The sequence below is a fragment of the Rhodovulum sp. 12E13 genome (assembly GCF_003340565.1).
Taxonomy (GTDB): Bacteria; Pseudomonadota; Alphaproteobacteria; order Rhodobacterales; family Rhodobacteraceae; genus HLUCCA09.
On record NZ_QPLK01000004.1, the window covers coordinates 226229 to 274040 of the forward strand.

The window sequence follows — 47812 nt, forward strand, 5'->3', positions numbered from 1 at the left end:
ACGTGGCGACCGGCACGCAGAAGAAGTCGAAGAGCAACGCGCCGGCCTATACCAAGGTGTTCGGCCAGACCCTGACTCAGCTTGCCGCCGAGGACCCGTCGATCGTGGCGGTGACCGCGGCGATGCCCTCAGGCACCGGCGTCAACATCATGGCCGACCGCTTTCCTGCGCGAGTCTTCGACGTGGGCATCGCCGAGCAGCACGGCGTGACCTTCGCCGCGGGGATGGCCGCGGGCGGTCTCAAGCCCTTCTGCGCCATCTACTCGACCTTCCTGCAGCGCGGCTACGACCAGGTGGTGCACGACGTGGCCCTTCAGGGCTTGCCGGTGCGCTTCGCCATCGACCGGGCGGGGCTGGTGGGCGCCGACGGGGCGACCCACGCGGGCGCCTTCGACGTGGCCTACCTGTCGAACCTGCCGGGGATGGTCGTCATGGCCGCGGCCGACGAGGCGGAGCTCGTGCACATGACCACCACCGCCGCGGCCTGGGACGAGGGCCCCATCGCCTTCCGCTACCCCCGCGGCGACGGTGTGGGCGTCGAGATGCCCGAGCGCGGAACCGTGCTCGAGATCGGGCGGGGCCGCATCGTGCGCGAGGGCGAGGGCGTGGCGATCCTGTCGTTCGGCGCGCATCTCGACGAGGCGCTGCGCGCGGCCGAGGGGCTCGCCGCGCGGGGCGTGACCTGCACCGTGGCCGATGCCCGTTTCGCCAGGCCGCTGGATACCGACCTGATCGGCCAGCTCGCCCGCCACCATGGTGCCCTGATCACTGTCGAGCAGGGCGCCCAGGGCGGCTTCGGCGCGCAGGTGCTGCACCACCTCGCCGGGGCGGGGCTGCTCGACGCGGGCCTGAGGGTGCGCACGATGACGCTGCCCGACCGGTTCATCGACCAGGCGAGCCCCGCCGCGATGTATGCCGAGGCGGGCCTGACCGCCGACGACATCGCCGCGACGGCGCTGCGCGCGCTCGGGATCGAGGCCCCCGCCTTCGGCGCCGCGCGCGCGTGAGCCGCGCGCAAGAGCCTTGAGCAAGGCTCTTGCAAATTCCTTCCTCAAGGAATTTGCCCGCGGCGGCCGGCGGCGTCGCGTTCAGAGGGCGTCGGCGGTCTGCTTGAGAAGGTCGGCCGAGGCGCGCAACGCCGCCGCCTCGTTCGCATCTAGGCTGGGGCTCAATTCGGCCACCAGGCCCTCGGCGCCGATCAGCCGCGGCAGCGAGAAGGCCACGCGGGGGTAGTCGGTGAGGGTTTCGCTCTCTGCCGAGAGCGAGAGCACCGCCCGCTCGTCCTGCGCGATGGCCGAGACGATGCGCGCGAGACCCCCGCCGATACCGTAATTCGTGGCGCCCTTGCCAGAGATGATGCGGTAGGCTGCGCGGCGCACGCCCTCGTCGACCGTTTCCCTGACCGACCGGGTGATGGGCGCGCGAACCTGCGCGGCAAAGGCCTCGAGCGGCATGGTGCCGACGCGCGCGCCTGACCAGCCGAGCACCTCGCTGTCGCCGTGCTCGCCCAGGACATAGGCGTGGATCGACCGGGACGAGACGCCGAGATGCCCGGCGAGCAGGGAGCGGAAGCGGGCCGTGTCGAGGATCGTGCCGGAGCCTATGACGCGCGATGCCTTCAGCCCCGACAGGCGCAGGGCGACGGTCGTCATGATGTCGACCGGGTTGGTGGCGATCACGAGGATCGGGTCGGGCACCACGCTCAGCACCTGCCCGATCACGTCTTCGAACACCGCCGCGTTGCGCGACAGCAAGGCGAGGCGGCTCTCGCCAGGCTGCTGGTTGACCCCGGCAGCGAGGATCACGATGCCCGCATCCGCCAGCGCCTCGTAGCCGCCGGCCGAGACGCGCGCCGGCGAAGTGAAGGGCATGGCGTGAAGGATGTCGGCCGCCTGCGCCTCGGCCAGCGCCGCGCTGCGATCGACCAGCACCACCTCCTGGGCCGCACGCATCAGCCCGATCGCGTAGGCGGCGGTCGCCCCCACCGCTCCGGCGCCCACGATTCCGACTTTCATGGGGGTCTCCAATCTGCCTGTTCGCCGCGCCTTTCTGCGGGTGCGAACGGCATGGCGAAAGGGCGCACCCTGACGCGGGGGCGCGGCGCTCAGACGCGGACGAGGCTGCCGAAGATGCTGTCGCGATGCTCGCGCAGGTAGATCTGCAGCCACGGCGTGAAGCGGTGCGGCCGGCGCGAGACCTCGGCGGTCAGGTCGTAGAACCCGACCCACTCGACCTGAGACACTTCGTCGGGGTTCGGCTCGACCTTCATCTTGCGCTCGGAGATCGCGGTGAAGATGTCGACCACCTCGTGCTCGATCAGCCCGCCGCCCACCTCTGCGCGGTATTCCACCGTGTCGCGGTGGGCGGGGTAGAGACCCTCGATGCCGAGTTCCTCCTTCAGCCGCCGCACCGCGCATTCGGCCGGTCCCTCGCGCCAGTGGGGATGGGTGCAGCAGGTGTTCGTCCACAGGCCGGGCGTGTGGTACTTCGACAGCGCGCGCCGCTGCAGCAGGACATTCTCGCCGTCGAGGACGAAGACGGACACGGCCTTGTGCTTCAGCCCCTTGCGGTGGACCTCGAGCTTCTCCACGGGAGCGAGCTCTCCGTCCACCCAGGCCGGGATCATCGTGTCCGTCATTCGGGCCTTCTGTTCGGTCTCAGGTGGAGACCGCCGGAACGATCCCCAAAAGGTGCGCAACGTTCTTGAACCCGATCTTGATGTGCGCCAGCGGTCGCGCCTTCACGAGCTCCTTGTTCATGTAAGCCTCGAACGTGAGCCTTTGCACGTCGACATCATGACACAGCGACACGAAGCGCTCCCGCCGCTCGTCGGACCGGTAGTAGGCGTCCTGCATCGCGCCGAGGATCTTGAACACGTTCTTGTGCTCTTTCATGAACAGGGAGCGCGCGAGCTGCAGGTCCTTCACGCGCCCCGTCTTGAGCGCGGCCTGCGCCGCGGTGGCGGCGGCGCGGCCTCCGGCCATCGCGTAGTAGATGCCCTCGCCCGAGGACGGGGCAACGACGCCCGCGGCGTCGCCCGCGAGCACGACATCCTTGCCGTTGTCCCAGCGGTCGAGCGGTTTCAGCGGGATCGGCGCGCCCTCGCGGCGGATCGTGTCGCACTCCTCGAGGCCCGCGGCGAGGCGAAGGGCGGCGGTGGCCTCCTTCAGGTCGACGTCCTTGACCATCGAGCCCATGCCGACCGAGGCCGACTTCCCGTGCGGGAACACCCAGCCGTAGAAATCGGGCGAGATGCGGCCGTCGTAGATCACGTCGCAGCGATGCGCCTCGTAGGCGCCATTGATGCACTCGGCCTTGGCCCCGGTGGGGTCGATGATCTCGTGGTAGGCGATGACGTAGGGGATCTTGTCGCCCCCCTTCACCTCCTGCCGGGCCACGTTCGAGCGGGCGCCGTCGGCCCCGATCACGTATTTCGTGGGCAGGCGCACCTCGTCTCCGCTCGCCTTGTCGCGGTAGACGACGATGGTCCTGCCGTCCTCGCGCACGATTTCCTTGAACGTGCCGGTGTGTCGGTCGGCCCCGGCCTTGGCTGCGCGATCGCGCAGGAACTCGTCGAAATGCTCGCGGTCGACCATGCCGACGAAGCCGTTCTCGATCGGGATGTCGACGTGGCGGTGGGTGGGCGAGATCATCCGCGCGGTGTCGATCTTGGCGACGAGCTGGCTGTCGGGGATGGCGAAATCCGCGATCAGGCGGGGCGGGATGGCGCCCCCGCAGGGCTTGATGCGCCCCGCTCGGTCAATCATGGCCACGCGCTTGCCGGCGCGGGCGAGGTCTTCGGCGGCGGTGGCGCCGGAGGGGCCGCCCCCCACGACGACGACGTCGTAGTCCATCTCTCTCACTCCCCTGGGACGAGCGCCGGATCGGGTGCGCTCGGTTTCGACATCATGCGGAAGGCCATGCTGGCCGCGGCGACGAACAGGGCCGCCTCGACAAGAAAAACGGCGCCGAAGGCCGGCGCGTCGGCGGTGACGGTGCGCAGCGTGTCGACGGCAGCGGCGCCGACGAGCCCGCCGAAGCCCGCGGCGATCGCCTGCGCGGCGCCCCAGAGCCCCATGCGCGTGCCCTCGCGCTTTTCTCGGCCCTGGCCGGCGAGCGCCATCATTGAGCCTATGGCGGCGACGGCGAACATGCCGTTGAAAAAGCCCATGGCGATCACCACCGGCACCAGCGGCGCACCGGGGCCGAGGGGGCCCAGCGCGGCGAGGCCCACCTGGGTCGCGGCCGAGCCGAGGCACCCGGCGATGACCCAGGTGCGCAGGCTCCCGATGCGCAGCGCCGTGCCGGCGATCCCGACGGTGACCATGCCGAGGAACACGCCGCCGTTCTGCGCGCCCGAGAGCGAGGTCGACTGCCCCGGCGTGAAGCCGAAGACGAGGCCGGCGTAGGGCTCGAGGATCAGTTCCTGCATGAAGTAGGCGGTCATCGACAGGAAGACGAAGATCGTGAAGCGGCGCGCGTCGCGCTCGGCCCAGACCTCTTTCAGCCCCTGCAGGAAGGGCTGCTCCTCCGGCGCGCGTTCGGCCTGCACGCCGCGCTCGACGCCCCAGACGGCGAGGCAGGTGACGGTGAAGGCGGCGGTGGCGACGATGGCGACGATCGTCAGCATGCGTTCGGGCGAGTAGGGCTCGAGCACCGCGCCGACGATTCCTGCCGTGGCGGCGATGCCTAGGATCATCATCAGCCAGGTGATCGTGGCCGCGGCCGGCCGACGCTCGGGCGCGGTGGCGGTGGCGAGCAGGGCGAGCAGCGACGTGCCCGATGCGCCCACGCCGATGCCGATCAGGATGTAGGCGAGGATCGACAGGGCGAGGCCCGTGACGAAGGACTCCTCCATCGCCCAGACGCCGGTCGCGGCGAGCATCCCGCCGGCGGCGAGCACGGCCATGCCGACGACGATCCAGAAGGTGCGGCGACCGCTCGTGTCGGAAAGGAACCCCCAGTTGGGCCGTGTGATCTGGATGCCGTAGTGCAGCGCCACAAGCAGGCCCGGCAGCACGGCGGGCAGGGCCAGCTCCACCACCATCAGGCGGTTGAGCGTTGAGGTCATCAGCACGACGATGGCGCCGAGCGCCATCTGCACCGCCCCGAGGCGGAAGATCGACAGCCACGAGAGCGTCATCCCATCCCCCTGAGTGCGAAGGCGGCGACCATCATGCCCGAAACGTAGAGGCCCACGCCCGGCCCGTTGTACCAGGGCGCCCGGCCCTTGGGATCGCGCAAGAGCACCTGCATGGCCCAGACCTGCCCGAAGAGGCCGGCGGCGATGGCGGCGGCGAACGGCTCGCGCCCCCAGTGGAACAGCAGCGCGATGACGGCGACCTGCGGGATCGCCATGATCCAGCAGGCGAGCCGCGCGGCGCGCTCGGGCCCGAGCGTCACGGGCAGCGAGTTGACGCCCATCTGCCGGTCGCCCTCGAGCGCCTTGAAGTCGTTCAGCGTCATGATCCCGTGGGCGCCGATGCCGTAGAGCAGCGCGACGATCACGATCTCGATTCGAGGGGCACCGGCCGAGAGAACGGCGGCGCCGGTGAACCACGGGAGCGATTCGTAGGACAGGCCCACGAGGCCCGGCCCCCACCAGCCCGACCGCTTCAGGCGCACGGGCTCGGCCGAATAGGCCCAGGCGGCCAGCACGCCGACCACGGTCGCGGCGAAGCCCCACGGCCCGAGAAACCAGCCCACGAAGAGCGACAGCGCCGACATGGCCAGCGCGATCCAGAGGCCCCAGCGGCCGGGGATGCGGCCCGAGGGAATCGGGCGATCAGGCTCGTTGATCGCGTCGACGTGGCGGTCGCACCAGTCGTTCGCGGCCTGGCTCATGCCGCAGACGATGGGGCCGGCCAGGACGATGCCGAGCAGCACCAGCCCCCAGCCCTGCACGAAGCTGCCGCCGGCCGAGACCGCACCACAGAGAAACGCCCACATGGGCGGGAACCACGTGATCGGCTTGATCAGCGTGAGCGCGGCGCGCGGCTGGGGCAGGCGGCGAACCGCCGGCACGGGAGCGGGGTGTAAACCTGAGCTTACAGTCATGGCGCCAGAGAATAGCACGGAAACGCCCCGATCAAGAAGAAAGATCAGCGAGCACTGCGGCGAAAGTGTCCACTTTGCCTGACAGTCTGGCGACGCCCTGTCCGCGGAAATGTTAACCCTTTGGCAAGATTTGTGTGACTCCGCGCCGGTATTCGGCCCAATTTACATCGGATTCTTCGCGTAGTGAGTATCCATGGCTCTGTCGCCGCCTCATCAGCCCCGGTTCGCGCGGGCCCAATGCCTCTCCGATCTTCGCGCCCTCGCGGGCATGTCGGCGGCGGGAGCGGGCGCCGTGGCCGAACGGATCGCCGCGTGCCTTCCCGGCGCGGAGGCGGGCGATGTGGCCGTGGCGTTGAGCGCGGGGCGCCTGCCGGCCGGCGCCGGGCCGCTGCGCGAGGCGGTCGAGTTGGCCGCGGCGCTTCCCGGTCGCGACGCGCCTGCCTTCCACGCGGCCACCGCATTGCTCCTGGCCGAGGCGCTCGAAGGGGAGAGCCCTCTCGCCCCGCCCGATCTTGCCGCCTATCACGACGCCCATTCAGACGCCTACCGCGCCGCCCCCGCCGCGGTGCGGGCCGCGCTGATGAACGGGTTTCGCCTGTTGCACGACACCGGCGCCGCCCCGCTCCAGCCTCCGCCGACGCTGGCCGAGAGGGCGACCCGCGCTCGGGTCGTGGTGGAGGCCGGCCTTGCGGGGGCGCCGCTGCATCTGCGCCTGCCGCTGCAGGCCGCGCTTGCGGGCGGCCCGCCGGGCGAGACCGAGGCCCTGTGGCGCGACCGCGGGCGCGATCTGGTCGCCGCGCCGCCGGTGGCCGACGCCATGCGCCACCTCTACGAGACCCGCGACGACTGGGATCCGTGGCGCGACTGGCCCGACGACCGGATCGCGCAAGAGGGCGTTGCCATCCCCTTCGAGGCGCCCTAGGCCCGGGCCATGGCCAAGCGCACCTCTGCCCCCAAGGTCTATACCCTGCTCGTGGAGGTCGGCCGCGCGGCCGGGGACGGCCTGCCCGAGGGGTCCACCGGGGCGGGACTGCTCTGTTACGCCTCCGGGCACGACGAGGAAGAGGCGGTGCGCGAGACGGTGCAGGTGCTGCGTCAGGCCGGGCTCGCGCCGCTCGACGTGACCGGCTACGGCACGCTGGCCGAGCGCCTCGCCGAGGGGCACGAGATCGCGCCAGAGGAAAAGGGCCTGATGGACCGCGCGGCGGAGGAGAACGCCGTCGTCGTGGCGCAGGTCACGCCCGTCTTCGGCGACGACGACACCGCCTCGACCGACTGACCGGCCCGGCTCGCCGATGCCGCGCTTGCCGCGGCGGCGGCTGCGGTGCTTGATGCGCCTCACGGGCAGGGGAGCGGAGATGGACGCGGCGCGCAAGAGGATCTGGGGCTGGTTCTTCTTCGACTGGGCTAGTCAGCCCTACAACACCCTCCTTCTCACCTTCATCTTCGGCCCCTACGTGGCCGAGGTGCTGGGCGACGGCAGCCGTGCGCAGGCCGCCTGGGGCTACGGCGTGGGCGCGGCGGGCGTGGTGATCGCGCTGCTCGCCCCCTTTCTCGGCGCGATGGCCGACAAGGGCGGCAGCCGGATGCCGTGGATCGTGCTCTTCTCGATCTTCTACGTGATCGGCGCGGCGAGCCTGTGGTTCGCCGCGCCGGACGATTTCGACCTCGTGCGCACCCTCGTCTTCTTCGCGCTCGGCCTGATCGGGATGGAATTCGCCACGGTCTTCACCAACGCGATGCTGCCCACGCTGGGGCCGGCGCGCGAGGTGGGGCGCATCTCGGGCAGCGGCTGGGCCTTCGGCTATCTCGGCGGTCTGGTCGCGCTGGTGGTTATGCTGCTGTTCTTCGCCGAAAGCGCGGCGGGCACCACCCTGCTCGGGATCGCGCCGCTGTTCGGCCTCGACCCGGCCGATCGCGAGGGTACCCGTTTCGTCGGCCCGTTCACGGCGCTCTGGTTCCTCGTCTTCATGGTGCCGTTCTTCCTGTGGGTGCGCGAGCCGCGCCGGCCCGGCGCGCTGCCTCCCGGCGCCGCGGCGCGCGCCGCGTGGCCGGAGCTGAGGGCGACGCTGCGGAGCCTGCCGCGAAGGCCGTCGCTGTTCTCGTTTCTCGGCGCGTCGATGCTCTACCGCGACGCGCTCAACGGCTTCTACTTCTTCGGCGGCATCTTCGCCGCCGGCGTGCTGGGCTGGTCGGTCGTCGATCTGGGCGTCTTCGGCATCCTCGCCGTCGTCACCGCCGCCGTCTTCGCCTGGATCGGCGGCCGGGCCGATTCGCGATTCGGCCCGAAGCCGGTGATCGTGGTCTGCCTGATGGTGCTGGCGGCGCTGGCGACGACCGTCGTCTTCCTGTCGCGCGAGACGGTCTTCGGCATGGCCGTGGCGCCCGGGTCGCGGCTGCCCGACGTCACCTTCTACATCGTGGGCGCAGGCATCGGCGCGGCAGGCGGTGCGCTGCAATCCTCCTCGCGCTCGATGATGGTGCGGCAGGCGGCTCCGGAGCAGATGACGGAAGGCTTCGGCCTCTACGCGCTGGCCGGCAAGGCGACGGCGTTCCTCGCGCCGCTGCTCGTCGGTGTCGTCACCGATGCCACAGGCAGCCAGCAGGCAGGCATCGTCCCGCTCATCGCGTTGTTCCTCGCGGGCCTGTTTCTGCTAGTCTGGACCAAACCGGACGGAGCACGCGACGAATGGATCCTGGCGCCCGACTCGCAGCCCTCGCGCTGACCCTGTGCCTCGCCGCGCCCGCGGCCCTGGCGCAGCAAAAGGCCAACGTGCTTTTCGGGCGCATGGATACGCCCTCGCGGCAGGGGGCCGAGGCCATCGGCTCCTACGCCAAGGGCTGCGCGGCCGGGCTCGTCCAGCTGCCCGAGACGGGGCCGACGTGGCAGGCGATGCGCCTGTCGCGCAATCGCAACTGGGGCCACCCGGAGGCGATCGGCTTCATCGTCGATCTGTCGGAATTCGCCACGCGGGTCGGCTGGAAGGGCCTTTATGTCGGCGATATCTCGCAGCCCCGCGGCGGGCCGATGACGAGCGGCCACCAGAGCCACCAGATCGGCCTCGACATCGACATCTGGATGAAGCCCGCGACGCGGCTCAACCTGTCGCGGGCGCAGCGCGAGAGCCTGTCGTCGATCTCGGTGCGCTCGGCCGACCAGCGTTCGGTCAACGGAAACTGGACGCGCGCCCACCACGAGATCCTCAAGCGCGCCGCTCGGGACAGCCGGGTGGATCGCGTCTTCGTCACGCCGCCGGTCAAGATCGAGATGTGCAAGACCGCGAGCCGCGGCGACCGCGACTGGATGCAGAAGATCCGCCCGATCTACGGCCATCACTACCACTTTCATGTCCGGCTCAAGTGCCCGCGCGGCAACCGTGCCTGCGAGACGCAGCGACCGACGGTGGCCGAGCTCTCGAAGGGGGGCGACGGCTGCGACGAGACGCTCATGTGGTGGGTGACCGACTACCTCGACCCGCCCAAGGTGCAGAAGCCGGCCGAGCCCGCACCGAAGCGCCGCGGCGCGCGCGACTACACCCTGGCCGACCTGCCCCGCCAGTGCCAGCAGGTCCTCGCCGCGCGCTGAGGGCGGCGGCACGGCTGATGCTCGCGGCGCTCGCTGCCGCCGGCATGGCCGTGGCCGCCGCCGACTCGGGTGACCCCGTCGCCCTGCCGCTGCCCTATGCCGGGCCGCTCGGCGGCTGGTCGGGAATCGACGTGTCGCCCGACGGCCGCCGCTTCGTCGCGGTGACCGATGCCGGGCGGAGCACCTCGGGGCGGCTGCTGCGCGAGGGCGGCAGGCTCGCCGGCATCGAGGCGCCGCCGCCGCGCCGCCTTGGGGGCCTGCGCGGGCAGCCCACCGACAGGGAAGCCGACGATTCCGAGGGGATCGACGTCGATTGGGAGACGGGCGACGTCTGGATCTCGTTCGAGGGCTTCGCCCGGCTGCGCCGCTACGCCCCGCCCGACATGGCGGCGCACTGGCTGCCCGACCTGCCGCGCGGGTTCCTGCCGGGCCACAATCGCGGGTTCGAGGCGCTGGCGCGCGATGCCGCGGGCAACGCCTACACGCTTCCCGAACAGCCCGCCTCGGGCTACGGGCCGATGACCGTCTACCCGCTCTACCGGCTCGATGCCCGGTCAGGCGAATGGGAGGTCGCCACGCGACTCACGCACGACCGCGACTGGCTGGCCACCGGCGCCGATTTCGGCCCCGACGGCGCGTTCTACCTGCTCGAGCGTCGCTTTCTCGGCGTCGCCTTCGCCTCGCGCATCCGCCGGTTCGATCTGCGCGCAGGCGCCGGCCTGCTCGACGGCGAAGAGGTCTGGCGCTCGCCGCTGGGGCGCTACGGCAACCTCGAGGGCCTCGGCCTCTGGCGCGACGCCGAGGGGCACCTACGCGCCGTCATGGTGGCCGACGACAATCACCGGGCGTGGCAGCGCGGCCAGATCGTCGAGGTGACGCTGCCCCTTGCGCCCCTGCAGGCGCAGCGGTAGCTCCGGGGCTTTCCGGGTGCGCCCCGGACAAGTCTCCGCAACCTTGTAAAAACGGACTGATCTATGACCCGCCAAGCCCTGCCCGGCATCCTCGCCATGGCCGCCATCGTGGTGGCCTCCAACATTCTCGTCCAGTACCTGCTCGGCGACTGGCTGACATGGGGGGCGCTGACCTACCCGCTCGCCTTCCTCGTCACCGACCTGATGAACCGTCTCTACGGCCCGGCGCTCGCCCGGCAGGTGGTGTTCACCGGCTTCGTCGTTGGCGTGTTCTGCTCGCTCGTCGCCTCGCAGTTCGACGCCACGACATTCCGCATCGCGGTGGGGTCGGGCACGGCGTTCCTCGTCGCGCAGCTGCTCGACGTGGCCGTGTTCGACCGGATGCGCGGCCGTGCATGGTGGCAGGCGCCGCTCGCCTCGACGGTGATCGGCTCGACCGTCGACACGGCGCTGTTCTTTTCCATCGCCTTCGCTGCCGCGCTGAACGGGCTGGAGCCCGCCAATGCGCCCGTCTGGGCGCAGGAGGCGCTGCCGCTTCTGGGGGGCGGGCCGGTCGCGCCGCTCTGGGTGTCGCTCGCGGTGGCGGACTGGGGGGTAAAGCTGACGCTCGCGCTGATCGCGCTGATCCCCTTCCGCCTGATCGTCGCGCGGGCCGGCGGCGGAATGGAGGGAAGCCATTGACTTCTGCCGCTCACATGCCAACCTCCTTCCCTGGTTCAACAACGGAAAGGAGGTGATCCAGTGTCGAGAGTCATGCTGGAGAGAGGTGTCGGGACAGCGCGAGAGGCGCGCCTCTGAGGCAGCCCTCGGTGGTCGGCAGCCCGCGTTGGCGACAGCCTGACCGACCCCACCTCCTGAATGCTCGGAAGGGCCGCTCCACCAGGGGCGGCCCTTTTTCCTTGCTGCGCTTAACACGCGGGCGCCAATCTGAGAGAGTGCCGTCATGTTGCGCGTCACCGACGATATCGCCCTAGACGACTGGGAGATGACCGAGCAGTTCGTGCGGTCCTCGGGCCCCGGCGGGCAGAACGTCAACAAGGTGGCGACCGCGGTCGAGCTGCGCTTCGAGGCGGCGCGCAGCCCCAATCTGCCCGACCCGGTCAAGACGCGCCTCAGGCGGCTTGCCGGCCGGCGCTGGACCGACGAGGGCGCGATCGTGCTCAAGGTCGACGAGACGCGCAGCCAGGCCCGGAATCGCGAGATTGCGCGACAGCGGCTGGCCGAGCTTGTCGCCCGCGCCTCGGTCGCGCCCAAGCGGCGCAAGCCCACGCGGCCCACCCTCGCCTCGAAGCGCCGGCGGCTCGAGGGCAAGGCGAAGCGCGCCGAGGTGAAGGCCATGCGCGGCCGCGTCACCTCGGGCGACGAGTGAGGCGAGGCGCGCGATGGAGAGCCTCGCCGCCCGCCGCACGCGCCTCATGGGGCCGAACGTGCCCACCTTCTACCGCCGCCCGCTCGAGATCGTGCGCGGCGAGGGGGTGTGGCTGTGGGATGCCGCAGGCCGCCGGTATCTCGACGCCTACAACAACGTGCCCCATGTCGGCCATTGCCACCCCCGCGTGGTCGAGGCCGTCTCGCGGCAGCTCGCCACGCTCGACACCAATTCGCGCTACCTCCACCCGGGGATCCTCGACTACGCCGAGCGGCTGACCGCGAGTTTCGGAGACGGGCTGACGCAGGCGCTCTTCGCCTGCACGGGCTCGGAGGCGATGGATGTCGCCCTGCGCATGGCGCAGGCGGCGACCGGGCACACCGGGATCGTGGCGACCGACAACACCTATCATGGCAACACGACGGCGGTGGCGCAATTTTCTGCCCGTCGCCCGCCCCTGGGGGGCTACCCGCCCCATGTACGTCTCGTGCCGTCACCCGATGCGCGCGCGCCCCTCGGCGGCTCGGCGGCGGCGCAGCCCGCGGCTTTCGCCGCCGCCGTCGCGCGCGCGGCCGAGGATCTGGCCGAGGCGGGCCACGGCCTCGCCGCGCTGGTCGTCTGCCCGGTCTTCGCCAACGAGGGGCTGCCGGGCGTCGGCCCCGGTTGGCTCGATGCGTCGGCAGAGGCGGTGCGCAAGGCCGGCGGCGTGTTGATCGTCGACGAGGTGCAGCCGGGGCTGGGGCGCGTGGGCACGCATCTGTGGGGGCACGGCCTGCTGGGCGTCGCGCCCGACATCGTGGTGCTGGGCAAGGCGCTGGGCAACGGCCATCCGCTTGCGGCGCTGGTGACGCGGCCGGATCACATGGCCGCCTTCCGCGAGAGGTTCGGCTACTTCAACACCACCGCGGCGACGCCGGTCGCCGCAGCCGCCGGCAGCGCCGTGCTCGACGTGATGGCTGACGAGGGCCTGCGTGAGAATGCCGGCCGAACGGGCGCCCGGCTGGCCGAGGCGCTGGGCACTCTGGACGATCCGGGCATCGCCCGCGTGACCGCGCATGGGCTGATGGCCGCGGTGGAGCTCGTCGACGGCACGGGCCGCCCCGACGCCGCCCGCGCCGAGGCGGTGGTGGAGCGGATGAAGGACGCCGGCGTGCTGATCGGGCGGATCGGGCGCCAGATGCACGTGCTCAAGATCCGCCCGCCCATGCCCTTCGCGCCCGAGCATGTCGACCGGCTGACCGAGGCGCTCGCTGCCGCTCTCGCCGCCGTGCCGCTAACGGAAGGCACGCCGGCATGACGGCGGCGCTGGCCGAGGCGGCGCTCGGGCCGTGGGGCGGGGCCGCGGCCCCGCCCCGGCTGGTCGTCGACCGCGAGAACGCCGTCTACGAGGTGCGCCTGCACTCCGGCGAGCGGGCGGCGCTGCGCCTGCACCGGGCAGGCTATCGCAGCCCCGCCGCCATCGAGGCCGAGATGGCGTGGACCGTCGCGCTGGCCGAGGAGGGCTTTCCCTGCCCCCGTCCCGTCGCCGCCGAGGACGGCGCGCTGCTCGCCCGCGCGCCCGACGGGCGGGCGGCGTCGGTCGTGGGCTGGATCGATGCGCCGCCGCTCGCCGAGGGCGGGCCGACCGTCGATGCCTTTCGCCGTCTGGGCGGGCTGATCGCGCGGCTGCACGACGAGACCGACAGGCTCGCCCCCGAGACGCGCGCCCTGCCCTCGTGGACGGGCGAGTCTCTGCTCGGCGACTCTCCTGTCTGGGGCCGGTTCTGGGAGCACCCGCATCTCACGCCCGAGGAAGCGCGCCTCCTGCAGATCGTCCGCGAGGAGGCGCGGGCGCGGCTCGACGCGCTGCCCGCGCCCGATCTGGGGCCGATCCACGGCGACGTGCTACTCGACAACGTGCTCGACCAGGGCAGCCGGCTCTGGCTGATCGACTTCGACGATTGCGGGGTGGGGCACCGCGGCTACGACCTCGGCACCGCGCTGGTGGGTCATGCCGCGCGCCCCGACTACCCAGACCTCGCCGCCGCGCTGGTCGCGGGCTATGCCAGCCGCCGGGGCAACGGGGCGCGGGTAGCGGCGGAGCTGTCGCTGTTCGTGATGCTGCGCGCGCTGGCCTCGTGCGGCTGGGTGCTCAGCCGCACCGAGCCCGGCGACCCCCGCAGGCGGGCCTATGCCGACCGGGCGGTGCGGCTGGCCGAGCGATGGCTGGCGCGGGCGGGCGCCTGAGTCAGACCACGACCGCGCGGGCCGTCTGCTCGCCCACCTCGAAGACGCGCTTGTAGCGCGCGATTTCCTCCTTCGGGCCCATCGCCTTGTTGGGGTTGTCCGACAGCTTGACGGTCGGGCGCCCGTTCGCCGCCACCGCCTTGCAGACGAGAGAGAAGGGGGCGAGCGCGTCGCCCGGAGCCAGCCCCCGGAAATCGTTGGTCAGCAGAGTGCCCCAGCCGAAGCTGACGCGCACCCGGCCGTGAAACTGGCGGTGCAGCTCGACGATCTTGTCGGCGTCGAGCCCGTCGGAAAAGATCACGAGCTTCTGCGCCGGATCCTCGCCGCGCTCCTGCCACCAGCGGATGGCCGTCTCGGCGCCCTCGGCCGGGTCGCCCGAATCGACGCGGATGCCCGTCCAGCCGGCCAGCCAGTCGGGCGCGTGGGCGAGGAAGCCCTCCGTGCCGTAGGTGTCGGGAAGGATGATGCGCAGGTTGCCCTCGTGCTCTTCGTGCCAGTCGGCGAGCACGCGATACGGGGCGCGGGCCAGTTCCTCGTCGGTTTCGGCAAGGGCGGCGTAGACCATGGGCAGCTCGTGGGCGTTGGTGCCGATCGCCTCGAGGTCGCGGTTCTTGGCGATCAGGCAGTTGGACGTCCCGGTGAAGGCGGGGCCGAGCCCCTCCTGCATCGCCTGCACGCACCAGTCCTGCCAGAGGAAGGAATGGCGGCGGCGGGTGCCGAAATCGGCGATCCTGAGGTCGTCGAGCGGGCGCAGCCGCTCGATCTTCTCCCAGGTTCGGGTCATGGCACGGGCGTAGAGCACCTGCAGCTCGAACTTGCCGAGCCGGTGGAGCACCGCCCGGCCGCGCAGCTCCATCAGGATGGCGAGCGCGGGGATCTCCCACAGCATCACCTCGGGCCACGGCCCTTCGAAGGTCAGCTCGTACTGGTCGCCCTTGCGCTCGAGCTCGTAGGGGGGCAGGCGCATGTTCTCGAACCACTCCATGAAGTCGGGGCGGAACATCTGGCGCTTGCCGTAGAAGGTGTTGCCGCGCAGCCACGTGCTTTCGCCGCGGCAGAGCGAGAGAGAGCGCACGTGGTCGAGCTGCTCGCGCAATTCGCCCTCGTCGATCAGCTCGGCCAGCGGCACGTGGGTGCTGCGGTTGATCAGCGAGAAGGTGACGGTGGTGTCGCGCCTGTTGCGAAAAACAGACTGGCACATCAACAGCTTGTAGAAGTCGGTATCGATCAGCGAGCGCACGATCGGATCGATCTTCCACTTGTGGTTCCAGACGCGCGCGGCGATGTCGACCATGGCTTTCTCCCCCGGCGACCGGCCGGGGCCGCCGCGGCGCACGCTAGCCGAACCGAGGCGCGAAGGGAAAGGCCGCGGCGGCTGCCGGCACCCTGTCGTGCAGGTTCGGCCTGATCAGGCCGAGGCGGAGCGGGGCGGCGCCGGCGGCAGAGCGGCGTCGTCTTGCTGCGGTGCGGCCTCTTGCGGCTCGCCCGCGCTGCCGCACGCGGGGCCGTCGGGTGCTGCCTGCACGGTATGGATCGGGACCGTGACGGCGGCGTGCGGCTCCACCGGCTGGGATGCGTGCGGCGGCGCGTCGCCGGCGCGCGCGGCGAGGAGGGCGTCGAGCGCGCCGGCGAGATCGGCCTTGCGCACCGGCTTGGCGAGAAAGCCTGTCATGCCGGCCTCGCGGCACTGTTCGCGGCTTTCGGCCAGCGCGTTGGCGGTGAGCGCGATCACCGGCACCGGCGGCAGACCGCGTGCCGCCTCTTCGCGCCGGATCGCGCGGGCGGCGGCGGGTCCGTCGAGGCCCGGCATCCGCATGTCCATGAAGACGGCGTCGGGCGGCGCCGCGCCATAGCGGGCGACTGCGTCGGTGCCGTTCTGCGCGGTGTCGACCACGGCGCCGGTCCCGCGCAGCATGGCCTCGATCAGGCGCAGGTTGGCGGGGTTGTCGTCGGCCACCAGCAGGCGCAGGCCGGCATAGGGCAGGGCGGCGGCCTCGGCCGTGCCTGCCTGCCCGGCGGCGGCAGCGGTAGGGGCAGATCCGGGTCGGGCGCCCGACGGCGTGTCGGGCTCCTCCGCCGGGGCGAGCGCGAGGTCGAGCGCCACGCGAAAGACCGATCCCGCCCCCGGAGCCGACTCGGCGGTGAGCGTGCCGCCCATCGCCTCGACCAGCTGGCGCGAGATGGCGAGGCCGAGCCCCGTTCCGCCATAGCGGCCGGCGATGTCGGGGCCGGCCTGGGTGAAGCTGTGGAATATCTCGTCGAGACGGTCCTCGGCGATGCCGATGCCGGTGTCGCGCACCTCGAGCGCGAGCGCAGCCCGGTCGCCCCCCTCGCGCACGCGCACCGAGAGCGCCACCTGCCCCGTCTCGGTGAACTTGATCGCGTTGCCGAGCAGGTTCGACAGCACCTGCCGAAGCCGCCCCGAATCGCCCACCAGACGGGGCAGCGCGCCCTCCGGCAGGTCGAGGGCGAAGCGCAGGCCCTTGCGCTCGGCCAACGGCCGCATCAGCCGCGCCACGCCCTCGAGGCAGGCGGCCAGGTCGAAGGGCGCCGCGCCCACGCGCAGCCGACCGGCCTCGAGCGCCGAGAGGTCGAGCACGTCGTTGACGATGTCGAGCAGTGCCTCGGCCGATTCGCCGATCGTGCGCACCATGCCGCGCTGGTCGCCCGACAACTCGGTGTCGAGCAGCATCTCGGCGTTGCCGATGATGCCGTTCATCGGCGTGCGCAGCTCGTGGCTGATCGTTGCGAGGAAGGCCTGCTTGGCGCGGCTCGCCTCGGCGGCGGCGCGACTCGCTTCGGCGAGCGCCGCCTCGCGCGCCTTGATGTGACCGATGTCGCGCTCGACCGAGACGGTGCTCGACAGCCTGCCCTCCGGGTCGAGCACGGGGGTCAGCCGCGTCTCAACCCAGACCGGCGTGCCGTCCTTGCGGCGGTTCATGATCTGGGTGCGCGCGGGCCGCCGCTCGCGTCGGGCGGTCATCAGGATGTCGATCGCCTCGGGGCTCGTTTCGGGGCCGTTGAGCAGGCGGATGTGCTGGCCCAGCGCCTCGCGCGCCGAATAGCCGGTCATCTCGGTGAAGCCCGCGTTGACCCAGGTGACGATGCCGTCCCCGTCGGTGATGATGATGCTGTCGGCCACCTGCTCGGCCACGGTGGAGAGGCGCCGCGTGGTCGCCTGGCTCTCGCGCAGGGCGGCGTTGGAGACGGCGAGGTCGAGAGCCGTCTTCAGCGTCAGTTCCTGCTTTTCATCGCTGCGCTTCCGGCTGCGCTGCACCTGCCGCACGAAGGCGACGAAGATATGGCCCATCAGCAGCGCGGCCATCAGGTCGTAGAAAATCCCGTCCTCGCCCGGCCCGGCCGGCAGGGGCCCCAGCGCGAAGATCATCGCGATGGTCGAGCCGTAGACCGCGAAGCGCGCGAGCGCGGCCCAGCGGTGCAGCCCCCAGAGCAGGGCGGCATCGAGCAGCGCCGCCATGCAGACGGCAACCGCGAACACCCGCGCGTCAGCGCCGCCGAGTTCCATCAGCTTCCACAGGAAGAAATCGATCGAGAGCGCCTGCACCGCGCCCATCCCGGCCGTGAGTGCGAGCAGCGTGGGCAGACGCCGCGCGATGCCGACCGTGCGCGAGAGCCGTCGGAGCAGCAGGCTTTCGCCGCCATCGGCAAGGGCGACCAGTGCGGCCGCGGCGAGCGCCGTCACCGGGTCGGCGACCCGCAGGAACACCGCAAGGCAGAAGATGGTGAAGAGTTGGCGCGCGAGGAAGTGGCGCGCCCGGCCGCGGCAATAGCTGACGAAGCGCCCCTCGGGGCTGCGCCGGCTGCGAAAGGCGGCGAGTTCTCGGCCGGCGGCCTCTGCGTCGGCGATCATGCTCCAGCGCTCCCGATGGGCGGCCCGGGTGGCCGCCGCGCACAGAGCACCACGCCTCGGTTGAGGCCGGGTTAAGGCGCCAGAGCGGAGCGTTCGGCCGGCACCGACCGGCCGATGGAAACCGGATCGGCGGCCCGCTGGCCGGCCCCGGCGGCGCGTGCCGCGCCCTCCTAGCTCTGCAGGGCGACGCCGGCCTGCCGCATCGCGTCGAGCGCGGCGGCGAGTGAGCCGTCGGCGTCGATGCCGCGGCAGGCATCCAGCGCGACCGCGACATCGAAGCCGAGCCTCGCGGCGTCGATGGCCGACCAGCGTACGCAGAAATCGGTGGCGAGGCCGGCACAGACGAGGCTGGTCACGCCGCGGGTGCGCAGGTAGCCCTCGAGCCCGGTCGGCGTGGCGTGGTCGTTCTCGAAGAAGGCCGAGTAGCTGTCGATCTCGCGGCGGAAGCCCTTGCGGAGGATGAGATCGGCCGGGTCGGTCCGGAGATCGGGGTGGAAGGCGGCCCCGTGCGTGCCCTGCACGCAGTGGTCGGGCCAGAGCACCTGGGGGCCGTAGCCCATCTCGATCACCTCGAGCGGCTGACGGCCAGGATGCTCGGAGGCGAAGGAGGAGTGGCGCTCGGGGTGCCAATCCTGGGTGAAGACCCGCACCGGGTAGTCGGCCAGCATGGCGTTGATCCGGGGCACCACGGCGTCGCCGTCGGGCACCTCTAGCGCGCCGCCGCGGCAGAAGTCGTTCTGGACGTCGATCACGAGGAGGACGGTCGTCATGGGCTTCTCCTTTCCTTGCGAAAGGTGGGCCGGGTCTCTTCTCGCGTCAACGGAGAGGCCCGGGGCAGGCCCACCGGGGGTTCTTGCGCCTCTGCTCGGCGCCTGGCGGCGCCTCGCTCGGCCGGGCCGGAGGCCACGCCTTGCGGCGCAGCGCGGTGCGCCCGCGGGGGCGAGGGCGGAGCGCACCGCGGGCAGAGCCAGCAGGGCGGCCGGCAAGCGGGAGTGGAGCGGCAGACCCGGTGCCGCGCCGAAGAGACAGGCGCAGGCGGCGGCGGCTGACCTGATCGAGGTCCGATCCGTGCGCTTCGGGCTGGCGACCGGGCGGAGCACGGGCGCTTGCGGCGCCCCTGCGCGACCGGACGGCGGGGCTTGCCCTCGCTGCGGCGCCGAGCCTATGCCCGGCGCATGGTCACCCTCGCCGCCTTCTACCGGTTCGCCGACCTGCCGGACCCCGCCGGCCTGCGCGATGCGCTCGCCGCGCTCGGCAGGGACGCGGGCGTGCGGGGCACCGTGTTGCTCGCGGCCGAAGGGGTGAACGGCACGATCGCGGGGCCGGAGGCCGGCGTGGCGCGGCTGCTCGACCGGCTGAGCGCGGAGCCCGGCCTCGCCCCGTTGCGCCAGACGCGGGCCGAGGCGGAGGAGATGCCCTTTTCCCGGCTCAAGGTGCGCGTGAAACCCGAGATCGTCACGATGGGCCGACCCGAGCTGCGCCCGGCCGAGGGCGCCGGCACCTACGTGCCGCCGGAGGAATGGAACGCCCTCGTCTCGGCCCCCGACGTCGTGCTGATCGACACGCGCAACGCCTACGAGGTGGCGCTGGGCACGTTTGTCGGGGCGGTCGACCCCGGGATCGACCGCTTCGCCGACTTCCCGGCCTGGTGGGCGGCCAATGCGCACCGCTTCGCCGGGCGACGTGTGGCCATGTTCTGCACCGGGGGCATTCGCTGCGAGAAGTCGACCGCGCTGTTGCGGGCCGAGGGGGTGAACGAAGTCTTGCACCTCGAGGGGGGCATCCTCGACTACCTCGCGCGCGTGCCCGAGGCGGACAGCCGGTGGCGGGGGGAGTGCTTCGTCTTCGACGGGCGCGTGTCGGTCGGGCACGGGCTGCGGCCGGGGGTGGCCGGGATATGCCACGCCTGCGGACGGCCTGTGACGCCGGCGCAGATGGCCGCGCCGGGGTGGGAGGAGGGGGTGAGCTGCCCGCTCTGCATCAGCGCCTATACCGACGCCGACCGGGCGCGCTTCCGCGAGCGACAGAGGCAGGTGCGCCTCGCCGCGGCGCGGGGCCAGCGGCATCTCGCCTGAGCCACGGCCGGTCCATGCCATTGCCAGACCGGCAGGCGGGCAATCCGGTGCCACTGCGGGGCGCACTCCGGCCGCGCCCGTGGTCGCCGCGATCGGCATGGCGGGGCCGGGCGCCGCGGGCCTCGGCTGCGCGGGCTGCCCGCCGCCGGGCCCGGCGCGGCGCCCCACCCGCCCACCCGCGCGCGCCCGGCCCGGCGGCGGGCAGCCGCTTGACGGAGAAGAGGGCGGCGACCCGTCGACCGGCAGGCGCCGTCGGAGGTGTCAGGAGCGTGCGCCGCGGCGGCCGCGGCGGCCCGGCACCCGCGAGGTGAACCCCGGCGGGCGGCGCGCGATCCAGGCGGCGAAGCGGGCGAGACGGGGGTGGCTTCGGAGTGCCTCGGGGGTGGCGTAGTCCCGCGCGAGTTCGGCCTCGGTGAGGGCCGCGTGCACCTCCTTGTGGCAGATGTGGTGCATGAGCACGGTTGGCCCGCCCTTTCCGCCCTTCAGCTTGGGAACGAGGTGGTGCAGGCTTTGCGGCACGTCCGCCGGGATCGGGCGCAGGCAGAGAGGGCAGATGGGGTCGGTCACGTCGGAGATGGAGCGGCTCGCAGGTCACCGCACAGAATGGGCCCGCGCGATGCGGCGACAAGGGCGCGCCGCCCCGTGCGCTGCGTCGAGTGCCGCGTGCGGCCGCCGGCAGGCCGCGCGGGCCGTCGCCGTGCCCCCGGAGGGGCGGCGGGGCCGGCGCCTGCGGCACGGCCCGCCCGCAGGACGCGAGACCGGTATCGGTGCGCCCCGGCCTCCCGCCCCCTTGGGGCCCGGCCGGCGGTGAGGGGGCCGACCGCGCTTGTCGTGGGGGCAGGGCCGGCGGGGCTGGCGGCGGCCGAGGAGTTGGCGCGCGCCGGCGTCTCGGTGACCGTGGCCGAGGCGAAGCCGTCGATCGCCCGCAAGCTGCTGATGGCGGGCAAGAGCGGCCTGAACCTGACCAAGGACGAGCCGCCGGCCGCCTTCGCCGCAGCCTACGGAGATTCCGCCCGGTCGCTGGCGCCGATGCTGGGTGCCTTCGGGCCGGCCGAGGCCTGCGCCTGGGCCGAGGTGCTGGGTCAGCCGGTCTTCACTGGGTCGTCGGGCCGGGTCTTTCCGTTGGCGATGAAGGCGTCACCGCTGCTGCGGGCCTGGGCCGCGCGCCTTGACGGCCTCGGCGTGGAGACGCGGACGCGCTGGCGCTGGGCAGGGTGGCACGGGACAGGCGCACACCTGTTCGACACGCCGGAGGGGCAGGTCCTGCGCACGCCGGACGTGGCGGTGCTGGCACTCGGCGGGGCGAGCTGGGCGCGGCTCGGCTCGGACGGGGCGTGGGCCGCGATCCTCGGCGCGGCGGGTGTGCCCCTCGCCCCGTTCCTCCCGGCCAATGTGGGCCTGTGCGTGCGGTGGTCGGCGCCGATGGCCGCCCATGCCGGCGCGCCGCTCAAGTCCTGCGCCTTCTCCGCCGGGGGGCTGACGGTGCGGGGCGAGGCCGTGGTGACGGCGGAGGGGCTGGAAGGCAGTGCGATCTACGCGCTCTCGCCTGCGTTGCGCGAGGGCGCGCCGCTGGTCGTCGACCTCGCGCCGGACCGGACGGCAGGGGCGCTGGCCGCCCGGCTTTCCAGGTCGCGGCGGCGCGAGAGCCTGTCGAACCGGTTGCGCAAGGCGGTGGGACTGCCGGCGGTCAAGCGCGCGCTTCTGCTCGAGGCGGGTCCGCTGCCGGCCGATCCCGAGGCGCTTGCCGGGCGGATCAAGGCGGTGCCGGTAGCGCATCTGGGGCCGCGGCCGCTCGACGAGGCGATCTCGGTCGCCGGCGGCGTGCGGTGGGAGGGCGTGGACGAGCATCTGATGTTGCGCGCCAGGCCCGGCACCTTCGTCGCCGGCGAAATGCTCGATTGGGAGGCGCCCACGGGCGGCTACCTGATCACCGCCTGCCTTGCCACCGGCCGCCATGCCGGCCGCGCGGCGGCGGCGTGGGCATTGTCGAGGCCCCCCTGAGACGCGGCGTGCGACCGCCCGGCGAGCCGAGAGACGCGGCGTCGTGCCGTGGGTGCATGGAACGGAAAGCGGGATCATCGGTCGGAGCGTACGCCCGCACGGCTCCCCGAAGGCCGTCGGACGGCCCATTCCGGGCCGGTCCGCCGGCGTGCCTCGGCAGACCGGGCCAGCGGTAAGGGTACGCGCGGCCACGGCCGCGTGCAGCCACAGGGCGGGCGTTTCGGGGCGCGCGTTTCGGGCGCGCGTCTAGCGGAGGGCGCAGACGGCAGGCACGCGCGGCACCCCAGGCACCGTCAGAGGCCGGTCAGGCGTTTGCCGCGGCGCCCTGGGCCATGGCGCGGCGCAGGGCCGGACGGGCCTGCATCCGCTCGAGATACGCGGCGAGACGGGGCTCGGTCACGGGAAACCTCGCGGATTTCGCCCAGATGCCGCAGTGGGTGAGAATGATGTCGGGCACGGTCATCTCGGGGCCCATCAGGAACGGCCCGTCGGCCATGCGCGCCGCCAGCGTCTTCTGGCTGCGCTCGAACTCCCACTTGAGGCTGTCCTTGATGGCGGAGAAGCGCAACTCTTCCGGCAGGACGAAGGAATGGCGCGCGGCCATCCACAGCGCGGCGTCGAACTCGTCGAGCAGGAACTGGGTCAGGCTGTCCTGCCGGGCGCGGTCGAGCGTGCCGGCGGGGTGGGTCAGCCGGCCGTGCTTGTCGGCGAGGTACTGCAGGATCGCCGTCGAATCCGTGATCGGCGTGTCGTCCTCGATCAGCACGGGTACCTTGCCCGCCGGGTTGACCGCCACCACGTCGTCGGAGCGGGGCTGCGCGGCGACGTGGTCGTAGGGCTCGCCCAGTTCCTCGAGCATCCACAGGACACGGAGGGCGCGGCTGCGGGCGCTTCCGATCACGGTGTACATGGGCGGCCTCCGGTCAGGTCACGATGGCAGAGGCTGTCATGCCGCGCAGCGACCGTCCAGACCCCGGGGCGTGGCGTCGGTAAGGGCGAGCGTGCGGGCAGGGTGGGCCCGCACGGGCCGGAGCAGCCCCGCGCGCCGGGCGTTGGGGCGAAGGGCCCGCGCGAGAGGGGGCCGTCGGCGGTCGCGGCGTCTAGATGGAGAGGTCGAGCACGCGCCCGTGCGGGGGCCGCCGCGCCGGCGGGGCCGGGACGGCCCAGATGACGGGCAGGTCGCGCACCTTGCGGGGCACCGGCGCGTCGAGATCGGTCAGCACGATCAGAACGGCGGGGTCGAGGGCGGCCGCGCGCGCGAACAGGTCGTCGAAGCTGGTGCCGCCGCCGCGGGCCAGCGGCTGACGGCGCAGCCACGACTCCGCGCCGCCCGGCGGCACCTTCGCCACGCTGCGCACTTCGTCGTCGAAGACCATCAGGTGCAGCTCGGCAGCGGCGCGGCGGGCGATCCCCGCCACCTGCCCCATGAACATCGACAGGCGCGCGTCATCGACGCTCGAGGAGGCGTCGATCCCGACCACCACGCGGGGGATGGGCCGCCCGCGCGTGCGCCCCGGCTCGTAGACGGGCACGGGGCGCCGGGCGGCGCGCGCCTCGGCCTCCATCCCCGTCCAGCGGCGCGAGGGGCGGGCCCAGGCGGCGCGCGGCTCGTCCTGCAGGGCGCGGGCGGCCAGCGCGCGCAGGTGCCTCTCCCACGGCACGTCGGACCGGGGCAGGTCGGCAATGCGGAAGCCGAGCGCGCCGAGGCCGCGGCCGGCGAGCCGCCCCTCCTCGAGCGCGCGGGACAGGCGCTGGCGCCACTCGGCGTCGTCCTCGGCATCCTCGGCCGCGCCGCCGCCGGCCGTCGCGCTGGGGTCGATGTCGGGGGCGAAGGCAGCCTGCGCGGCCTGGGCGCGCGCCTCGTCGGCGCCGGCGCCACGCTCCCTGCCATCTTCGCCGCCTTCGCCGCCTTCGGCAGGGGCGTCGCCCTCGCCCTTTCCGCCCGTCCGGCTGCCGCCCCGTGCCTGCATCAGCGCGAGGGTCAGCGCCTCGGCATCCCACTTCGCCAGCGCGGCGGCGGTGGGCGTGCTCTCGCCAAGGGCGCGGGAGAGCAGGGGCGCGAGCGTCAGGCACGGCCGGGGCAGCACGTAACCCGCCTGGATCAGCGTCTCGTTGACCAGCGCGTCGGCGGCGACGTTGAAGAGCCGAGAATCGTGCTTTGGACCGAGGCGCAGGGCGAGCGCGCGGTCGCGGGCGGGGTGCCGCAGCGCGACGTGCAGGATCTGGTGCGCGGCGAGGCCGACCTGCAGGTCGAGGTCGTGGGCCTCGAAGCCGGGGCCGTAGAAGACCGTGCGCCCGTCGGTCCACGCCGGGGCTTCGGCATCGCCGTCTAGCCGGGTTTCTTCCGGTGCGCCCGTGTCGGCGTCGCGGTGGTCGACCCAGAGCGACAGGGCGGCGAAGGCCGGGTCGGCCTCGGCCAGCTTCTGCAGGGCGCGCGTGGCGCGGCGCGAATGGCCGCGGCGCGAGGGTCCGGGGCCCGCAGGGCCGGGGGAGCTCTCGTCGCGCATGGCTCAGGCGAGCCCCGCATCCTCGCGCTCGGCCGAATAGGCTCGGAAGGCCGGCGAGTCGAGGAACCTGTCCTCGAGCCCGAGATCCAGCCCCTTTCGGATGAGCGATTCGAACCCATAGGTCGTCAGTTCCCCCAGCGGCATCCGCTTGAAGGCGTCGTCCGGTCTCTTGCCGGGCAGCTGCCGGATGCCGGCGAGGATATCGATGACCTCGCCGGCGTTGCGCTCGTCGAGAGCTCCGACGAGGCCGTGGATCAGCGCGGTCAGCCCGTGCATCGTGGCGGGATACATCTCCCACCGCTCGCGGCCGGAGACGTTCAGCATCTCGGTCACCTGCACGGTGGCGGCGACGTCGTCGGCCACGATGGCGAATTCTGCCGCGACAGCCTCGCCCACCGTGCCCGCGACCATCATCTGACGGGTGCGGCGGTCGCCCACGTTCGAAAGGATCTGCGACACCCGCTCCCAGCTGCGCGGCGTGCAGGCGATCATGTGGCCCCGCTCGAGCGCCTGCTCGGTCGTCTCGAGCAGGTCGGGGCGCGTGCGGACAAAGGCGGTGACGGCGGGATGCAAGCCCTTGGGCACCGCGTAGTTCTCGAGCCAGTCGGTGGCCGCGGCGCGCACGTGCAGGTGGATCAGACGGTCGGATAGGCCGGTGCCCATCTCGTAGGCGATCGCCCCGTCCTCGACCATGTTGCCTGCGGCGACGATGAAGACCGAGGCCGGCAGACGGTGCCGCCCGACGCGCCGCTCCTGAAGCAGGCCGTAGACGGTGGGCTGCAGGGTGGGCGCGGCGGCGGTCAGCTCGTCGAGGAACAGCACCGACGGGCTGTCGGGATCGTCCGGCAGGTCTTCGGGGCGATACCAGACGGTCGTCTTCGCCTCGTGGTCGTAATAGGGCAGGCCGCGCAGGTCCTGCGGCTCTATGGTTGTCAGACGCAGGTCGAACAGGCGCGCGTCGATCTCGGCCGCGAGCTGTTCCACGACCTGGGTCTTGCCCACGCCGGGCGAGCCGTGGAGCATCCACGACGCGGTGAAGCCGCCGGCCTTCTGCGCCGCCCAGCCCGCGCGCAGGACGCGGGCCGCGTCGCCGGCGGAGACAGTCATGGCGTTGACGGGCATCGGCGGCTCCTTTTGCTGGCTTCAGAGAAGGATAATGGCGCGCGGTGCGGCACGTTCCAGCCCCGCTGCATGCCCCCGGGCGGGCGGCGCGGCGTCACTCCACCCGCAGCGCGCGCTTGTCCACGGCCAGCATGTAGCCCTTGCGGGCGATGTTGCGCACCAGCAGATCGGCCACGATCTGGTTGCCGAGCGCGTCACGCAGCCGCTTGATCCGGGTCGCGCCGGCGGCCTCCTCGCAGTCCGACGGGGCGCGGCCCTGGATCACCGCCTCGATCTCGGCCCCCGACAGCACGTCGTCGTCCATCCGCGCTTCGGCGAGCACCGCGAGCGTCTCGATCGCCGCTTCGGTCAGCGTGAATTCCATCGCGTTCAGCGTCACCACGCGCGCCGCACGGTCGATCACCAGCGAGTCGACGGTCAGGCCCTGCCGCTCGACCGCGGCCATGCGACGGTTAAGCTGCACGATGGCGACGAGCAGCACCAGCGCCGTGACCAGAAGCGCTGCGGCGAAGACGAGCAGGATGAACAGGATCACCCGGTAGCTGCGCAGCACGTCGGAAAAGGCGGTGCCCGAGGCGGCGAGGATCTCGAGCAGGCGGATCTCGGCCGCGCCCGTCAGGTCGCGGTTCTCGACGAAGATGCGCTCGACGCGGGCATCGAAGGCCCCTGCGTCGGGAAGGTTGAGAAACAGCAGCGCCGCGGCGAGCGCGAGCAGCGCCACGATGGCCGCGATGCCGAGGGCGACGACGCGCCCCCCGCCCCGCCGCGCCTCAGAAACGGAGGAAGAAGTCGCCCGCATCGGCGCGCCTTTCCTCCAGCCCTTCGGGCCCGAACACACCCACCACGTCGAGCAGGTCCCACCCCTGCCGGGCGAGGCGGGGAGCCAGTTCCTGAGCGGCGGGGCCGGGGGCGCACTGGCCGCCGATCTCGGCCACGCCGTAATGCAGGCGCAGGGGGTCGTCGCGCTTGGCCTTGTAGTCGGCGTAGCACTGGGCGCTTGCCACGGCGGGCAGCGCGATCAGGAGCAGGGTGGAGAGGACGGCGCGGATCATGGGGCAGACGGTGGGCCGGATCGTGCGGCTATTCAATATCCGTCGTGCTCTCGGTGGGTTGGCCGGGGCCGCTATCGGATAGCGGGGGGGCGTTATTGCGTGGCCGGGCGGCCCGGGCCGAGCGTCGGCGCATCGGCAACCCGCACCGAAAGGACACGCCATGCCCATGCTTCCCCGCTCCCTTGTCGCTGCCGCTCTCGCCGGCGCCCTCGTCGTCACCTCCGTGCCTGCCGAGGCGCAGGGCCTCGACCGGAGGATCGACCCCGAGGCGGCCGCGGCCGTGCTCTTTGGCCTCGCCACGCTCGCGATCATCGCCAACCAGGCGCAGCGGAACAAGGATCGCGACGACCGCCGCAAGGTCGACCGCAATCCGCCGCCGGTGGCCCATGCGCCCGCGCCGACGCCGCGCCACGAAGCGCCGCATGCCAGGCAGGTGACGGTGCCCTCGGACTGCGCGCGCCGCGTGGTGCTCGACGGTCGGCAGGTGACCGGCTTCGGCGCGCCCTGCCTGCGGCGCGCAGGCGTCGACATCGCCCGCCTGCCCGGCGCCTGCGCGCGGCGCGTCGACCTCGGCAACCGCGCCGTCACCGGGTGGGAGGCGCGCTGTCTCCACCGCGCCGGCGTGCGCATTCGCTGACCCGTCTGCGGGGCGCTCCCCCCATGCGTTCCGGTGCCCCGTGCCCGTGCGCTCGGGCGCGGGGCTGAAGCCCCTGACGCGGTCTCGCTCCGAGGGGCCGGCGCCTCGGCAGCGTGGGCTGCGAGGCGTTGGCCGGCCCGCCGTTCGTCGGCCTCTCCATCTTGGGCAACTCGCCGATCCGCGCCGGCCGGGGCGCGCTTGCCACCGACTTTGCGATCCTCGGCGTGCCGCGTTCGCCGGGCGCGGCCCGATCCTCGCGGCGCACCGCCTGCTGACCCTGATCGGGACGGGTGATGCACCCGCGGAGTGCGGGGCCGGGCGAGGCCGCCCTCGATCCGGGATCGACCTTCGGTCGCTTCGCGCCGATGGCCCTCGCGTCATGCGCGGGATCGTGCCGGCCGACCCATGACAGGACCCGCCCGCCGGCTGAGAAGCAGGAACATGCGCGCCGTCGTCCCGTTTGCCCCGCGGTGCAATCCACGAACAACGGAAAGGTTCAGGCACATGCGATCCCTCTCAATTCTCGCTGCGCTGTCCGGCACGGCCGCTCTCACGGCGGGCACGGCGCTTGCGGGCGGGCTCGACGAGCCGGTGCAGGAGCCGGTGATCCAGCAGGCCGCGCCGGTCGTCGCGCCGATCGACTGGACGGGCGGCTATGTCGGCCTCCAGTTCGGCGCGCTCAATTCGAACCTCGACAACGATGTCGGCATCTTCGACGACGAGTATTCCTTCGGCACCAACACCGAAGGCGGGCAGGTCGGCATCTACGGCGGCTACAACTGGCAGACCGGCGGCCCGTGGGTCTACGGCGTCGAGGGCGAGTACAACTGGGTCGATGCCGACGACGACGCGAGCGTCACCGTCACCACGCTGACGGGCGGCGAGATCGACGGCACCGCCGAGGCGCAGATCGACGCCACCGGCGCGATCCGCGGCCGCGTCGGCTATGCCGTCGACCGGGCGCTGTTCTACGCCGCCGCGGGCGCGGCCTACATCGACTACGAGGTCTCGGCCGATGTGGGCAACCGCAGCGACAGCGACTCGGCCGACAACTGGGGCTGGACCGCCGGCTTCGGCGTCGAATACGCCTTCAGCGACAACTGGAGCGGCCGGATCGACTATCGTTACTCGGAGTTCGATGGCGACGACGGCTCGTTCTACGAGGGCAGTTCCGACGGCGATTACGACCTCGACCTCGACACGAGCGAGTTGCGCGTGGGCGTCGCTTACCGCTTCTGAGCCTGCACGGGGGGCTGTCGCCCGCCTCCTCCGATGCGCGCCCCGGCCGGGCAGACGGCCGGGGCGTCGTCATTCCCGGTAGCCGATCACGGCTCGCGGAAGGCGCGGGACATGCTGTCGCGGATCGGCTTCGAGAGATAGTCGAAGAAGGTGCGCTCCTCGACCTTGATCATGATCTCTGCCGGCATTCCCGGCACCGGCGAGAACCTGTCCGCGCGCCGATATTCCTGCGGCGAGACGTCGATATGGGCGACGTAGACTTCGCGGGCCACCCCGTCGCCCGACTTCGAGACCGCGTCGGCCGAGACGTACGAGACGCGCCCCTGCAGCACCGGCGTCGTGCGCTGGTTGAGCGCCGAGAGCCGCACGGTCGCGGCCTGCCCGACATGCACGTTGTCGATGTCGGTGCGCGTGATGAACGTCTCGATCAGCAGGGGCGCGTCGGCGGGCAGGATCTCGGCGATGGGCTTGCCCGTCTCGATGACCCCGCCGGCGCCGTGGTAATGCAGACGGATCACCGTGCCCGCCACCGGGGCGAGCACGCTCGAGCGCTGCAGCACCGCCTCGGCCTTGCGCGCCTGTTCGCGGATGGAGTCGAGCTCGGCCTGGATGCCCTGGAGCTCGTCGAGGGCCGACTGCCGCAGGTCGGCCTTCAGCTTGGCCACCTCCAGCTCGAACTTGGTCCGCGCGCGCCCGATCTCCTCGACCTCGGCGCGCAGGCGGGCGACGTGCCCCGAGGCCTCGAGCGCGACCCGCCGCACCGCGTTGAGCTCGGGCCGCCGCAAGTGCCCGCTCTCGAGCAGCGCCTGCTTGTCGTCCATTTCCTCGAGCAGGATGGCGGCGCGCTCCTCGTGGGCGGCGAGCTGCGCGCGGTAGCCGCGCGCCCTGACCTCGAGCGAGGCGATGCCGTTCTCGAGAATGGCCAGGTCGCCCGTCAGCGTCTCGATGTTGGCCTCGAAGGCGAGGCGTTGATCGCGCAGGATCTGGCGGATCTCGGGAAACTCCTCGGCCAGCGCGAGGAGTTCGGGCGCAAAGCGCACCTCGTCGGCCAGCGCCAGCTCGGCGCGCACCCGCGCCTCGGCGGCCTCGAGCCGGGCCTGCCGCAGCTTGAGCTCGCGGCGGTCGGCCTCGGCCGCCGTCCGGTCGAGCTCGATCAGCGGATCTCCTTCCGACACGCGGTCGCCCTCGGACACCACGACACGCTCGATGATCCCGCCTTCGAGATGCTGCACGATCTTGTTGCGACCGGTGGCCACGAACGAGCCCTGCGCGATGACGGCAGCGGCGAGCGGTGCGGTCACGGCCCAGGCCCCGAAGCCGCCCAGCGCCACGACCAGCAACACGATCCCGAAGATCGCCTGCCTGTGGATGGAACGCGGCACCTGGTGGTGCCACTCGACGATATCGACGGTGCGGCTCATGTGTCGCCTCCCTCTTTCGGCAGACTGCGCTTGTCATCCGGCTTCCCCGGACGGCCGGACCCGCCATCGCGGAACTTGGCGAGCTGCTTCACGACGTGGGCGCGCGGGCCGAACATCGCCACGCCGCCTTCCTTCAGCATCATGATCTTGTCGACCTCGCTCAGCAGCGCCGGCTTCTGGGTGATGACGACCACCGTGATGCCGTTGGATCGGGCATGGCGAATCGCGCGTGCGAGCGCCTTGTCGCCGGCGATGTCGAGGTTGGAGTTGGGCTCGTCGAGCACCAGCAGCCGCGGCTCGCCGAAGAAGGCGCGGGCCAGCGCGATCCGCTGCTTCTGCCCGCCCGAGAGCGGCGCGCCGTCGGGCGCCACGAAGGTCTCGTAGCCCTGCGGAAGCTGCGCGATCATGTCGTGCACGTCGGCCAGAACGGCGGCGCGGTGGATCTGCTCGTCGGTCGCGTCCGGCCGCATCCGGGCGATGTTGTCCTTGATCGTGCCGGGAAAGAGCTGCACGTCCTGCGGCAGGTAGCCGATGTTCTCGCCCAGCTGCCGCGGATCCCAGTTGCGCAGGTCCATCAGATCGAGCCGGACATTGCCCGAGGTGGGCAGGATCGAGCCGACCAGCATCTTCCCCAGCGTCGTCTTGCCCGCGCCCGAATTGCCGATGACGGCCAGCGTCTCGCCCGGCTCGAGCGAGAAGCTGATCGCGTTGAGCACGACCGACTTGGTGCCCTGCGGCACGAAGAGCAGCCGCTCGACGTCGAGCTTGCCCTGCGGCTCGGGCAGGCGCAGGCGCTCGTAGCGGATGCCCGACCGCGTGAGCAGGTTGGTGATCCGCCCGTAGGCGGCGCGCGACAGCAGGAAGCCGTTCCAGCCCTCGATCGCCCCCTCGACGGGCGAGAGCGCGCGGCCGGCGATGATCGAGGCGGCGATGACCATGCCGCCCGTCACCTCGCCGAGAATGGCCAGATAGGCCCCCCAGCCGAGCATCGCGATCTGGGTGAGCAGGCGCGTGCCCTTCGACACCATCGCCGAGATCACGTTGCGATCCTGCGCCCGCACCTGCGCGGTCAGCGAGGCTGCCGTCTCGCGGCCCCAGAGCGTCACCGCCTCGGGGATCATGGCCAGCGCGTTGATGATCTGGCTGTTGCGCGTCATCGAGTCGAGGTGAAGGTTGGCGCGCGACTGCTTGAGGTTGGCCTCGGCGAAGGGCGCCTCGGTCAGCCGCTGGTTGATCAGCGCGATGATCATCAGGATCACCGCCGTCGTCACCACGATGAAGCCCAGATGCGGGTGGACCAGGAAGATCGCCAGCATGAAAAGCGGCGCGAAGGGCACGTCGAGGAACGACAGCAGCGTGCCCGAGGTGAGAAAGCTGCGCACCTGCTGCAGGTCGCCCAACGTCTGGAACTCCTTGCCGGAGCCGTGCAGCGAGGCGCGGGCGGCCGCGCTGAGGATCGGGGCCCCGAGGCGGGCGGCGACCTCCACCGCCGTGCGCATGAGCATGAAGCGACGCACCCCGTCGAACGTGACCTGCAGGATCACCGCGCCCGCGATGACGACGGTCAGCATCACCAGGGTGTCGGTCGAGCGGCTTGTCAGCACCCGGTCGGAGATCTGGAACAGGTAGACCGGGATCGCCAGCAGCAGCAGGTTGACCGCGAATGTCATCACCATCACGAACGCCATGTTGAAGCGGACGGCGGCGACGCCCTCCTTGAGGCTGCGCTCGAAGCTTTCGGGCGTGGTGCGGCGGTGGAATCGCGCGCCGCCGCCGCCACCCCCGCCGCCGCCGCCCTTGCCGCCGCCGCCCGGCGGGGCGGGCGGGGCGCCGCCGGTCTCCTTGCGGCGGGGCACGAGATCACCCTCGACGGTCGCTCCCATCCCGCCGATGCGGGGCATGTCGAGCGGGGTGGGCGGCGCCTTGGCCTCGCTGCGAGGCGTCGTGTCGTCGGGCGCGTGCCCGGGCTTGTCCCCGGGGGCGCGCGCCTCGGGCGCGGCGTCGGCATGCGCCGAAGCGTCGGCCCCGGCGGCTTCGCTCGCGCGAGCGTCAGAACGGTGGGCGTGCGGGTGCCTCGCGCCCGCGTTGCGAGCGATGCCGCCCGCTTCCGTCGGGGCCTGCCGTCGGCCCTCGGCACCACCAGCGTCGGGTTTCGTGTCACCCCCCGCGGCAGATCCGGGTTCGGGGTCGAAGGCCCCGGCCTGCCGGGCCTCGGGGCGCCGATGCGGTGGGTCAACGGCAGCAGCGGCGCTTGTCTCGGCGCGGTCTTCGTTGAGCGGGGCGGTCGTTGCCTGCCCCGCGGTTCGCTGCGGGGCTTCAGGCCGCCGATGCGGTGTCGCCGTGGCGGGATCGGCGTTCATTCGCGCGCGGGCCTCGGTCGGCGGGGCGGTTTCTGCCGGCCGCTCCTGTGCCAGCGGGGTGTCGGCCCGCACGGGCGCCGGGCGAGGTAGCCTCGCCGCGTGCCGGGTGGCGCGGGCGGCCTGCAAGGCCCGTCCGGCCTGTGGCTTCGGCAGGTCGGCAGCCCCGCCGATACCGGGTGCGATGTCGGTTTCGCCTTCGGCGCCGGGCTGCTGCCGGGCAGCACCGGCGAGGGCGCCGGGCGATGCCTCGGCTGCGGGTGCCGCGCCGGCCGGCGCGACCGTCTGATCGGGTGCGCCTCGGTGCGCCGGGCCGGCCGGTCTGGCCCCATCGACGCCGCGGCCACGCAGCCGCGCCGCGGCGCATTCGGCCGCGGCGCGTGCCGCCGCTCCCGCCGCGCTGGCCTCCGCCGCCATCAGACGGGCCGCCGCGCTCGCCCGGGTCCCCTCGGCTTTCGTTGCATCCTCGCTCCAGCGCCGGTGTGCGCCAAGGCGTTGCGGCTCCCACGGGCGGTGGGAGAACAGGTCGCGCCCGTCGAGGCCACGCCAGTCGCGGCGCGCGGCCGGGCTGCCGCCGGTCCCCTGCCAGTCGCCCTCCGCCCGAACGGCGCCGTCCGTGGCTTCGTCGTCTCTGAGGTCTCTCATGGCTTCCTCCCCCGAAAAGCCGTGTGGAAGATCAGGACAGCATCACCTGCATGATGTCGGCCGGGGGCCCCGCATCCCCCAGATTGGCCATTGCCAGGTGCGCTTCGGTGTCGATGCCGCCGAGCGCGCCGAACTGCGCGTCGAGCATGCCGTCGGCGAGGAAGGCCACCGCCTCGCTCGCCAGCCCCGACGGCGAGGGCGGCCCCGCGCCGCCCGCTCCGCCGGGATCGTGGAAATCCACGAACTCCGCCTGGTGAAGGAAGGCGTCGGTGTAGAGGTCGCCCCCCGCCATCACGACCGAGTCCATCCCGATGTCGACCGTCGCCGCCGTGTTGGCGACCATGTTGGCCCCGGTGATCGCGCCCGCCGCGCCCGCCCCGGCGACGAGGTCGGCATCGGACAGGACGGTGGTCTGCTTGACCGCGTGCACGTTGACGAGGTCGCCCGAGACGTGGAGCACGCGCACGACGTCGAGGTCGGCCAGAGCGGGCACGGACAGGATCGGGTCGAGCCGGGGCGCGTCGGGGTCGAAGTCGGCCAGCATCTCCTTCAGCTCGCCGGTCAACGCGCTGAAGCTGTCGAGCGAGCTGTGCACGATATCGGCGGTGTTCGACACGACATTGCCGTGGCTCCCCGGCCCGAGCACCGTCTCGGCGGGCGTCTGGGGCGCCGCCGCGGCCTCGGCGGGCGCGGGGTCGGGCGCGGCGGCCTCTCCGCCGGGCAGCGTGTCGACGCCTGCACCGGCGGTGCTCGTGCCCGGTGCCGTCGTCGCGTCGATCGCGGCGCCGGCGGGCAGGGCGGCAGGAGAGGCAGGGCCGGCGGCGCCCGCCCCGCCCGGCCCATCGGAATCTGACGCCGCCTCCGCGTACGGGGACTTGGGGAAGGCGGAGGCGGCGGGCGCGACCAAAAGGCCGTCACCGGGGTCACCTTCGCCTGCAGGGGATGGCGAAGGTGTCTGTGCGCCGGATGCGGCCGTCGGGGCCTGCACCAGGTCGACGTCGAAAAGCGCGGCAGTCTGCGCGGTGGCGAACACGCTCACCATGTCGCCGCCCACGAGGATCAGGTCGAACGCCATCCCGGAGGTCGCGAGCTGCTCCAGGTTGAGCAGCTGGTTGTCGCCGGTGAGCACCCACGAGCCGCCGCCGGAGAGCGTCACGGCGTCGCCGTCGTCGCCGGCGTTGACCTGCGATGTCCAGCTGTAGTTGACGAGGTCGCCCGTGATCCTCGACAGGATCACCGTCTCTGGCAGCCGGTCGGTCTCGCCCAGCTCAGGCGTCTCGACGATCTGCGCGCCCGGAGTCAGCCGTGCGGCGTTCTGCACGAGGTTGCCGCCCTCGGCGCCTGCCGCCGCGGCGCCGAACCGGTCGTCGGCGAGCACCGCGACCTGGCTCACCAGGTCGAGCGAGATCGCGTCGCCCCCCACGAGGATCAGCGGCGCGTCGACCCGGACGTGGCTGCCCACGGCGACATTCATCGCCACGTTGCCCCCGGTGATCGCGCCGACCGACCCGTCGCCGATAGTGAAGAATGGCGCCGGCATGCCCGGTAACCAGGTCTGCTCGACCTCGGGCAGGCGGGGCGCGGCGTCGGAGAGCTTCGGCATCCGCTCGGCCGCCTCTCCGTCGACGAAGGTGCCGAAGGCGCCCGGGCCGGTGACGGTGAAGGTCTCGCCATGCGCTGCCGCTGCCTCGGCCCGCTCGGCGAAGCGGGTCACGGCGAGCGCCAGCCCCTCGGCGGCGATCTCGGTCGTGCCCGAGGGCAGGGCCCACGCCGCGAGATCGAGCGGCTGCAGCGCCTCGGCTTTCTGCGTCAGGGCCTCCAGCCGCGGCGCCTGCCACAGGCGCCAGGCCGCGACCGCCTCGGGCGAGACGTCGAGCACGTCGCGGTCGGACAGTCCGTTGATCTGCCAGGTGAGCGTCGCGACAGAGCCGGGCGGCGGCGCCAGAAGGAAGAACTGGCCGGGCGGCGGCAGGACCGGGAGCAGGAGGGGCTCGGGCACCGGCGGCAGCGACAGGCCGGGGCCGAACAGGGCGACGTCGCCCGGCGGGGGCAGGGGCAGGGTGCGCGGCAGGAGCGGCACTCCGCCGCCGTCCGAGGCGGGGATCCCGCCGCCATCGGGCGTGTAGCCCTGCGGGCCGTAGAGGAAGCGGTAGATCGTCCCCGGAAACAGGAGGGGATCGAGTTCGGGGTCGGTCAGCGGGGGGGCGAACGCGTCGTAGATGGGGGCCGGTCGGCCCGCGCCTTCCGTGGCGAGGAAGAGCCCGATGAAATGGGCGATCTCTTCTGTCACTCGATCGAAGGACATGGCGCGCCTGAACTATCCCCCGGCCCGGCCGGGAAGTCGGGGCCCGCGCGGCGGTTGCCGCCACGCGGGCCCTTGGCGTCTCGGGCGGGGGGCCGGATCGCCCGGCCTTGCCCCGCATGGTGCAGGCGCGGGCGCATCGAGCGCCCGCGCCGGAGTGGCATCAGCCCTCGGCTTCCTCGCCGCCCACCACGGAGGTGGAGTTGAGATTGCCGCCGACCGTCGTCATGTCGACCTGGTTGCCGAGCACGTTGGCGCCCATCGAGATCGACTGGTTGAAGGCCATCGCGTCGAGGATCGCGTCGGCCGAGGCCGCCGAGGTTCCCTCGACGAAGCCGTCGTCGCCGTTGGCCGAGCCCCACTGGCCGCCGCTGCCGCCGTTGCCGCCGGAGACTTCGCCGGTGGCATAGTCGACACGGGCCGGGCCGGTGGTGGCGCTGCCACCGGTCGTGTCGCTGATCTCGCCCGTCATCGCCTCGGCAGCGCCGGACATGGCGTAGGACCAGGCCTCGGCCGTCAACTCCTCGATGTTGGCGTCGTCTCCGCCGTTGGTCTCGTTGTCGCTGCCGGAACGGGCACCATCACTGTCGTCGCGGCCATCGCCGTGCTTGTAACCTTTGCTGTAGCCGTCCTCGCCACCCGCATTCGACTCGCTCTCGGCCTCGCCGTCCGCGTTTCCTGCCTTGGCCGTGATGCCCGAGTCGGCGTCGTGCGCGGTGGCCGAGCCGGTCGTCACGTCGTTGACCTTGGCGTCCACCTCAGTCTCGGACTTGGCTTTGCCGCCATGCGCACCGGCATGGCCGGCAGAACTGGAGGCGGAGCCCGCGCCACCATCGGCGTTGATGCCGTCGTCGCTTGTGGCACTGCCGCCGTCGACGTGTGTGCCGTCGATCGACCAGCTGCCATCCTCGTTCGAGACGTCCGGATCCTCGAGCGTGTCGTCGTCGCTCAGCCGGTTCGACATCACGTTGACGGCGGCGCTGTCGTTGCCCTCGCCGTTCAGCGCGTTGTTGAGCACGTTTTCCAGGTCGACGTCGTCGCCGATGTCGATGATGGCGTCACCATCGCGCGCCATCGCGATGTGCCCGGTCTCGCCGCCGTCCTTCACGTCGACGTCGGCGAAGTCGTCGTCGTTCGGCATGTAGCCTTCCATGTCCATACCGAAGTCGACGTCGACGTCGACATCCACGTCGGTGTCGGTGTCGGTCGTGTGGGTGGATGTCGAGTCAGTGTCGGTGTTGGTGTTGGTCCTGTGGTTGCTGGCGCTGCTGTTGTCGTTGGTGTTCGAGTTGGTGTCGCTGTTGGTGTTGGTGTTTCCGTTGGTGTTGTCGTTGTCGTTGTCGTTGTCGTTGTCGTTGTCGGTATCAGTCTCGACGTCGACCGTGGTCGTCTGGTCCTGGTGCTGATCCTGTTCGCTGTCCTGCCACTGGTACTGGTCCTGCCACTGATCCTGGTCCTGCCACTGATCCTGACCCTGGAGTTGCAGATCGCCGAACAGCATATTCTGCGTGTTGCCGCTCTTCGTGTCTTTTGCCATTTCATTCACCATCGGTGCTTTCGCCCGAAGAGCCCGCAATTCATCTGCAACGCGGCGCCCTCGGCGCGGTTTCGATCGCGGGCGGCGTTTGCCGCCGGCCCGCACGCCCGATTTCGCCGGGCGCAATCGAAAGGTGCGGCGAGAGGCCAATTCACGATAGCTGCACGAAAGGTTTATCACCGTTCGGGCAGTCTCGGGCGGCGCGCGCCCCGCGCCATGCGCGGAGGGGGCCGTCGCGGGCCCGACGGTCGCGCATCGTCCGGTCAGGGCGGCGCTCGCGGACGGGTGACGGCCCTGGGCACGCGCCGCGGCGCTGTGCAGCCTGGCAGCGGCCGGGCCCGGCGTCGCGGAGCCCCCTACACCGAAAGGTTAACGCGACCTGTCACAAGGGTTAACCCAAGGTAATTTTCTTGCTTTCGTTACATTGTTATGCTCTACTCAACCTGCACAAGCAGACAGCTCCAAGAGCATAACACTCTGGCAAGGCAGAAATTTCTGGCGTGCCAGTCGTGGGCTTCCAAGGGGCGGGCGACCTGTCGATCAGTGAGTATGGTAGCGCATCAGGGGGGATTGATGCCGTGTCCGCGTTTCAGATCAAGGTCGTCGGCCAGGGGCTGACATTGACGTCGTCCTACCGGGCGATCATCGGGGCCGAGTTTGCCGAGATCGACGTTGTCGACTGCGGCAGCCTTGCCGAGGCCGCTGCGGCCGAACCGGCGCAGCGCGGGCTATGGCTGCTCGAGGAGGAGGTGCTGTGGCCGGAGCCGGACAAGCTGTTGACGGAGCTCGACAAGTGGCCCGCCCAGCGGGTCGCCGTGGCCTATACCGATGCAAAGCGAGCCGCCGCTCTCTTCGCCGAGGTCCAGCGACGACACGATGTCGGCCGGTTCAGCTTCCTGCCGATGGACGTGCGGCTCGATTGCTGGGTCGCCATCCTGCGCCTGCTGACGCTGGGGCACGGATACATCCCGGCCGACCTCGTCATGTCGCGGCCCTTGCCCTGCAAGCAGACGTTCGCGCCGCGGCTCTCGTCGCTCACGCCACGCGAATCCGAGATCCTTCACCTCGCCTCGGAGGGCAAGCAGAACAAGGTGATCGCCTTCGACCTCGGGGTGTCGGAGCATACGGTCAAGCTGCACATGCACCACCTGATCCAGAAGCTGGGCGTCCGTAACCGGACCGAGGCTGTGGGCCGCTACCTGCAGACCTCGAACGATTCGGTGCATCCATGATCCACCCCGCGCCGATCGACGCGCCGGGCGAAGCCGACCCCTTCTCGCGCCTCCTGACGCGCGTGGGGCGGCTCAACTATACCTGGACGAACACCGAGAGCCTGCTGATCCACCTGATCGCCGGCCTCGCGCGGACGGATACCGAGACGGCGCTGGTGATCTTCCTGACGCTCAACACCACGCGCGCGCGGGTCGACCTGGTGGAGCGGCTGAGCAAGCTCGAGCGCACGCCGCCCGATGTGCGGCGCGAGGTTCTGCGGGCCACGAAGGGGCTGATGCGGCACTCGCCCCTGCGGAACCGCTACAACCATTGCATCTACGCCTTCGACCGGCAGGCGGGCACGGCGCAGACCATCCTGATGCGCATCGCCGATCGCAAGGACCGGCTCAAGATCGGCGAGACGGCGCAGATCGACGAAACGGCGCTCACGGATGTCGACGCCGCGGTCGAGGCGCTGAACGCGGTAAATCGAGAAATCTGGGATATCGTCATCAGGCACGATTTTCCCAGGTAATGATCGGGGCGCCTCTGGCGCCCATTTTCCGGCGGATCGACGCCGGATTTACGGCAGGCCAGCCCGGGTCTGCCCTGCGCGATTCCCGATTTCGCGCCGCTTCCGAAACGTGCTCCTGATCTCGAATTTCCCTCCGGGCGGCATTCCGCGATGCCGGGAAACGTGGTAATTTGCCGAGTCGGTGGAAGTGTCTTCGTAATTCGTCGTGTGGGGATCAGGAAATGCCGGTAACGGTGCTCGAAAGGCGTCGCCTCGACCGGGCGAAGGCGGCGTTCGCGACGCGCCGCGTGGATTACGCGCGCGTTCGCACTCTGTTGACCGGCGATATCCGGCCGCATTCCGGCGACATCGTGCTGGCGCGGGTCGACGAGATCGGCAAGCAGGCGCGGCTGGAGCTCGCCAGCGGCCGCCGGGCGGTGATGTTCCCGGGCGACGAGATTCTCGTCGCCTACGGCAACCGCTACGCCCCCGACCAGTACGAGGCCATCGTCGGCCTCGATCTGGCGCCCTGCGACCTCGTCGCGGCGGGGGGCGTCGCCGCCATCGAGATCGCCCGCCACCGCCGCATGATCCACCCGACGCGGATCACCCCGATCGGGCTGGCGGCCGATGCCGAGGGCCGGCGGCTCAACCTGATGGACTTTCGCGCCGAGGCGTCGGACGCGCTGCCGCGCATCCCCGCGATCCTGTCGCTCGGCACCTCGATGAACGCGGGCAAGTCGCTCGCCGCCGCCTCGATGGTGCGCGGCTTCCGCCGGCTCGGGCACCGCGTCGCCGCGCTCAAGATCACCGGCACCGGCTCGGGCGGCGACCTGTGGATCGTGGGCGACGCCGGCGCCGAACTGGCGGCCGACTTTACCGATGCCGGCTTCCCCAGCACGTATCTTGTCGCGATCCCCGATCTCGAGCGCGCCGCGTGGCGCCTGATGAACCTCGCGGCCGAGACCGGCTGCGACCTTGCCGTGATCGAGATCGCCGACGGGCTGCAGCAGCTCGAGACGGCGGCGCTGATCCGCAGCGAGGCGATCCGGCGGGTCACGCTGGGCACGCTGTTCTCGGCCTACGACTCGATGGGGGCGATGTCGGGGGTCGCCACCTTGCGCGAGGCCGGGCACGACCTCGTGGGCCTGAGCGGCCGGATCGGCCTGTCGCCGCTCGGTGTGCGCGAGGCCGAGGCCGCCACGGGGCTGCGCTACTTCTCGCCGTGGCACCTGCAGGAGGGGGGGCTGGTGCCGCTTTTGCGCGAGCGGGCCGCCGAGAAACTCTGGGCCGCGCCCGACGGCATGGCCGACGCGCTGAGACGGCTCGCCGGGCCACTCGCCCCGGCGGGCGGCGCGCCTGCCTCGCGACACCGGCGCGGCAGCGCGGCTGGGTTGCCCGACGGGGCCGTGGCCGGGGTGCGGCAGGTGCTGCACCTCGTGGCGGGGTTCATCGTAGAAGCCGACCTGCGCCGCTACCTGCCCGCCGAGGGCGAGGCCGCCGCGCCGGGCGGTGCGCCGTCACGCAGGGTGCAGCACCGCATCTGGTCGAGCGGGCTCGGCATGATCCACGTTCTCGTGCCGCGCCTCGCCCAGGGCACCTATCGGCCGCGCTTTCTCGGACAGGTGCTCGCGCCCGACCTCGTGCTTTCGGTGATCGAGGGGCTCGGCCAGCCGCAGGGCGACGGCGCCCTGAGGCGGCTGGTGGTCATGCTGGGCGGAGCGGAGTTCGAGCGGATCGACCTGCGCCCCCTGCGCGCCGGCATCGCCGAGATCTGCGAGCGCAACGGCCTCGCCCCGCGGGCGGAAGACGAGAGACCCGCGCTCACGATCGACCAGCTCGACCTGTTCGAGACCGGGGAGGAGGCGGGCGAAGATGGCTTCGGTCTCGTCGTGGGCGGCGAGGGGCGCCACGGCCACGCCGCCACGAACGAGACGGGCTGGGGCGAGACGGGCTGGGACGATCCGGGCTGGGACATTCGCGCCGAGGGCGACGGCGACCCGGCCGACGGCGCGTCGCACCCGCTGCTGCCGGGCGGGGCCTATGCCGTGCAGGGGGGCTGAGGGGCGCCGGGCGACACATCGAGCGGGGCGGAAAGGAAAGGACGGATGCGCAGGACCCAGAAGACGCCGCACCGCGCCGCCGGGGAGGAGACCGCGCTCGCCGCCGCGTGGCGCGCTTCGGCCCCTGGCCTCGCTGCGGTCGTCGTTTTCGGCGCGGCCGTCAACCTGCTGAAGTTCGCCCTGCCGCTCTACCTGCTGCAGGTGCTCGACCGCATCCCGGCGAGCCGCAGCGTCGAGACGCTGGCGCTGCTGACGTTGATGGCGCTCGCCGCTCTGTCCGCGGGCGCCGCGCTCGATATCGTGCGCAGGCGGATGCTGACCCACTGGGGCTACTGGATCGAGCGCCGCTTCGGCCCCGAGCTTGTGGCGCGGGGCCTCGGCGGTGGCGCCTCCGCGCGCCGACCAGACCTCGACGCGGCGCTGTCCGACCTCGCCCGCATCCGCGCCTTCGTCACGCGCTCGCTCGCCGCCTGGCTCGACGTGGCGTGGGTGCCTGTGTTCCTGCTCGGGGTCGCCCTCGTCCACCCATGGCTCGGCGGGCTGGCGCTCGCGGCCTGCCTTGCGCTCGTCGCTCTCGCCGTCGTGCAGGACGCGGTTTCGGTCGAGCCGCGGCGCGCCTCGGGCGCGGCCGGGCGCGACGCCGGGGCGCTGCTCGCCGTCGCCGACCGCCACCGCGAAAGCATCGGGGCGCTGGGCATGTCGCCCGCGCTCGCCGAAAGGTGGAGCAACGCCGCGGCGGGACGGCTGGCCGAGCGCGAGCGGCTCGACCGCGACCGCGCCCTGTTCCGCGGGCTGATGCGGGCGCTCGGGCAGGCGATGCGGCTCGGCATGATCGGGCTCGGCATGTGGCTGTTCCTGCGCGGAGAGTTGACCCTCGGCGGCGTCTTCGCGGCGCGCGTCATGGCGGGCTTCGGCTTTTCGGTGGTCGAGGGGGCGGCGCGCTCGTCGCGGGCGCTCGGCGCGGCGCGGCGCGGCCATGCCGCCGTGCGTGCCGCGCTTGCCGTGCCCCCTGCGCCGGCGCCCGATCTGCACCCCGGCACCGACCGCGCCGCCCTCAGGGTCGAGGATGTCACCCACCGACACCCGGGCCAGAGGCGCGATCTGTTCAGGCGGCTGTCGCTGCGGGTCGCGCCCGGCGAGATGCTGTTGATCAGCGGCGAGGGCGGCATGGGCAAGACCACGCTCGCCCACCTGATCGTCGGGATAGAGTCGCCGCGCCACGGCCGCGTCTTTCTGGGCGACACCGACGTCGCCATCCTCGGACCGGAGGACCGGGCCCGCCTGATCGGATACCTGCCGCAGCATGTCGAGCTCTTCGCCGGCTCCGTGCGCGAGAACATCGCGGGCATGGAGCGTGGCTCGCTCGTCGACGTGACCGACGCCGCGCGGCTCGCGGGTGTGCACGACCTGATCCTCGGCATGCCCGAGGGCTACGACACGCCACTCTCGCCCGAGACGTTCGATCGCCTGTCGGGCAGCCAGCGCAAGCGGATCGCGATCGCCCGCGCCTTTCACGGGGCGCCCCGGCTGGTGCTGCTCGACGAGCCGTGGGCCAATCTCGACGCGCCCTCGCGCAAGATCGTCGAGGCGGGGCTGCGGCACCTCAAGGCGGCCGGGGCGATCGTGGTGGTCACGCAATCCTATCGCTCCGGCAGCCTGCACCGGCTGGCCGACACCCACCTGATCCTCGACGCCGACGGCTTCGGCTTCGCGCCGCCCGCCCGGGCCGAGCGCCCGGCGCGGGGCGCATTGAGGCGCGTCAAATGACCCGGAGCGACCCGCCCTTTCCCAGAGGCACGACCCTCTTCGGGGTGACGATCGTCGCGGCCTTCGTGCTCGCCTTCGGCGCATGGTCGCGGCTGGCGCCGATCGAGAGCGCGGTTGTCGCGCCCGGTGTCGTCGCTGCCGCGACGGGTCTGCGCGAGGTGCAGCATTTCGAGGGCGGGATCGTCGCCGCGATCCCGGTCGCCGCCGGCGAGCGGGTCGCGCACGGCGAGGTTCTGCTGCAGCTCGACGCGACCGGGCCGCGCGCCCGCCGGAACGAACTGCAGGCGCGGTTGTTCGAGGCGCTCGCCACCCAGGCCCGCCTGACGGCCGAGCGCGACGGGGCCGACGCGATCGCCTTTCCAGACGTGCTGGCCGGGCGTCTGGCCGACCTTGCCGCGCAGGACGCGATGGCGAACCAGCGCGCCCTCTTCGACACCCGCCGACGCCTGCATGCCGAGCGTCTCGACATCCTCGACCGCACACGCGAGGGGCTCGCGGCCGAGATCGACGGGATGCGCGGCCAGATCGTGGCGGGCGAGCGCCGGCTCGCCATCACCGACGAGGAACTCTCCACGGCCCGCGCCCTGCTCGACCGTGATCTCGCCCGTCGCTCGGAAGTGCTGCGCCTCGAGCGCGAGCGCGCGGAGCTTGAGGGCACCGTCGCCGAGACGCGCGCGGCCATCGGCGCCGCCGAGCAGCGCGCCGCCGAGGCCCGATTGCGGGTGGCCGAGCTGCAGGCCCTGCGCGCCACCGAGATCGCCGAGGAACTGCGCGCCGTCACCGCGCGCGTGCACGAGCTCGAACAGCAGCTCGCCGCCGCCGACGACGTGCTGCGCCGGACCGAGATCCGCGCGCCGGTCGCGGGCATCGTCGTCGACATGTCGGTGGGCACTGTCGGCGGCGTGGTCGAGGCCGGGGCGACGCTGATGCGCCTCCTGCCAGAGGGAGACGCCTTCGTCGTGCAGGCGCGGATAGATCCGCTCGACATAGATCGCGTCGGACCCGGCATGCCTGCCACGGTCTGGCTCACCTCGCTCAACCGCCGCAGCCATTCGGGCGTCGGGGGGCGGGTCGAGACGATCTCGGCCGACCGGCTCGCCGACCCCGCGACGGGTGCGGCCTACTACCTCGCCCGCGTGGCGATGGAGCCGGGCGCGGTCGAGCGCAGCGGCGTGCCGCTGCAGGCCGGGATGGGGGCGGAGGTCATGATCGCCACGGGGGCGCAGTCGGCGCTCGACTACCTCGCCGCACCCATCGCCCGCAGCCTGTCGCGCGCCTTTCGGGAAGAATGACATGCCCGGGGAGGGGTGACATGGCGGCCGCCTTCACAGCGCTGTTCGCCGGCGACGTGGGCTTTGGCGAGCACTTCATGCACCATCCGCGTGCCGCGCCGCTGCAGCGCAAGCTCGGGGCCGAGGGCCGTGCCGCCTCGCTTTCGGGGCTGGCCTGCCTGTTCGACGCCGCCGACGTGGCGGTGGCCAATCTCGAGGCGCCGCTGTCGGACCGGCCCGACCCCGCGCTCGCCGGCCGCAAGCCCGGCCTCGCCTGGTCGCAGCCCGAAGAGACCGCCGCCGCCCTGCGCGATGCCGGCTTCACCGCGCTGTCGCTGGCCAACGACCATGCCCTCGACTGCGGGCGCGAGGGCCTCGCCGAGACGCGCCGCCGCCTTGCCCGCGTCGGCATTCGCCCCTTCGGAGCCGGGCCCGGCCCCACGCTCGCCGGCCTGCCCTGGCTGGTGCCATTCGAGACCGCGGGGCGCGCGCGCACGCTGGCCGTCTTCGGCGCCTTCGAGTATCGACCCGTCTACGACCACGCATTCCGCTGGTACACGAACCGGGGGTTGGCGGGGGTGGCCCCGCTCTCGCCCCTGCGGCTGCGACGCGACATCGCCCGCGTGCGGCAGCGCCTGCCCGAGCCTCTGGTCGTGGCGTTCCCGCACTGGGGCGAGAGCTACGCTCCGACCAGCGAGGCCCAGCGCGCCGCCGCCCGGCAGCTCGTCGCCGCGGGGGCCGACATCGTGATCGGGCACGGGTCGCACGTCGCGCAGGGCTTCGAGATGGTGGGGGGGCGGCCGGTGATCTACGGCCTCGGCAATTGCGCCTGGAACACGCCGGGCCGCTTCGGCATCGAGGGGGTGGCAGCGATCGGCCTTGTGGCCCTGCTCTCCTTCGGCGAGATCGGGCCACCGCTCCTGCGGCTCGTGCCGATCCTGACCGACAACGCGGCGACGGGCTTTCGCAGCCGCCCGTTGGGCGAGGCGGCATTCGCCCGCTTCGCCGCCGCGCATCGGGGCGGCTGGGCCACGGCTCGCGTGGGCGGGGCGCCCTGCCTCGAGCGTCTCGTGCCGCCCGGCGAGCCGGCCGCGCGCCAGGCGGCTGCATCGGCGTTCGCTCCGCCTTGAGGCTAGTCGGCAGGCGCACCCACCGCCAGCCCCAGCGCCTCGGTCAGTTCGGCGGCGGCCAGCATGTCGCGCGAGGAATGGCCGATGCCCGGCGCCTCGACCAGTCGCCAGCCGAAGGGCAGCCCCCGCTCCGCCGCCGCCTCCCGCCCCGCGCGGAACACGGTCCGACCCCGTTCGAGCCGCGTCGCGCCCTGAGCGTCGGCCCACCGGTTGCGGGTGAGGTTCTGGGCGCCTGTATCCTCCTGCCCGAGATAGATCGTCACCGGCGCGGCGAGGTAGTGCTCCAGCGTCCCGTCCAGGGCTTCGTCCGGTGCCCCGCCGAAGCCGTAGGGGACGGGCCAGTCGGCGCTGGGCATCACGTGGGTCGCCGGGTTGGCCAGCACGATCCGCGCCACGCCCTCGGGCCGGCCATAGGCCGCGTAGCGCGACAGGAACTGCGCGCCGGCGGAGTGGCCGAACAGGTAGACGGGCGTGGCCGCTCCCTCGCGCTCCCGCACCCAGGCGACGAGATCGTCGACCGCCCCGATCGTCCACGCGCCGACGTCGCGCGGGCCATCTGGGCCGACCAGCCCGCCCCTGTGGTAGGCCGCGTTGGGAAAGCGCTCCCGGTCGAAGAGCGGGCTGTAGACCGACATGCACAGCCCTCGTGCCGCGTCGCGCGCGCGGTCGCGGTAGGCCTCGGCGGTGCGCCCGGTCCCGTGGAAGACCAGCAGTGCCGAGGGGCGGGCGCAGTCTGCCGGCCGGTAGGTGAACACGTCGAGCCGGTGCGCGCCTATGGCCGCCTCGACCCTGCCCGCCCCGAAAGGCGCCACTGTATCGAACGCGGCGACCGGCGGTGGTGCGGCCGAGAGCAGCGCGACGGCGAGGAGCCCGGCGGGCAGCCTGCGGAGGGGGCGGGTCATGCCGGCATGCTCGCGCCTCGGGATTCGGGACGATCCGGTGCTGCCGGACCGGCGGACCGCGCGGTGCCGCCCGTCCGAGAGGTTCATCTTAGCATCTCTCACGAGGGCGGTGTAGGCGGCAGCGGTCTTTGGCCGGGACGGGGGCGCGCGGCCGCGTCCTCCCGAAGAAAGAATGACTTGGCAACGGGCGGCGCTCGCCTCCGTGGCGGCCTCGGCTGTGCCCGGTTGCGGCGCGACAACCGGCCTTGACGGCCGGCCGTTTCGGAGGCTTTGGCGGCAGCGGGGGCTTCGGCAGATCGAACCGGAGGGCGTCGAGCCTAGAGCGCGAGGCCGGCGTGAACACGGCGCGGCTGCAGGGGCTCGACGTGGCCGGCATGGTCTCGGCTCGGAGGGGAATACGCGGTCGCCATCGGCGCTTCGCGCGGCGTGGCGGGCACAGGCAGGTGCGGCAGGGCACGATGTCGATGCACCTCGCGCCGCGGGTCTCCGTCTCGGTCCTGGCCGCTGGTGCCCGCCCTGCCGCTCGGCGCGGCTGTCGACGCGCAGGGCGGCGTCGAAACCCGCAGAGATCGGCGACAGCCCTTTACCGATGGCCTGCGCCGGTGTCGGCATTCGGGGTCTGTATGGCAGATTGATTCCACGGACTGTTCGGGACCATGCCGGTCATTTCCCCGATCCTGGATGAAGGGTGCGGCCACACCGGCCTGCGGCCATTGCAGATGTGGCCGCGAAACTTCCGAACGCGGCGCTTCTGTTACAGCGCGTCACTGCCAAGTGAACCTTTCCTCCCGCCTTCTCTCGTCATGGTGTTTTGGCAGATTTGGCGATGGGGCGTAGCTTGCGGAATGCACGCATCGCAACATGGAGGCGGAACCATGACCCGTCACGCTTCTCCCCTGACCCGTCGCGGGTTTCTCGCGTCCTCGGCCGTTGCAGGTATCGGCCTCGGCACGGCAGGACAGGCTTCTGCCCCGAGCTTTCCGGCCAGCCCCGAATCCGATCCCTACACCTTCGAGATCACTCGCACGGAGGAGGAATGGCGCGCACTGCTCGACGATGAGTCCTACGTCATCCTCCGGGGGGGGGCAGACCGAATTGCCGGCCTCGAGCGACCTGTGGACCGAGACGCGCCCGGGCACCTACGGTTGCGGCGGCTGCAATCTGCACGTCTACTCCTCTGAGTGGAGAGTGCCGCTCGACAAGGGGTGGGTCTTCTTCGCGCATTCCGAGCCGAACACCGTCCTGACCGGCATCGACTCGCCGCAAGAAGCCTACGGGATGGATCCGAACGCACCGGGAAACATGATCGAAGTGCACTGCCGGCGGTGCGGCAGCCATCTCGGCCACATCCTGCTCGTGGAGGGCGAGCCGCTGCACTGCATCAACGGGCGCAGTCTGACCTTCGAGCCGCGCGACACCTGACGCCTCCCTCGCCTGCCCGCTGCAAGAAGGCCCGGCTTTGCCGGGCCTTCTTTTTTTCTGGACTCCGGGGCGACGAATTCGCGTAATCACGCGCACTCGCATGCGCGTGATTCAAGATCAATTGTTGTGGGTGAAACAGGGCCGATCGGCTTCCGCCATGTCACGTGTTTCACCGGGATCGGTAACATGTGAACCGGGGGCCGAGACCGATTGACGGGCAAAAGGTGCCGGAAATCAATAGCCTGACCAGTGCCGGGCCAATTTCGGAAAGGCGGGTGCGGATTTTGCGCGAAGGCCCCGCCCGGAGGGTCACGCAAAATCAAGTCGGCGTCATCCGCGAGGCGGTATTTCATGCGGTGTGCCGCCTTTGAACGGGGCCGGCGCAAGTCCTATTCCTGTGATCCGAAGTTCGACACCTCCCGGGGGGATTTGTGAGTTCTGCGAGAGGCCGGTGGGGGGATTTCAAGGGGTTAGGTTGCGAGAGGGTGGTGAAGTGCGGATGTAGTGTCGTCACACGTTTGGTGAAAATGCAGCATTGATACATGACGATGGGGCGACTACTGTCGCCACATCATGTATACGCGCATCACGAAGAGCGGCGGGCGGCAGTATCTTC

The 47812-nt window shown here is 72.0% G+C and carries 40 protein-coding genes and 1 pseudogene (1 of these 41 only partly in view); 22 read left to right on the top strand and 19 right to left on the bottom strand.

Annotated features, from left to right (window positions below; genetic code table 11):
* A protein-coding gene (gene dxs / locus DLJ49_RS05560) for a 1-deoxy-D-xylulose-5-phosphate synthase (protein ID WP_115392523.1) crosses the window boundary here: on the top strand, positions 1-1007 show its 3' portion. The gene continues 907 nt to the left of window position 1, outside the view; only the last 1007 of its 1914 coding nucleotides appear in the window; its start codon lies off the left edge, out of view; it ends in the stop codon at positions 1005-1007.
* Positions 1008-1088: 81 nt separating this feature from the next.
* On the opposite strand, the gene DLJ49_RS05565 is transcribed toward dxs, so the two are convergent.
* The 5 genes from DLJ49_RS05565 to chlG all read right to left on the bottom strand — a co-directional run bounded on the left by DLJ49_RS05565 (position 1089) and on the right by chlG (position 6057).
* Positions 1089-2015 (bottom strand): L-lactate dehydrogenase, encoded by a 927-nt coding sequence (locus tag DLJ49_RS05565; protein ID WP_115392524.1) that lies wholly within the window; start codon positions 2013-2015, stop codon positions 1089-1091.
* A gap of 89 nt (positions 2016-2104) precedes the next feature.
* On the bottom strand, positions 2105-2638 hold the full coding sequence (gene idi / locus DLJ49_RS05570) for an isopentenyl-diphosphate Delta-isomerase (RefSeq protein WP_115392525.1): 534 nt from the start codon (positions 2636-2638) through the stop codon (positions 2105-2107).
* 19 nt (positions 2639-2657) lie between these two features.
* Complete coding sequence (locus DLJ49_RS05575; protein ID WP_115392526.1) at positions 2658-3854, bottom strand: geranylgeranyl diphosphate reductase; 1197 nt, start codon at positions 3852-3854, stop codon at positions 2658-2660.
* Positions 3855-3859: 5 nt separating this feature from the next.
* The gene (locus tag DLJ49_RS05580; RefSeq protein ID WP_115392527.1) at positions 3860-5143 is read right to left on the bottom strand and encodes a BCD family MFS transporter; all 1284 of its coding nucleotides are present in this window, start codon (positions 5141-5143) and stop codon (positions 3860-3862) included.
* Positions 5140-6057 carry a chlorophyll synthase ChlG gene (gene chlG, locus DLJ49_RS05585; RefSeq protein ID WP_115392528.1) on the bottom strand — a complete coding sequence of 306 codons (918 nt, stop codon included), beginning with the start codon at positions 6055-6057 and terminating at the stop codon, positions 5140-5142. The genes DLJ49_RS05580 and chlG overlap by 4 nt, the downstream gene beginning before the upstream one ends.
* A gap of 292 nt (positions 6058-6349) precedes the next feature.
* On the opposite strand from chlG, the gene DLJ49_RS05590 reads away from it, so the two are divergent.
* The 9 genes from DLJ49_RS05590 (at position 6350) to DLJ49_RS05630 (ending at position 14149) form a co-directional block, all read left to right on the top strand.
* Positions 6350-6979, top strand: a complete 630-nt coding sequence (locus tag DLJ49_RS05590) for a hypothetical protein (protein WP_115392529.1) — start codon at positions 6350-6352, stop codon at positions 6977-6979.
* A 9-nt stretch (positions 6980-6988) separates the two neighbouring features.
* Entirely contained in the window at positions 6989-7336 is a 348-nt protein-coding gene (locus tag DLJ49_RS05595; RefSeq protein ID WP_115392530.1) for a hypothetical protein, read from the top strand.
* A 79-nt stretch (positions 7337-7415) separates the two neighbouring features.
* The gene (locus DLJ49_RS05600) at positions 7416-8783 is read left to right on the top strand and encodes an MFS transporter (protein ID WP_115392531.1); all 1368 of its coding nucleotides are present in this window, start codon (positions 7416-7418) and stop codon (positions 8781-8783) included.
* Positions 8747-9643, top strand: a complete 897-nt coding sequence (gene mepA, locus DLJ49_RS05605; protein ID WP_115392532.1) for a penicillin-insensitive murein endopeptidase — start codon at positions 8747-8749, stop codon at positions 9641-9643. The genes DLJ49_RS05600 and mepA overlap by 37 nt, the downstream gene beginning before the upstream one ends.
* A 17-nt stretch (positions 9644-9660) precedes the next feature.
* Positions 9661-10554 carry an esterase-like activity of phytase family protein gene (locus DLJ49_RS05610; RefSeq protein ID WP_115392533.1) on the top strand — a complete coding sequence of 298 codons (894 nt, stop codon included), beginning with the start codon at positions 9661-9663 and terminating at the stop codon, positions 10552-10554.
* Positions 10555-10617: 63 nt separating this feature from the next.
* Positions 10618-11235: a queuosine precursor transporter gene (locus DLJ49_RS05615; protein WP_115392534.1), complete on the top strand. Its 618-nt coding sequence runs from the start codon at positions 10618-10620 to the stop codon at positions 11233-11235.
* A 262-nt stretch (positions 11236-11497) separates the two neighbouring features.
* Positions 11498-11923 (top strand): alternative ribosome rescue aminoacyl-tRNA hydrolase ArfB, encoded by a 426-nt coding sequence (arfB, locus tag DLJ49_RS05620; protein WP_115392535.1) that lies wholly within the window; start codon positions 11498-11500, stop codon positions 11921-11923.
* A 13-nt stretch (positions 11924-11936) separates the two neighbouring features.
* Positions 11937-13220, top strand: coding sequence for an aspartate aminotransferase family protein (locus tag DLJ49_RS05625; protein WP_115392536.1), 1284 nt, complete (start codon positions 11937-11939; stop codon positions 13218-13220).
* The gene (locus DLJ49_RS05630; protein WP_115392537.1) at positions 13217-14149 is read left to right on the top strand and encodes a phosphotransferase enzyme family protein; all 933 of its coding nucleotides are present in this window, start codon (positions 13217-13219) and stop codon (positions 14147-14149) included. Before DLJ49_RS05625 ends, DLJ49_RS05630 begins: the two co-directional genes overlap by 4 nt.
* Before the next feature lies 1 nt (position 14150).
* Here DLJ49_RS05630 and pncB read toward each other — a convergent pair whose 3' ends face one another.
* The 3 genes from pncB to pncA form a co-directional block, all read right to left on the bottom strand.
* Positions 14151-15443, bottom strand: a complete 1293-nt coding sequence (gene pncB, locus DLJ49_RS05635) for a nicotinate phosphoribosyltransferase (RefSeq protein WP_115392538.1) — start codon at positions 15441-15443, stop codon at positions 14151-14153.
* 114 nt (positions 15444-15557) lie between these two features.
* The gene (locus tag DLJ49_RS05640; RefSeq protein WP_115392539.1) at positions 15558-18020 is read right to left on the bottom strand and encodes a PAS domain-containing hybrid sensor histidine kinase/response regulator; all 2463 of its coding nucleotides are present in this window, start codon (positions 18018-18020) and stop codon (positions 15558-15560) included.
* A 170-nt stretch (positions 18021-18190) separates the two neighbouring features.
* Positions 18191-18790 carry a bifunctional nicotinamidase/pyrazinamidase gene (pncA, locus tag DLJ49_RS05645; protein WP_115392540.1) on the bottom strand — a complete coding sequence of 200 codons (600 nt, stop codon included), beginning with the start codon at positions 18788-18790 and terminating at the stop codon, positions 18191-18193.
* A gap of 405 nt (positions 18791-19195) precedes the next feature.
* Here pncA and DLJ49_RS05650 point away from each other — a divergent pair, with 405 nt between their 5' ends.
* Positions 19196-20095 carry an oxygen-dependent tRNA uridine(34) hydroxylase TrhO gene (locus DLJ49_RS05650; RefSeq protein ID WP_115392541.1) on the top strand — a complete coding sequence of 300 codons (900 nt, stop codon included), beginning with the start codon at positions 19196-19198 and terminating at the stop codon, positions 20093-20095.
* 261 nt (positions 20096-20356) lie between these two features.
* Here the strand turns inward: DLJ49_RS05650 and DLJ49_RS05655 are convergent, their stop codons facing one another.
* Entirely contained in the window at positions 20357-20662 is a 306-nt protein-coding gene (locus tag DLJ49_RS05655) for an HNH endonuclease (RefSeq protein WP_115392542.1), read from the bottom strand.
* Positions 20663-20902: 240 nt separating this feature from the next.
* On the opposite strand from DLJ49_RS05655, the gene DLJ49_RS05660 reads away from it, so the two are divergent.
* Positions 20903-22096: a TIGR03862 family flavoprotein gene (locus DLJ49_RS05660; protein ID WP_233488762.1), complete on the top strand. Its 1194-nt coding sequence runs from the start codon at positions 20903-20905 to the stop codon at positions 22094-22096.
* Positions 22097-22400: 304 nt separating this feature from the next.
* Here DLJ49_RS05660 and DLJ49_RS05665 read toward each other — a convergent pair whose 3' ends face one another.
* The 5 genes from DLJ49_RS05665 to DLJ49_RS05685 all read right to left on the bottom strand — a co-directional run bounded on the left by DLJ49_RS05665 (position 22401) and on the right by DLJ49_RS05685 (position 26777).
* Positions 22401-23006 carry a glutathione S-transferase family protein gene (locus DLJ49_RS05665; protein WP_115392544.1) on the bottom strand — a complete coding sequence of 202 codons (606 nt, stop codon included), beginning with the start codon at positions 23004-23006 and terminating at the stop codon, positions 22401-22403.
* A 190-nt stretch (positions 23007-23196) separates the two neighbouring features.
* A complete protein-coding gene (locus DLJ49_RS05670) occupies positions 23197-24603 on the bottom strand; it encodes a vWA domain-containing protein (RefSeq protein ID WP_115392545.1) in 1407 nt (468 codons plus the stop codon).
* A 3-nt stretch (positions 24604-24606) separates the two neighbouring features.
* The gene (locus tag DLJ49_RS05675; RefSeq protein ID WP_115392546.1) at positions 24607-25725 is read right to left on the bottom strand and encodes an AAA family ATPase; all 1119 of its coding nucleotides are present in this window, start codon (positions 25723-25725) and stop codon (positions 24607-24609) included.
* A gap of 94 nt (positions 25726-25819) precedes the next feature.
* Positions 25820-26524, bottom strand: a complete 705-nt coding sequence (locus tag DLJ49_RS05680) for a winged helix-turn-helix domain-containing protein (RefSeq protein WP_115392547.1) — start codon at positions 26522-26524, stop codon at positions 25820-25822.
* On the bottom strand, positions 26496-26777 hold the full coding sequence (locus DLJ49_RS05685; protein ID WP_115392548.1) for a hypothetical protein: 282 nt from the start codon (positions 26775-26777) through the stop codon (positions 26496-26498). Before DLJ49_RS05685 ends, DLJ49_RS05680 begins: the two co-directional genes overlap by 29 nt.
* 160 nt (positions 26778-26937) lie before the next feature.
* Between DLJ49_RS05685 and DLJ49_RS05690 the strand changes: the two genes are divergently transcribed.
* Together DLJ49_RS05690 and DLJ49_RS05695 are read left to right on the top strand one after the other, a co-directional pair.
* The gene (locus DLJ49_RS05690) at positions 26938-27414 is read left to right on the top strand and encodes a hypothetical protein (protein WP_115392549.1); all 477 of its coding nucleotides are present in this window, start codon (positions 26938-26940) and stop codon (positions 27412-27414) included.
* Positions 27415-27918: 504 nt separating this feature from the next.
* A complete protein-coding gene (locus DLJ49_RS05695; RefSeq protein ID WP_158547400.1) occupies positions 27919-28653 on the top strand; it encodes an outer membrane protein in 735 nt (244 codons plus the stop codon).
* 86 nt (positions 28654-28739) lie between these two features.
* On the opposite strand, the gene DLJ49_RS05700 is transcribed toward DLJ49_RS05695, so the two are convergent.
* The 4 genes from DLJ49_RS05700 to DLJ49_RS05715 all read right to left on the bottom strand — a co-directional run bounded on the left by DLJ49_RS05700 (position 28740) and on the right by DLJ49_RS05715 (position 36927).
* On the bottom strand, positions 28740-30074 hold the full coding sequence (locus tag DLJ49_RS05700; protein WP_115392551.1) for an HlyD family type I secretion periplasmic adaptor subunit: 1335 nt from the start codon (positions 30072-30074) through the stop codon (positions 28740-28742).
* Complete coding sequence (locus DLJ49_RS05705; RefSeq protein ID WP_233488763.1) at positions 30071-31975, bottom strand: type I secretion system permease/ATPase; 1905 nt, start codon at positions 31973-31975, stop codon at positions 30071-30073. The genes DLJ49_RS05700 and DLJ49_RS05705 overlap by 4 nt, the downstream gene beginning before the upstream one ends.
* Before the next feature lie 1132 nt (positions 31976-33107).
* Positions 33108-35381, bottom strand: a complete 2274-nt coding sequence (locus DLJ49_RS21675) for a hypothetical protein (RefSeq protein ID WP_158547401.1) — start codon at positions 35379-35381, stop codon at positions 33108-33110.
* A gap of 160 nt (positions 35382-35541) precedes the next feature.
* Positions 35542-36927: a hypothetical protein gene (locus DLJ49_RS05715; RefSeq protein ID WP_115392552.1), complete on the bottom strand. Its 1386-nt coding sequence runs from the start codon at positions 36925-36927 to the stop codon at positions 35542-35544.
* Between the two features lie 566 nt (positions 36928-37493).
* On the opposite strand from DLJ49_RS05715, the gene DLJ49_RS22350 reads away from it, so the two are divergent.
* From DLJ49_RS22350 to DLJ49_RS05745, 6 genes are all read left to right on the top strand, one after another.
* Complete coding sequence (locus DLJ49_RS22350; protein ID WP_233488765.1) at positions 37494-38147, top strand: helix-turn-helix transcriptional regulator; 654 nt, start codon at positions 37494-37496, stop codon at positions 38145-38147.
* Entirely contained in the window at positions 38144-38662 is a 519-nt protein-coding gene (locus DLJ49_RS05725; RefSeq protein ID WP_233488767.1) for a hypothetical protein, read from the top strand. The genes DLJ49_RS22350 and DLJ49_RS05725 overlap by 4 nt, the downstream gene beginning before the upstream one ends.
* Before the next feature lie 287 nt (positions 38663-38949).
* Positions 38950-40704, top strand: coding sequence for a hypothetical protein (locus tag DLJ49_RS05730; RefSeq protein ID WP_147277267.1), 1755 nt, complete (start codon positions 38950-38952; stop codon positions 40702-40704).
* A gap of 45 nt (positions 40705-40749) precedes the next feature.
* Positions 40750-42471 (top strand): ATP-binding cassette domain-containing protein, encoded by a 1722-nt coding sequence (locus DLJ49_RS05735; RefSeq protein ID WP_115392554.1) that lies wholly within the window; start codon positions 40750-40752, stop codon positions 42469-42471.
* Entirely contained in the window at positions 42468-43763 is a 1296-nt protein-coding gene (locus tag DLJ49_RS05740; protein WP_115392555.1) for an HlyD family type I secretion periplasmic adaptor subunit, read from the top strand. Before DLJ49_RS05735 ends, DLJ49_RS05740 begins: the two co-directional genes overlap by 4 nt.
* A 20-nt stretch (positions 43764-43783) precedes the next feature.
* Positions 43784-44872, top strand: coding sequence for a CapA family protein (locus tag DLJ49_RS05745; RefSeq protein ID WP_158547402.1), 1089 nt, complete (start codon positions 43784-43786; stop codon positions 44870-44872).
* A gap of 2 nt (positions 44873-44874) precedes the next feature.
* On the opposite strand, the gene DLJ49_RS05750 is transcribed toward DLJ49_RS05745, so the two are convergent.
* Positions 44875-45774 (bottom strand): alpha/beta hydrolase, encoded by a 900-nt coding sequence (locus DLJ49_RS05750; RefSeq protein ID WP_115392585.1) that lies wholly within the window; start codon positions 45772-45774, stop codon positions 44875-44877.
* Positions 45775-46649: 875 nt separating this feature from the next.
* On the opposite strand from DLJ49_RS05750, the pseudogene DLJ49_RS22835 reads away from it, so the two are divergent.
* Together DLJ49_RS22835 and DLJ49_RS05760 are read left to right on the top strand one after the other, a co-directional pair.
* Positions 46650-46736 (top strand): annotated as a pseudogene (locus tag DLJ49_RS22835) (twin-arginine translocation signal domain-containing protein); the annotation flags it as partial.
* Between the two features lie 94 nt (positions 46737-46830).
* Positions 46831-47196, top strand: coding sequence for a peptide-methionine (R)-S-oxide reductase (locus DLJ49_RS05760; protein WP_115392558.1), 366 nt, complete (start codon positions 46831-46833; stop codon positions 47194-47196).
* The last annotated feature ends 616 nt before the right edge of the window (positions 47197-47812 follow it).

What these genes read in the sequence shown, in the direction of transcription:
- DLJ49_RS05565 (WP_115392524.1), bottom strand. Translation starts at nt 2,015, where the DNA reads ATGAAAGTCGGAATCGTGGGCGCCGGAGCGGTGGGGGCGACCGCCGCC.
- idi (WP_115392525.1), bottom strand. Translation starts at nt 2,638, where the DNA reads ATGACGGACACGATGATCCCGGCCTGGGTGGACGGAGAGCTCGCTCCC.
- DLJ49_RS05575 (WP_115392526.1), bottom strand. Translation starts at nt 3,854, where the DNA reads ATGGACTACGACGTCGTCGTCGTGGGGGGCGGCCCCTCCGGCGCCACC.
- DLJ49_RS05580 (WP_115392527.1), bottom strand. Translation starts at nt 5,143, where the DNA reads ATGACGCTCTCGTGGCTGTCGATCTTCCGCCTCGGGGCGGTGCAGATG.
- chlG (WP_115392528.1), bottom strand. Translation starts at nt 6,057, where the DNA reads ATGACTGTAAGCTCAGGTTTACACCCCGCTCCCGTGCCGGCGGTTCGC.
- DLJ49_RS05595 (WP_115392530.1), top strand. Translation starts at nt 6,989, where the DNA reads ATGGCCAAGCGCACCTCTGCCCCCAAGGTCTATACCCTGCTCGTGGAG.
- DLJ49_RS05600 (WP_115392531.1), top strand. Translation starts at nt 7,416, where the DNA reads ATGGACGCGGCGCGCAAGAGGATCTGGGGCTGGTTCTTCTTCGACTGG.
- mepA (WP_115392532.1), top strand. Translation starts at nt 8,747, where the DNA reads ATGGATCCTGGCGCCCGACTCGCAGCCCTCGCGCTGACCCTGTGCCTC.
- DLJ49_RS05610 (WP_115392533.1), top strand. Translation starts at nt 9,661, where the DNA reads ATGCTCGCGGCGCTCGCTGCCGCCGGCATGGCCGTGGCCGCCGCCGAC.
- DLJ49_RS05615 (WP_115392534.1), top strand. Translation starts at nt 10,618, where the DNA reads ATGACCCGCCAAGCCCTGCCCGGCATCCTCGCCATGGCCGCCATCGTG.
- arfB (WP_115392535.1), top strand. Translation starts at nt 11,498, where the DNA reads ATGTTGCGCGTCACCGACGATATCGCCCTAGACGACTGGGAGATGACC.
- DLJ49_RS05625 (WP_115392536.1), top strand. Translation starts at nt 11,937, where the DNA reads ATGGAGAGCCTCGCCGCCCGCCGCACGCGCCTCATGGGGCCGAACGTG.
- DLJ49_RS05630 (WP_115392537.1), top strand. Translation starts at nt 13,217, where the DNA reads ATGACGGCGGCGCTGGCCGAGGCGGCGCTCGGGCCGTGGGGCGGGGCC.
- pncB (WP_115392538.1), bottom strand. Translation starts at nt 15,443, where the DNA reads ATGGTCGACATCGCCGCGCGCGTCTGGAACCACAAGTGGAAGATCGAT.
- DLJ49_RS05640 (WP_115392539.1), bottom strand. Translation starts at nt 18,020, where the DNA reads ATGATCGCCGACGCAGAGGCCGCCGGCCGAGAACTCGCCGCCTTTCGC.
- pncA (WP_115392540.1), bottom strand. Translation starts at nt 18,790, where the DNA reads ATGACGACCGTCCTCCTCGTGATCGACGTCCAGAACGACTTCTGCCGC.
- DLJ49_RS05650 (WP_115392541.1), top strand. Translation starts at nt 19,196, where the DNA reads ATGGTCACCCTCGCCGCCTTCTACCGGTTCGCCGACCTGCCGGACCCC.
- DLJ49_RS05665 (WP_115392544.1), bottom strand. Translation starts at nt 23,006, where the DNA reads ATGTACACCGTGATCGGAAGCGCCCGCAGCCGCGCCCTCCGTGTCCTG.
- DLJ49_RS05670 (WP_115392545.1), bottom strand. Translation starts at nt 24,603, where the DNA reads ATGCGCGACGAGAGCTCCCCCGGCCCTGCGGGCCCCGGACCCTCGCGC.
- DLJ49_RS05675 (WP_115392546.1), bottom strand. Translation starts at nt 25,725, where the DNA reads ATGCCCGTCAACGCCATGACTGTCTCCGCCGGCGACGCGGCCCGCGTC.
- DLJ49_RS05680 (WP_115392547.1), bottom strand. Translation starts at nt 26,524, where the DNA reads ATGCGGGCGACTTCTTCCTCCGTTTCTGAGGCGCGGCGGGGCGGGGGG.
- DLJ49_RS05685 (WP_115392548.1), bottom strand. Translation starts at nt 26,777, where the DNA reads ATGATCCGCGCCGTCCTCTCCACCCTGCTCCTGATCGCGCTGCCCGCC.
- DLJ49_RS05690 (WP_115392549.1), top strand. Translation starts at nt 26,938, where the DNA reads ATGCCCATGCTTCCCCGCTCCCTTGTCGCTGCCGCTCTCGCCGGCGCC.
- DLJ49_RS05695 (WP_158547400.1), top strand. Translation starts at nt 27,919, where the DNA reads ATGCGATCCCTCTCAATTCTCGCTGCGCTGTCCGGCACGGCCGCTCTC.
- DLJ49_RS05700 (WP_115392551.1), bottom strand. Translation starts at nt 30,074, where the DNA reads ATGAGCCGCACCGTCGATATCGTCGAGTGGCACCACCAGGTGCCGCGT.
- DLJ49_RS05705 (WP_233488763.1), bottom strand. Translation starts at nt 31,975, where the DNA reads ATGCCCCGCATCGGCGGGATGGGAGCGACCGTCGAGGGTGATCTCGTG.
- DLJ49_RS21675 (WP_158547401.1), bottom strand. Translation starts at nt 35,381, where the DNA reads ATGTCCTTCGATCGAGTGACAGAAGAGATCGCCCATTTCATCGGGCTC.
- DLJ49_RS05715 (WP_115392552.1), bottom strand. Translation starts at nt 36,927, where the DNA reads ATGGTGAATGAAATGGCAAAAGACACGAAGAGCGGCAACACGCAGAAT.
- DLJ49_RS05725 (WP_233488767.1), top strand. Translation starts at nt 38,144, where the DNA reads ATGATCCACCCCGCGCCGATCGACGCGCCGGGCGAAGCCGACCCCTTC.
- DLJ49_RS05735 (WP_115392554.1), top strand. Translation starts at nt 40,750, where the DNA reads ATGCGCAGGACCCAGAAGACGCCGCACCGCGCCGCCGGGGAGGAGACC.
- DLJ49_RS05740 (WP_115392555.1), top strand. Translation starts at nt 42,468, where the DNA reads ATGACCCGGAGCGACCCGCCCTTTCCCAGAGGCACGACCCTCTTCGGG.
- DLJ49_RS05745 (WP_158547402.1), top strand. Translation starts at nt 43,784, where the DNA reads ATGGCGGCCGCCTTCACAGCGCTGTTCGCCGGCGACGTGGGCTTTGGC.
- DLJ49_RS05750 (WP_115392585.1), bottom strand. Translation starts at nt 45,774, where the DNA reads ATGACCCGCCCCCTCCGCAGGCTGCCCGCCGGGCTCCTCGCCGTCGCG.
- DLJ49_RS05760 (WP_115392558.1), top strand. Translation starts at nt 46,831, where the DNA reads ATGAGTCCTACGTCATCCTCCGGGGGGGGGCAGACCGAATTGCCGGCC.